Below are 57671 nucleotides of genomic sequence, written 5' to 3' on the forward strand. Positions count from 1 at the left end.
AGCTTCATCGAGACAGGCATGCACCTCGCTCCTTTCCACAGGCATTGCGATAGGTCCCTGGCTTTGATATAATGCCCGTGCACAAATGGCTCTAGTATTACCTATGCCCGATCTGGCGGGACGCGGCATCGTGCTGGGGAGGACGCTGGTTCTATTATCCACATCGGATCTCATCTACTTATAGCGATCTGGACCGATGAAGGAGCGCACTTGAGCGCTCGCCATACCAACCAAGACCAAGGCACTGAGTGTATCAACCAGATCTGTTTTGGATTGGTAACGCACAAACTGTCCCACTCAGGTGCCGCGGGTGAGCCCGGCCCGATTGTACTAGTGAGGAGGCAGCTGTGTCTGTAAAAGTGCAGCCTACCACTGCTGAAATTCGCCAACGCTTTCTGGACTTCTTTGTCCAGAAGGGCCACTATCTGATGCCCAGCTCGTCGCTCATCCCGCGCGACGATCCGACGGTGCTTCTGACCACCGCCGGCATGCAGCAGATGATTCCTTTCTTTCTGGGGCGCGAGACGCCTCCCGCCACGCGGCTCACCTCGGTGCAGAAGTGTTTCCGCACGACGGATATTGATAAAGTGGGCAATGAGCGCACGCTGACCTTCTTCGAGATGCTGGGCAATTTCTCGGTGGGGGATTACTTCAAGCGCGAGGCCATCGCCTATGCCTGGGAGTTTCTGACCCAGGTGGTGAAGATCCCGCCCGAGCGTCTGCACCCAACGGTTCACCCCGAGGATGACGAGGCCCCGCGCTACTGGACGGAGATCACCGGCATCCCCGATGAGGCCATTGTGCGTCTGGAAGATAACTGGTGGGGGCCGCCGGGAGCCGCTGGCCCCTGTGGACCGGATTCGGAGATTTATTACGATCGCGGCGTCGAGCATGGCTGCGGTAAACCAGACTGCAAGCCCGGCTGCGAGTGCGAGCGCTTCCTTGAGATCTGGAACCTGGTCTTTATGCAGTTCTATCAGGACCTCGATGGCAAGCGCACCCCGCTGCCGCGCAAGAATATCGATACGGGCATGGGCCTGGAGCGCCTGGCGATGGTGCTCCAGGGCAAGCAGTCTGTCTTTGAGACGGATGTCTTCCGCGCGATTATCGACCGTTTTGCCACCCTGGCTGGCACGGCCTATGGCCGTGATACGCGCACCGATACCTCGCTGCGCGTGATTGCTGATCACGGGCGCGCTCTGGTCTTCCTGGCCGCCGATGGCGTCTTGCCCAGCAACGAGGGCCGCGGCTATATCTTTCGCCGCATCCTGCGTCGCGCTGTCCGTCATGGTCGCTTGCTAGGACTGGAGAAGCCATTTCTGACCGAGGCTGCCGATACGGTGATCGAGCTGATGGGCGGCCACTATCGCGAGCTGCGCCGGCATCGCGATCGCATCGTGGCGCTGCTCAGTATGGAAGAGAGGAAGTTTAATCAAACGCTCTCCACCGGTCTGCAGCTGCTGACCGAGCTGCTGACTGAGCTGAAGGAGCGTGGCGCCACAGTCATTCCTGGGGGCGAAGCTTTCAAGCTGTACGATACCCACGGCTTTCCTCTGGAACTGACGCAAGAGATTGCAGCGGAGCAGGGCTTCACAGTTGACGTGGCAGGCTTCGAGGAAGCGATGCGCCAGCAGCAGGAGCGCAGTCGTGCCGCCAGCCCCTTTGCCCAGGCTCGCAACGACCAGCAGCTCACCGAGATCGCTGGCCGCCTCACGCCGACCACCTTCCTCGGTTACGAAAGCACCAGCGCCAGCGGCAACATTGTAGCGCTGCTCGTCAATGGCGAAGCAGTAGAGAACGTCAGTGCACCGCAAGAGGCGCTGGTCATTCTGGATCGCACCCCGTTCTATGCCGAGAGCGGTGGCCAAATCGGTGATCGAGGCCTCCTCAAAGGGGCGGTGGGAACCTTTGTTGTCGAGGATACCCAACGTCCCGTCAAAGGTCTGATCGTCCACTATGGTCGCGTCGCTGAGGGCTACCTGGGCATTGGCGAGACGGTTCAGGCGGAGGTCGATGCCCAGCGGCGTGAAGACACCATGCGCAACCACAGCGCCACTCATCTGCTGCATAAAGCCCTGCGCGACCTGCTTGGTCCCCAGGTTGAGCAGCGTGGCTCACTGGTTGAGCCAGAGCGCCTGCGCTTCGACTTTACCTCGCCGCGTGCTCTCACAGGCGAGGACCTGGTTCGGCTCGACGAGGTAGTGAATAGCTGGATTCGCGCCGACTACCCGGTCATCACTGAAATTATGCCGCTGGAGGAGGCCCTCAAGACGGGGGCAATGGCCCTGTTCGGAGAGAAATACGACGAACAGGTGCGCGTCGTCTCGATGGGCAGCAGCAAAGAGCTGTGTGGAGGCACACACTGCCGCGCCACCGGCCAGATCGGCATCTACGTCACCACGCAGGAGACGAGCATTGCCGCCGGTATTCGCCGCATTGAGGCTCTCACTGGCCGCGGAGCCGAGCAGTATCTGCGCGGGCGTAAGACGCTCGTCGAAAATCTGGCGAGCCGCTTGCAGACCCAGCCGGATCACCTGATCGAGCGCGTTGACCAACTGCGCGACGAGCTGGCCACGCTGCGCCGCCAGCTGGCGCAGTATCAGCGAGAAGAGGCCAGGCGCCAGGCGGCCTCATTGGCAGAGCAGGCGCGCGAGGTAGGTGGTGTCCCAGTTGTGGCGGCCAGCGTTTCGGCGCCCGATGACCGCGTGCTGCGCGAGGTCGCCGAGATGACGCGCAACAAGTTGGGACGTCCCGGTGTGGTGGCACTCGCCGCCACCTACGAGGAACGAGTGAGCGTGCAGGTCCTGGTGGCCCCCGAGCTGGTCCAACGTGGGCTCCACGCGGGCACAATTGCCTCCGCCGTTGGCCAGCGGCTTGGTGGCAGGGGCGGCGGTCGGCCAGAATATGCTCAGGGTGGCGGACGCGAGAAAGAGGCCCTCAGCGCGGCCCTGGCCCTGGTGCCCTCGCTCGTTGAACAGGCCCTGAACTGAGGGCGGCCCGGCTGATCCGGCCCGAGCGAGGGAGGGGGACCTGCTCGGCCAGCCTTGCCCAGGCCAGGCAGCAGGCATCAGCAGGCCCTCCTCGGGAGAGAGCTGGCTCCCAGGCGAAGAGAAGGCCAGGGCCGACCTGGCTTGGCTGGCCTGAGCCAGGTATAGAGCAAGGAGCAAAGCAAGGATGCTGCCACACAACACAGGAAGGCGAAGAGGCATCTCAGGGCAGGCGGTGCACACTAGCTGAGTAGCGGCACAGGGAAGGTGCGAAGGTGCGAAGCTGGTGCCCCTTGTTGTCCAGCAGGCATTGTGTTATAACGTACGTGTAGTGCTCGTGTTCACCTATTAAAGCCTGGACCGAAAGACGGCATGTTCTCTGTGGCATGCATCAACAGGGGATGTTGTGAGTTCTGATGGTAAAGCTCTTTGACCGCTTGCGCTCTCTCTTCGGGGGACAGATTAGAGAAGGCAGCTACGAGTATGTCCCCGAGGACGGCTACGAGGAGCAGTATGGCGACGGGAGTGGGCGCCAGTTCTATACTGCCCTTGATATTGGCACTGAGTACGCGAAGGCGATCGTCTTCGAAGTTGTTGATGACCAGGGCATTGTGCTTGGCGTAGGCCGGCATCGCCAGAGCTACTCACATATGTCCGATGGCATCGTCACGGATATCGAGGGGGTCATCCAGGGCTGCAATGAGGCTCTGATCCAGGCTGAGCGAGCTGCTGGCGATATCGTGGCGCCGGACGCGGTGATTGGCATTGCTGGCGAGCTGGTCAAAGGCAGCTCAATCACGGTGACCAAGACCCGTCAGCAACCAAACAAGTTCATTACGCCCGATGAGCTGGAAAGCCTGATCGGCATGGCTCAGCAGAAGCTGCTGAAGAACGCCCGCGATCGCATTGCAGCCGAGACAGGATATCAGAATATTGAGGTGCGTCTCACCAATGCCGCGGTGATCTCAGTGCGCGTTGATGGGCAGGTGGTCACGAACCCCATTGGTTTCCGCGGGCGTCATCTCTCTCTCACCCTCTTCAGCGCCTTTGCACCCCTCATGCAGTTAGGGGCGCTGGAGACGGTGGCTCAGGGTCTGGATCTGCGCCTGGTGGCCATTGTGGCGGAGCCGTACGCCCTGGCGCGCTGTCTCAGTACCAACGCGAGCGCTGATAGTGGGGCCATCTTCATAGACGTCGGTGGGGGAACTACCGATATTGCCCTGGTGCGCCAGGGTGGTATCGAGGAGACGCGCATGTTCGCCCTGGGGGGGCGAACCTTTACGCGGCGTCTGGCGACGGGCAAAGGGCTCTCTTTGAAGGATGCGGAGAAGCTCAAGGTAATGTATAGCAATGGGGGGATCAAGGGCCATCAGCGCGATGAGATCAGAGCGATTCTGGCTCCCGAGTGCCAGACCTGGATGGATAGCGTGGAGCTGCTCATCGAAGAATTGGCCAAGAACGAGCTGCTGCCCCCAGCCATCTATATGGTCGGTGGCGGCTCAGCCCTGCCTGATCTTCAAGAAAAACTGCGGAGCTTTCCCTGGACAGAACGTCTACCCTTTGCCCGTCCGCCGCTCATTGAGACGGTCCAGCCGGATATGGTCACCAGCATCCTTGACCCGCGCCAGCTGTTGCGTGATGCGCAGGATATCACGCCTATGGCCCTGGCCTACCAGGCCATCGAGCTACAGAACGAGAACAGTGTTCTCGAGCAGGCGCTCTACAAAGTTATCCAGAATATGCATCTCTGACACGCGAGCGCGCGGCAAGCAGCCAGACAAGAGGGAAGAGTCGTCGCACGTTTCTCCTTGATTGTCTTTCGTCCTGGCTGGCAAGCTAGCCAGGGAGCGAGCGTAGACAGGCATGAGACAACGACAGAAGGCAGGGCCCACGTAGAAGCAGTCGCGTGCTGGCCTGCATGCAGGGAGTAGGGCACATGTCTGACGAGCAGCAGATTATTTATCTTGGCCCCGAAGAAGAACTGACCGACGTGCGCCAGCGCCTGGAGAAGGTTTCGGCGCGGCGCCTCATTCTGGTGGTGCCCCCGCAGACCAAATTGCGCAGCCACGTGGGTTGGCGGCTGCTGCATGCACGCACGCGCGAGCTGGGCAAGGATGTGCTCGTCGTCAGCTCGGATCGTCAGGTCCGGGTGGTGGTCAAGGCTGCAGGTTTCAAGGTGGCCGAGTCTTTGACCTCTCCGCCCAGCAGTCGAGCGCGCCCGGGCAGCCGGCCTGCACGTACTCCGCAGCATAGCTCTGGCTCACGGTCAACGACCCGCGGCCTGACGGCGCGTACGCGCGCCGAGCAGCAGCGCAGTTCCGCTGCCGGGGCTGAAGAGAGAGAGGAGAGATCTCTCCTGCCGCGCGCGCCGGTGCCTGGTCAGAGGCCGCTGGAAGAGGGAGACAAGCCAGTCAGACTGTCCAGCTCTTTCGGGCGTGCGCGCGAAAGCCGGGAACCACTCATCGAAGACCTGGCCAGTCCTCAGCGCCCCGCTGAGGAAAGCGGTTCCGTCCGCCGATACTCTCAGCCATCGACCGAGCACTCTTATGACTTTCATATCGAACCAATCGATGCCTCCGCGGCGATCTCTCCGCTCCTCCCGTCTGGGCAGGAGGAGGATGAAGCTGAGGATACGCTGCTGGAGGATTTCCGCACCGCCCAGCACATTCGCCAGGCCGCGCAGCCAGGTCCCGCCCACGCTGCGCCTGCCAGCATGGATCGGCAGTCCTATACTACTGCCCCCCTTGAGGCCGGAGAGCACCAGGAAGAGGAGGAGCCAGCTGATCCCTTCAGTCGTATCGAGGAAATCTCCCCCAGCTCTCTTCCCGAACAGCGCGGAGCCTTCGCTCCCATCGATGAGGTTGAGGACGATATTCCGGCCATCTCGGGGAGGCGCAGAACGCTGCTGGAAGCCGAGGTCGAGGATCTGGGTGATCAGGGGGATATCGCCCTGCCATCGACGCACCTTTCTGCCGAGCACTGGAGTACCCCTGGTGGGGAAGAACCAGCGGAAGAAAGCGAAGACTTCCCGTCCCCCGTGTCGGGGTTGGGGGCGCGGAGCTATGGCCGATCAGCCTCGTCGCGATTGAGCAGCTTTGGCGGAGAGCCTGCCCTGCCCGACGCCGAAGAGGAGGAGAGCGAGATGGGCCTGCCCGATATTGAGGCGCTGCCTACGCGGGCCCTACCTCCCCGCGCTGCCCCTGAGCCTCCTCGTGTAATCAGCGGCTCGTTGGTCAAGGGAGCGACTGGCCCGGCTGCAGCGAGGGCAGCTCTGCCGGGCCCAACACCACGCGGCCCGGGCGAAGCGGTCACGGGCCGGCCTCAGAGCAAGGCAACGCCTACCACCAACACCGGGACACGGGTCACTGCTGCTCGCTCCCCCCGGCGACCGGCGAAGACTGAGAGCAGGGGGGCGCGAGGCCCCTTGCTCTTTGTGGGCCTGCTCGTGCTCTTGCTGGCCCTCGTCGCTGGCCTCGCTTACTATGTTCCCTCGGCTGAGGTGAGTTTTACGCTCCCTGCACGGGCCTTTAGCCAGAATCTCCAGCTCACCGCCAGCTCTACCACGCGCCTGAACGTGGCCGCTCATACCTTGCCGGCGCAGGTCTTGCTCTTTAGCCGCAATGCTCAGGCTCAAGGCCGGGCTAGCGGACTGGCCAGGGTTGGCGTGGTCAAGGCCCACGGCACAGTCGAGTTCACCAATAAGGGCACGCGCTCGCTCGTCATCCCGACGGGTACCATTGTGGCAACTCCCTCGGGCATCCAGTTTAGAACCACTGCCGAGCCGCTGGTTACACCCGGAACTACCTACCCGGTACAAGTCGAAGCAGTCAATCCCGGCACCAGCGGCAATGTGCCAGCCAATAGCATCACAGTCATTCCCCCTGAGAGCCTGCAGCAGATTGGGGCCTCTGCTACTGAACTGACAGTCACCAATCCTCAGCCGACCTCGGGCGGCGGCCTGGGGAGCGTGCCCCAGGTGACCAGCGCCGACGTCACTACCCTCAAGAACCAGTTGAATGCTCAGTTGCAACAAGAGCTGCGTGACTGGCTCCAGCAGCAACTGCATGATGGTGATGTGGCTGGTCAACCAGTGGTGCAAGAACAGGTCAATGCCTCTCCCGCCGTCGGTCAGGTGACCACTACTGGGAGCTTCACAGCGACCCTCACCTTCCAGGCGGCGATCCTGGTGGTCCGCGCCGCAGATATTCAGGAGGCAGCCCGCGCCGCTCTCAATGCGGCTATCCAGAAACAGCAGCAGGGGTATGAGCTGCTTAGCGAGAAGCCGGTCTCGATTGCACAGCTGAAGGGAGCATCCCACAACGGAGGCAGCTCGTTGACGCTGACCTTTACGGCCAGCGGGCTGGTTGGACCTGCCATCAGTGATGAGGAGCTGCAGGGCCAGCTCAGCGGGAAGGCCAAAGATCAGGCGCTCAACGACCTCAATAGTCTGCTTACCGCCCGTCTGGGGAAGCAGGCCGTGGACATCCAGACCACCATCTCCGTCAATCCGGGCTTCTATCCCTGGATGCCGCTGCTACGCGACCATATCCATATCCATCGGAACATCGTAACGGTCTCTTGAGCGTGGCGTAGAAGCGGTAGACGGAGGCAAGAGGAGCGCCGACGGCAGGTAGGCCCGCCCGCCCTGGCTGGCCACTCAGTCCGTCGGCGTTTTTGTTGAGTAAGGCCAGGGGTGGGGGCTGCCAGCGGGGAGCTGGCTGACCCGGCGATCGTCGGACTCGGTCAGGTCGAGAACGGGAGGGGTGCGCAAGCCAACCCTTGCTATTCCTTCCCTGTGGCGTAGACAGTGAAGGGTTCCTTCGTTAGAATGCTATGGATACTACTCTCTTCTATAGTAAGAAGTAGTAATTAAGAAGAAAAGATACCAGGCTCGTCTAACTTTTTATGATGGCTCGCATACTGGCTTTAGACGTGGGAGAGGCTCGTATCGGGGTGGCCATCAGTGATGCCTCGCAGATTCTGGCCTCGCCCTATACGACCCTGGAGGTGGCCGGCAACGAGGCCCGGCTCTGGGAGGCGCTGCGGCGCATCATTGAGGAGAACGAAGTTGAGGCGCTCGTGGTGGGGCTACCAGTCAGCCTTGATGGGCAGATCCATCAGCAGGGAGAGCGCGTGCTAGCCTTTGTCGAGCGCTTGAAGCGCCATATCAAGATCCCGGTTCATCTGTGGGATGAGCGCCTCTCAACGGTGGAGGCGCAGCGTTTGCTCGCAGAGCGGGAGCAGGAGGAGGGAGGGAGGCGTTCCAGGCGTGGTGGTCATCAAGGTGGTCAGGGAAAAAGAGGAAGGAACCGGCAGGGGCTCGATGCTCTGGCAGCGACGCTTATTCTGCAGCAATTCCTGAATCACCGGCACCAAGCTCCAGAGGAAGCGTCACAATGAAAGTACGAGGTCCTCACTCTCCTCGCTCGCGGGGGGCTATTCTCAGCGTCTTTCTCGTCTTTGCCCTGGTCCTGGGTCTCATCTATGTCTCGTGGAACCTGGCCACGGCGGTCTTAGAGCCTGTCAGCCCGCCTGGACAGGGGCATACAGTAACGGTCGTTGTCCAGGAAAATGAGACGGTACAGCAACTAGCGGACGATCTCCAGGCCAAGGGACTGATCCGTAACACGCTGGCCTTTCGCCTCTGGGCCAAGATCAAGGGGCTGGACCAGCATCTGCAGGCCGGCGTCTATCGCAACCTGAACAGCAGCATGAACATGAGCGACATGATCGATGCGCTCATGACAGGACAGCCCGATGAGATTGCCATACGTGTCCCCGAGGGCTGGCGCCTGGAACAGATTGCCGACAAGATTGAGGCAGCGGGCCTACCGCGTTTCAGCAAGCAGGACTTTCTGACCTACACCAAGAATCCGGCCAAGTTCCCCGATCGTAACAAATTTCCTTTTCTCAAGCAGCTCCCCTCGGGGGCGACGATGGAGGGATTGCTCTTCCCGGACACCTACTTTTTCACCCTTGGGGCGACGACCACCGACGTGATCGATCGGCTGCTGGAGGAGTTCCAGGCCAAGGTGCAACAGTACCATCTGGACACGAAGGCGGCGGCCAATCATATGAGCCTTTACCAGATGGTCATCCTGGCCTCGATTGTTGAGCGCGAGGCGGCTTTTGACAGCGATCGCTCATTGATCGCCAGTGTCTACTGGAACCGCATCTATCGCCCTAATGCCGAAACGGCAGGTTTCCTTGATGCTGATCCCACTGTCCAGTATGCGCGCGATTCACAGCCCGGCACAAAGAGCTACTGGGCGGCTCTGGCCTCTTCGGGTAATCAGGTGCTACCTGATAGCCCCTGGAACACGTATACACATAAGGGCTGGCCGCCCACGCCGATCTGCAGCCCGAGCCTGGCCAGCTTGCAGGCTGCGGCGTCGCCGGCCAAGACCGACTACTACTTCTTCCTGAACCGACCTGATAACGGACGGGCCGTCTTTGCCAAGACCAAAGCCGAATTTGATCAGGAGGTTCAGCAGTACCTGAAGTAAAGTAAAGGAAAGAAGCAACGGCGAGAGTAGAGCTGATGAATCTGAATCTCGGACAGGTCGTTTTTCTGGCTCTGTTGCAGGGGATCACCGAGCTTTTCCCCATCAGCAGCCTGGGGCACACCGTCGTCATTCCCGGGCTGCTGGGTTGGGGGGATCTTGTGGACAACGAGCGCTTTCTGCCTTTGATTACAGCGCTCCACCTGGGAACAGCCCTGGCGCTGGTGATCTATTTCTGGCGCGATTGGCTCCAGGTGCTGCGCACCTTGTGGAAAAGCATCAAGGAAGGCCAGGTTCAGCGAGGTACGGAGGAGTGGGTGAGCTGGCTGATCATTATCGGCTCGATTCCGACAGGAATTTTGGGGGTTTTTCTGGAGAAGCCGCTGAAGCAGCTCTTCGCCTCTCCTGTCATCGCTGCCACCTTCCTGGTGGTCAATGGCTCCCTGCTCTTCTTCGGCGAGGCCTTGCGTCGCTATCTCACGGCCCAGGAGGAGCGCCGTCAGGCTCGCAAGGACGTTAAGACGCTGCTGCGCCCTCTGGCTTCGCTCTCCTGGAAAGAGGCTGTACTGGTGGGGCTGGGCCAGTCCCTGGCTTTGATCCCAGGCATCTCGCGCTCCGGCGCTTCGATGGTGGCTGGTCTCGGGGTGCGCCTCAGCCATGAGGACGCGGCGCGCTATTCTTTCCTGCTAGGCACGCCGATCATCTTTGCGGCGGCTGTGCTCGAAATCCCTCAGCTTTTTGGCCTCTCGGGTTCCGTCTTGCTGCTGGTCTTTGCGGGTATGGTGCTCTCTGGGCTGGCGGCTTTCCTCAGTACTAAATTCTTACTGAAGTATTTTGAGACGGGTAACCTCTATCCTTTTGCCGTCTATTGCTGGGTCGCTGGCCTGGTTGGGCTTGTTTTGCTCTTCTTCGTATTGCACACTGCCTCCTGATTAGGTAGAATTGCTTAGAGGCTGCGGGGCCAGAAAGCCGCTGTCGGTGGGAATCTATCCTATCTGCTGCGGTGGCTCCCCCAGCCTGGCAATGGCCCCGTTCTGGAGGAGAAGCGTCCTGTCGTCAGCCCCGGCAGGCTTGTCCCCGCGAACCGAGGTCCCTCTTTTGAACTTTTGAGGAAAAGGTAGGAACACCGCGCATGAAGAACCAGTATCTCTTTTATGCCGCTCTCGCTGTAGGTATTATTCTGCTCATCCTCGGCGTTGTGTTCGAGGTAACTCATCATCCTACACGCGGCCTGGTCGGCCTGATCGTCGGTGCGATCCTGCTGATCATTGGGATCGTCGGTATGGTGATGGGGCGGCCCAAGGCGGCCTAGTTGGGTTGGGTCGGCCTGGCTTGTCGCCTATGTGCTGGCTGTCGTTGTGGCCTTGCCCTGACTGCCTGAACGGGGCAAGGGCGACTTGAGGCGATGATAGGCAGCAGCAGGGAGGGGGGGGACAGGGGTCGGTCGGTCCGGAAAGGATGGGGCTGGTTCTCCGGCTCAGGCTTCCTGTTTCTCCCTGGCTTCTCGCCTGGCCTTTGTGACCAGGCGAGCGCAGAGGTGTCCTGGACGCAGCCAGTGCTGGCTCTCTCCCAAAAAAAGGAGCAAGTAGCCTATTTCTTCCTTGAGGAAAGGTGGAACGATGAAAAACTCTTCTAATCCTGGGGTCTTTATCCTGGCGATCGTGGTAGCGGTCCTGGCGCTGATTGCTGGAGTCTATTATCTGATTCCAGGCATTCCCCATCTGCTCGCCTCGCCGCCGACCGCTGTGCATGTGAAACACGCGGTCCTCTTTTTCGCTATCGCCATCATCTGCGTCATCGGGGCTTTGGTGACCCGTCCGCGGGCGGCCTGAGCGCTGACTGCCTGAGCGCTGACTGCCTGAGCGCTGACTGGTGCAGGGTGGAGCGGAGAAGAAAGATTTCCTCCCTCAGTCTGGAGTTGAAGCAACCAGGAGAAAGGCGGGCAGAGAGAGCAGCCACTCACTGCTCTCTCTGCCCGTTTTAGTGACTTGCCCCAGAGGCGGTGGCAGGCAGTCTTTCTGTGCATCTCCAGGCGGGTTCCTGCTTCCTCTCTGGGCTGGAGCAGCCTAGCTGGAAGACCCGAGCACGCTGCCGACGATCTGGGGGTAACCGCGGAGGAACTCGGCGGCGCTGACCGCTTTGCGCCCTTCCAGCTGCAGACGACTCACCAGGAGCCAGCCTTCCCCGCAGGCGATTGCCAGCAGCTCCTCGTCGGCCAGCGTATAGCGGTGCACTGTCCCAGGAGGCAGGCCCGAAGGAAGGGAGCCATCCACAGTCAGAGCGGTGGCCTGTAGAATCTTGAGCAGCTTGCCCTGCCAGAAGGTGTAGCTAGCGGGCCAGGGGGTATAAGCACGTACCATACGTGCCAGCCAGGCGGCGGGCCGCTGCCAGTTGATCTGGCCGTCCTCCTTGCGGAGCATACGGGTATAGCTGGCCTGGCTCTCGTCCTGGGGTTGAGGCGTGATCTCGCCAGCGATCCAGCGCGGCAGCGTCTCTAGCAGGGCGGTGGCCCCCAGCTCTGCGAGTTTAACGCTCAGCGTCTCCGTGGTATCATCAGGGTCAATCGGCAGACGGCGCTGATGGAGGATGGGACCGGTATCGATGCCGGCATCGAGCAGCATAATGGTCACGCCGGTCTCGCTCTCTCCCTGCAGGATGGCCTCACTGATCGGCGAGACGCCGCGATATTTTGGTAGCAAAGAGGCGTGGATGTTCAAAGTGCCGTAGCGTGGCTGATCAAGCACGGCTTGGGGCAGAATCTGGCCGAAAGCCGTGACGATGTAGAGGTCGGCGCGATAAGCGGCCAGGGCCTCGATCGTTTCAGGGCGCTTGAGTGAACCGGGCTGCCAGACAGATAAGCCATGAGCAAGCGCAACCTGTTTCACCGGCGAGAAGGCCAGATGGTGGCCGCGGCCAACCGGCTTATCGGGGCGCGTGATGACCGTCACAATCTCGTAGCCCTCCGCCAGGACGACCCCAGGTCTGGCTCCGCGGATCAAAGCTTCCAGAGGGGGCACAGCGAACTGGGGCGTGCCCATGTAAATCAGTCGGAGCATAGATCTGCTAAGCCTTCTCCCTTCTACGCGAATTACGTCCCTATAATAGCATTTTCAGGCTATCCGCCCCTTGAGGCGTGCCAATATGGTATACTGCACTCACCACAAGTGAAACATCGAGGTACAACGTTGTATGCAAGGGTGGGAATACAACAACCTGGTCTCGGGGGGCGGGCAGCCAGGTGGGGGAGCGCCGCCGTTATCGGCTGCTCTTCAACCAACGCCTCAGCGTCAGCAGCAGCTCACATTCGGGATCTATTCGACTACACCTCCAGCGACGGAACCTGAGTGCATTCTGCAGCGCGCCGATGAGGTCAATGCGGTGAGGCGCATGCTGAGCAACCCCAATACCAGCGCGGTCTTTCTGACTGGTGAGCCGGGAGTTGGCAAGTCGACGCTGGCTGCACTCGTCTATAAAAGTATTCAGACCCTGGCACAGGTGGCAAAGGAGCCTCCGCTGCGGCCACGCTACTTTGTCTGGCTGAGCATTAGCTCTTTTGCCAATCTGCCGGATGTCATCGCTGCTATCCTGCGTAGCATCAACGTTGACACCTCTACCTTCTTTCTCCTCAAGCCCGAGCAACAAATCGCGGCGCTGGTGCGCGCCTTGCGCCGCCCACAAGAGAGCGCCTTCATTGTCCTGGATCAGTTCGAGCAGCTGCTGGACCCGGAGACGGCTCAGGGACTGGTCGGACGCGGAGCTTTGGCGGCTTTCTTTGAGATGCTCCAGATGGATCTGGGCACCAGCCGCCTTTTGCTGACAAGCTATCTGTCGCCCTATGGGCCCCTCAACGATGATGAGAAGCGGGTGCGTTCGTATCTGGTCTCGCGCGTCAGTATTCCCGAGGGGGTTTCCTTGTTGCTGCAGCGTGGTCTGCAAGGGAGCTATGAAGATCTCTCGTTGGTCTGGCAGCGCTGCGGAGGCCACGTCTTTGCCTTGTTGCTCGTCTGCGCCCTGGTGCAGCTCTCGGGAATTTCTCTGCCCTATCTCTTGCATGCCGCCGAGTATCAGCCGCTCTGGAGCGGCGATGTCACTCTCCAGACCATCGCCGCCCTCTATCGCCAGCTCTCTCCAGTGCAAACCTTGCTCTTGCGGGCCCTGGCGCTCTTCTCTGAGCCAGTCCCGCTGGCGGGAATTGTGACGACAGTCACGGGCCAGTATGCCTCAGCCCATGCCCTGCGCTTTGAACAAGAGTTGCTGCAACTGGTGCAGCTTTCCCTTGTGCAACGCTCCCTCAATGAGGCAGGAGTCACCTGCTACGACTTGCATAGCCTGCTGCGCCAGTATGTGCTCGCTGCCTACCTGGAGGGGAATGATCTCCACCATAGCGAGGCGCTGGAGAAGATGCTGGGCCTGCGTAGCCCTTTGCTGGAAGCCCTGGCGGGCCTGAAACCGGATGCGCCAGAGGCCCGCGAGATCGCCCTGGCGAATAGCCATTTGCAGGTCGCAGCCTACTACCGTCGCCTGGCTTTGGAGCAGTGTCCGCCTCGTGAGCAGCGCACTGGTCTGCAGGACGTTGTACCACTGCTGCATGCTATTCGCCATCTCTGCCTGGGCTGGCGCTGGCAGGAAGCCTGCGATCTGCTCTTCGGCGAAAGCTTGCATGAGAGCCTCATGCGCTGGGGAACGTGGAATACATTGATGAGCATGTATACTGGGATGCTGCCCCCGAGCGGCTTGCTGACACGCCACGATGAGGGCCTGGTCAATAGTCATCTGGGCTTGCTCTATGCTCGCCTGGGTGAGTACGAACAGAGCCGGCTCTGCTATGAGCAGGCCCTGGGCATTCAGCAGGCGCTGGGCGATCAGCACGATGCGGCGGTCACCCTGGTCAACATGGGCGAGCTGTATCGCAGCATGGGGGCCCTGCAGCAGGCCCAAACCTATTTCGAGCAGGCGCTGCTCCTCAATCGCCAACTTGCCGAGCCTGATCCCGAGATCGAGTGCGTGGTGCTCCATAATCTGGGCCTGCTCTGCCAGACGCAGAAGCAGTATCAGCAGGCCCTGAGTTATTATCAACAATCTCTGAAGCTAGCGCTCCGTACGCAAGAGCGCTATGATATTGGGATGATCGTTACCAACATGGGCATGCTGCTCTATGAGCAGGGAAGGCAGGTCGAGGGATTGGCCTTGCTCTTCTTTGCGGTCCAGTGGCGCCAGGCCCTGCAGGACCCGACGGTGAGCACGGTTGAGCTGTTCCTTAGCACCCTGGAACAACGCCTGGGGGCAGAGGCTTTTGCAGGTCTGCGCCAGGCCGCTTTGCTTCAACAAGAACAATTGGTGAGTCAGCTCTTTGCCTGAGTGCCTCTCTCTCCTACTCTAGGAGAGGCTACTTGCTACTGGGGCCGCCTCTCATAGCGCAAGGGACCTTGCAGTGAACCTGGTCGGTCGCTCCTGGCCAAAAAGGTTCTGTTTGCAAACTTGCTGGAACAGTATGCGTTATAGTAAGTGACTACGAATCAGCGACGCTTCCCTATCCAGGACCAGGGTACCGTCCATCAGCGCTGCCGGGTCAGCCAGGCCGAGCTGCTCCGCTGGCGGAGTTGCAAGCTGACTGACGAGGGGGATGCTCACCATCGGGGGCGCTGCATTCTATGGCAGTCCCATGCGAGAGGGTAGGGTGTGTTGGCGCCTGCCCGCCCTGGTGTGTTTGCTTGTTTGGGCAGGTTGCAGCCGCGAGATACCTCGCTTCCTGGCTGGCTAGCGGTTGGCCAGGAGCAACTCCTTTCACGGATGGGTCTATTCTGCCGATGCGGGGTCCAGTCAGCAGTAGGGTAGGTCAAGCTTGAACGCTTGCTTTGGCTGATCAGTCTCTTTGTTCACCGCCAGCTATGCACCTGCCTTCTCCTTGTGAGGTTGTCATGGCTATCCCGCAGGATAGCCATATTTTGCGATGCCGTGGGAAAACGGCTCGCCGAAACGTTGTACGTTGCAGTACGCAAGAGGAGGTAAGGCCCTGGCACGGGGAGAGGGCTACGACTTACAGAGAATGCAGACGGACGAGCCAGCGAGATAGAAACTGCTGCTAGGAAATGGTGAGAATGATGTGGGTGGTGGCAGGGCCGGAGATGCACAAGGCTCCTGTATTGGAGTGAAGTGAAGTGACCTGGAGCAGAATCAGGGCCATGCGCACATGAATATAGCGCGCATGCCAACAAGGCTCTCTGCTAGGAAGTTGTCAGGAAGTGAGTTTGAATGACTGCGAAACGCCAGTTTATCAAGAATCCGGCTCAGATTCTTAATGAGCCTGTTGAGCAGGAGCCTCAGTCGGGTCTGTGGTCGCCGAACGGTGAGCCAAGGGGGGGAGAAGCCGCGGCGCAGGATCAGCAGGTAGGACCGACTGCAACACGGTCAACAGGTTCGGGTCTCTGGCAGAAGAGTCCACAGGGCGGGCCGCCGAGGCTCTCTCTGCCCGGTACTGCCGCGCCTGGGGTTCCTTCGTCTCTCTCGACGCCTGCTGGCCAGTCACCAAACGGAACCGGCGATCTGCCTCTGCCACTTTCTCAACAGGGTCTGCCACCCTTCTCTCTGAATCAGGTTTCATCGCGTCAAACGGATGCCAATGTTCCTCTGAATCGCTTGCCTGATCTATTACAGCAGGGATCGGCTCAGCTGCAGCCGCCGGCAGCCTCTGGAGGGCCGCTCAGCTCGCCGGGCCTGGGTCCCTGGCCTGTCGCGCCCGGCCTCAGTGGGCCAGGCTCCACGCCTGGAATGCCAGGCTATGCTGGTCAGGGCGTTGGTCTGGCGTCGGGTCCGGGAACGGGACCGTTGGCTATGGGCGGGCCGATGACGGCTCCTCCCTCGACACCGTCGGCTACCTATCCTGTGTCGCTGCCGGGCCTGGGTAGTGGTATGCCAGCCGCGGGTGCTACGCCAGGCCTTGACTGGCCGCCCTCGGGCGGCTGGGGAGCGCCACCTCAACAGCTACCTCAGCACGCGGCTCAGCCAGCCAACCCGGCCAGTCCTTCGCTCCCTCGCCCTGTCAGGAAGGGACAGAGACGTCGGCGTCGCTTCCCTCTCTGGGCGCGCATCGTGGCTGCGGTCTGCCTGGTGATCTTCCTGCTCACGGGCGCTGCGGTCGCTTACTACTACTATGCTTTCGCCGGGACCGTCAATAATATCGTGGGGCAGCAAGTGCCACGCCTGCGCGGTGATAGCGGTTCCCATACCTCGCAGAGCAGCAGCAGTGGCTCGATCCTGAGCGGGGGGCGCTTCAACATCCTCTTGCTCGGCAGCGATACCGATGAGAAATTTGCCGGTCACTATATCGCCCAGACAGATATCGTCGTCACCATTGATCCGGCCACTCATAGCGTTGGCATGCTCTCGATCCCTCGTGATTTCTGGCTGCCGATCCCAGGGGTCGGCATGGGCAAACTGGATGAAGCCTATGGCTACGGGGGCGTGGCCCTTTCGCGCGCTACGATCCATGCCGATTTTGGTATCCCGATTGATTACTATGCCTGGGTCGGTCTCGATGGCTTTGTCAAGGTGATCGATACGGTCGGCGGGGTCGATGTCGATGTAATGCATCCCATCACGGACGATACCTATCCTGATGATGTCGGCAATACAACGGGCGATATCCATGCCTACAAGCGCCTCTATATCGCGTCAGGACCGCAGCATCTGACTGGCCTCCAGGCCCTGGAATATGTTCGCTCGCGCCATGCCGACCTGGTGGGCGACTTCGGTCGCTCGGCTCGTCAACAGCAGGTGCTGACGCAGTTGAAGAGCAAGCTGGATAACCCTGAGATTTTCAGTAAGCTGCAGGAGATCGCTCAGGACCTGAATGGATACGTGAAGACGGACCTCTCTCTGACTCAGGTGCTGGAGCTGATGAATTTTGCTCGTTCGATCAACACAGCGAGCGTGCAGCGCGTGACGCTAGGTCCGCCTTATTCTCACGCCGCTACTGTGATGCGCAATGGGCTGCCCGTCGATGTCGAGATCCCCAACTGCGATGCCCTGTTGCCGGTGATCGCGAAGATGTTCGCTCTGGGAGATAAGGCCCAATGCAATATTGGGACAGCAAGCAGTCCCTCGTCGTCGACTGTGGCCCAGGCAACGAGTGCAACAGACACGGGCGCGCTCCCAGCCCGTCAATCCTCCTCCTCGGCTGTGATTGACAGCGCGCAGACTGGCAGTCCGCTGGCGACCGCGGGCCAGATGGCGAATCTCGGCCTGATGAGCCTGCAGGGCAGCAGTAGCGATAACCTCTTAGGTATACGTAGCCTGCTTGAGCTGATGATGGCCGTCGTCTGTGAGTCGCTGGATGCGGCCAGGGTCTAGTCTGCCGGCTGGTAAACCTGGACCAGGCAGGAGGCGAGACCACTGCCTACCTGCCTGCACGCCCGCCCGCCTGTCTCGGCTGCTGATGCCTGCCTCGCGGAAGAGAAAGAGCGGCAGGCAGTGCTCGACAAATCGGCGAGACGAGGCGGGCCGCTGTGACGATTCATAGTGGTGAGAATAGCTATGCCCGGGTGGTGGAGCGAAGGGATGCAAGGGCCAGTCGTTCGCTGCCGGTTGCACAAGATCACAGACTGCGCCTGCCTGTGGCCTGCCTCTACCCTCGGGCATCATCTCGACCTCAGAACAAGTGAGCGAGCGAGTGAGTGAGCGAGCGCACGCACGAACGAGCGGTTCAGAGAAGAGAAGAAGAGCGATGAAGAAGCAGAGCATCTCGTGGCGCCTGGGCATCTTGCTATCATGCCTGGTGGTTCTGCTACAGGGCTGTCTCTGGTTTGGGGGCGGCAACAGCGAGTTCAAGCAGACCACGGTCGGGAGCCGTCAGGTGGGGGTCAATCAGAACCCGAATCTCTTCAAAGGGAAGATTTACTTCACCATCGATCACAACTTGTGGGTACTGGATGGCCTGACCAATAGCTTGAAGCAGCTCACCAAAGGTCAGACTGTGAGCGACCCGGCGGTCTCGCCCGATGGCAAATGGATTGCCTTCACAGTGCGCTTCAAGAACTATTCCAACATCGAGTACATGTCGGTCAACGGCGGTTCCTGGCATATGCTGCTCAATGGCAATGGTCATTATTACTTTGTGCCCGGTCTGGATGTTCCCAAGGACGATTTCAAGTGGAATGCCCAGCCGCGCTGGGCACCCGACAGCAAGCACCTGCTCTTTCTGAGTGATTTCCAGAAGGAAGACTGGTATCAGTACACGCACTACGATGCGCCGGTGCTCGACCTGCAGATCTACGAGATGTCGATCGATGAGCCTAACAACTACAATGCGGTTCAGGATGTAGCTTACGCCTATGTTGGTGATGGCGGTAACAGCGATCCTAGTTTTCGCCCTGGCCATTCCGATCAGATTATCTATACCCACTATGCCTACGACAACACACGCACGCAGCAGGTGATTCAGCTCTTCATGGAGGACCCAAACGAGATCTCTCGCAAGCCTCATGGCACCTACTATCCTGGACTGCCGGGCTTTGATCCGGGGATTGCGATCACGCCGCCTGATGTGCAGTGTATACAGCCAGCCTTCTCGCCCGATGGCAACACCATTGCCTACATCCGGCGTGACAAGGACGGGCAGATGGGTCTCTATGTCATGCCCACTCCAGAGGGTATCACCACGAACCCGAACGATCCCGCCGTTGAAAAGAAGGCGCTCTTGCCTTACCAGCAGTCAAAGCTGCTCGTCAAGGGCCAGTTTGTCAGCCAGCCTGTTTGGTCTCCTGATGGGAAAGCGATTGCCTACTTTCTCTACTCCAATGAGGAGTTTAATATCTGGCTCCTCAAGCTCAATTACGATCAGAAGACCAAGACCTACAGTCCCGCTGGCAGCCCGATCCAGCTCACCAGCGGTGGAGTCGATGGCGATTCTCACCCATTCTGGACGGCATGAGTGTTTTGATGATATACTTACCCTACGCACTATACTGGGAACAAATAGTGATCCGTTGATATCACCTTGCCGGGGGATCTGAGGTAGAGCCTTGAGTCAGCTGGAAGGCACACTCATCGCGGGACGCTACGAGATTCGCGAGCACATTGCTACCGGTGGCATGGCCAGCGTCTTTAAGACCTGGGACCATCGCGTGGAGCGCATTGTGGCCATCAAGGTGCTGCGCTCTCTCGATAAGAATGATCTGCGCGCTGTGGAGCGCTTTCGCCGGGAGGCGCGCGCGGCGGCGGCCCTGGCCCACCCCAATGCGGTCACCATCTACGATTTTGTGGAGGAGGGCGGGCAGTATTTCCTGGTGATGGAGTATATTCAAGGCCCGACGCTGAAGCAGCTGATCACTCAGCGCCGCCGCCTGCAGGTGCGCGAAGCCTTTGAAATCGCCTGCCAGGTCTGCTCGGTGCTGCAGGTAGCCCACGCGCGCGGCTTTATCCACCGCGATATTAAACCTCAGAATATTATGTTGACCTGGAATGGAATCACGCCGCTGACCAACGATTTGAGCAGCGGCCTGTGGGTCAAGCTGACCGATTTCGGGATCGTGCGCGTGGCCGAGGACGCCGGATTGACCAATAGTGGCATTGTGCTCGGAACGGCTGATTATCTCTCGCCAGAGCAGGCGCGTGGTGAGACGCTGACAGCCTCCTCCGACCTGTATTCGCTCGGCGTGGTGCTTTTTGAGATGCTGGCTGGACGCCCGCCGTTTGTGGGGCCGACCGCGGTCTCGATCGCTATGCAGCATGCCTCTACCAATCCCCCGTCCCTGCGTCAGTTTAACCCCGCCTTGCCGATCAGTGTCGAGCGGGTGGTGATGCGCGCACTGGAAAAGGAGCCGGAGGAGCGTTTCCATTCGGCCATCGAGCTGCAGCAGGCCTTACGGGCTTGCTTGCGTGAGCTGATGCAGCAGGGGCATCCCGCGGTGGCCTCTCCCTGGCAGGGCCTGGCCTCCCCCGCCGGAGGCGGAGGCCCGCTCTTCCCACCGCCGCCGCAACGCCAGTATCCCTGAAGAGGATTGGCCCCATCGGTATCATACTCTTAGAAGAGAACCTGGATGAGAAGGAGGGGCGCTCTCCTAAGCGCCCGCGGTTAGAATTGCTATATGGAGCGAACAAAGGTTAGTACCGCTAGCGCACCTGCCGCCATCGGACCGTATAGCCAGGCGATCCGCTGCGGCCAGTTTATCTATACCTCTGGGCAGATTCCGCTTGATCCTGCCAGTGGCGAGCTGGTGGGCGACGATGTGGCAACCCAGACCCATCGCGTCTTACAGAATCTACAAGCCGTGCTGCAGGCTGCCGGCAGCTCTCTCTCGCGAGTGGTCAAGACGACCGTCTTTCTGGCCCGCATGAGCGACTTTCAGGCAATGAATGCGGTCTACGCTACTTATTTCCCAGAACCGGCACCGGCGCGCTCGACGGTAGCCGTGGCTGAACTCCCGCGCCAGGCTCTGGTCGAGATCGAGTGTGTGGCGCTCGCTGAGGACCAGGCGGGAGAGTGATCCGCGTGAATCCAGCCACTCTCTGGCACAGGGCGCTCCAGCGCCTGGAGCTGTTGCCTGTCGATGTTGTGGCCAGGGTCTGGCTGCGCACTGCCCGGCTCATGCCCGTTGCTCCCACTCGCGAGTCACCTGCCACGGCAGGAGAGAGGGAAACGCTCTCTTTCTGGCTTCTGGTTCCCGATGCTCTGGCCTCTGCTTTGATTCAGCAGCAGTGTCAACCTGCGATCGAGCAGGCCCTTGCCGAGTTAGTTCAGCAGCCGGTGACACTCAGGGTGGTGACGGCGAGTGGGGCGGCGAGTGACGCTCCCCGGGAGGCTCACGCCGATGAGGAGATGGAGATGGCCGCTATGGAGGACCGCCAGAGATCAACGGAGACGTTTGTCGCTCGACCGAGTAGAAATGACTCTCCTCCTCCTTCTCCCTACTACGATTACGATCTGCCCAGTAAACCACCTGGGCAGGCGCTGCGTGACTCCGCCCTGGCCGAGCCGCTGGCTGGCGGAGCACCTGCCTGGGAGCAGGAGAGCGCGGGAGCAATGCCCAATCGGCTGAATCCTCGCTATACCTTCGATGCCTTCATTGTGGGCAATAGCAACCGCCTGGCTCACGCCGCTTCCTACGCTGTGGCAGAGGCCCCCGGCGAGGCCTATAATCCGCTCTTCCTGTATGGGGGGGTCGGCCTGGGAAAAACCCATCTGCTGCATGCTATTGGTCATAAGGGGGCACAGGCCGGCTTGACGGTACTCTATGTCTCGTCTGAGCAATTTACTAACGAGATCATTAATGCGATTCGTTATCGCACCACCGAGGAGTTTCGCGCGAAGTATCGCTCCGTCGATATCCTGCTGGTCGATGACATCCAGTTTATCGCTGGCAAAGAGTCGACTGAGGAGGAGTTTTTCCATACCTTTAACAGTCTCTACGAGATGAGCAAGCAGATCGTCATCTGCAGCGATCGCCCCCCCAAGGCTATTGTGAGCCTGGAGGAGCGACTGCGCTCACGCTTCGAATGGGGACTGATCGCCGATATTCAGCCTCCTGATCTGGAAACGCGCATGGCGATTCTGCGTGTCAAAGCGGATATGCTGCACTATCCAGTGCCCGATGAGGTCATTGCCTATATCGCCAGTCGTGTCCAGACCAACATCCGTGAGCTGGAGGGCTGCCTCAATCGCTTGATGGCCTACCAGCAGCTGCATCGCACCGAGCTGACGCTCGATGTGGCGCGGGCGGCCATGTCATCGCTGGGCAATGGGCCGCGCGAGGTGCAGCTGAGTGGTCGACAAATTGCTCAGGCGGTGGCCGATTACTTCCGCATTCCTCTGGAGGCCATGTGTGGCAAGCAGCGCGATAAGCAGATTGTGATCCCGCGCCAGATTGCCATGTATCTGATTCGTCAGGAAACCCAGCTCTCGCTGCTGGAAATCGGCCAGCTCTTCGGTGGGCGCGACCATAGCACGGTGCTGCATGCCTGCGAGAAGATCGAACGGGCTATGCAGCTTGATCCCGGGCTGCGCCGCGATGTGGTCGCCATCCGCGAGCTGTTGCTGCCGCGCTGAACCAACTCGCTGGCCAACGGCCTGTTGTTCTGCCGGGAATCCTTGCTTGTGCTTTGCCGAACGTTACGGAAAGAAGATCTATGCTGCCTTATACGACCTACCTGATCGATCTGGACGGCGTGGTTTACCGTGGGAACGAGCTGCTGCCAGGCGCACGCGAGTTCGTGCAGTGGCTGGAGGCCAACGGTAAAAAGTATATCTTTTTGACGAATAACTCGTTCGCTACGGGTTCACAGATTCTGGCGAAGTTGGAGCGCCTGGGTATCCCGGCCAGCCCCGAGCATTTGATGAGCGCAGGCCAGGCCGCTATGCAGAATATCGCCCGCCGCTTGCCTGGGGCGCGCGTCTACATTGTGGGAGAGCAGCCGCTCGTCGAGCTGGCACAGGAGTATGGCCTGACAGTGGTAGAGGTCGATGCGGAGGAGGCTGATGTGGTGCTGGTCGGTCTGGATCGCTTTTTCGATTATAGCAAGCTGACCTGCGCGGTGCGCATCGTGCTGGCCGGGGCCCTCTTTATTACGATCAATCGCGACCCGTTGCTGCCCATCGCCGGCGGCGGCTTCCTGCCGGGCTGCGGGACGCTGGCGGCGGCCATCGAGGCCGGTACTGGTGTGACGCCGGAGGTGGTGGGCAAACCGGAGCCAATGCTCTTGGTGGAGGCTATGGAGCGCCTGGACAGTAAGCCGGAAGAGACCGTCATGATTGGCGATGGCCTGGATGTGGATATTCTGGCCGGTCAGGCCGCCGGGACACATACGATCCTGGTGCTCTCGGGCCGCAATAGCCGCGCCGATATCGAGGTCTCTCCAATCAAGCCCGAGCACGTCTATGAAGACCTGGCCGATCTGCTGCGCCAGCTGCAGCAGGTCAAATCATGACGGTTCACGCTCTTCTTCTGTTGACGATGGTCTGTGTGCAGGATTCTCTACGAACGAAGTGGAGATCCTGCTCTTCTTTTGGAGGGGAATAGCTTCAGCTCACACGCTGTGCTATAATGGTGGCATTCCGACAATTCTGCCCTGCTGAGAAAGGTCATGCCTGTCCCCAATTTTCAAGAGTTTCTCTGGCCTTTGCTGGAGCTGGCTGGCGATGGCCAGGAGCATACCCTGACCGAAGCGGCTGAGCTTGTGGCCCGGCGCTTCGCTCTCAGTGAGACCGAACGCAATGAGCCGCTTCCCAGCGGGAAACAGGCCAAGTTCTGGAACCGTCTTTCGTGGGCCCGTACGTATCTGCAAAAAGCGCAGTTGCTCGCGAGCACAGGCCGCGGGCGCTTCCGCATTACCGAGCGTGGTAGGAGGGTGTTGATAGAGCGACCATCGACGCTGGATGTGGCCTACCTGAAGCGCTTCCCCGAGTTCCTGCAGTTCCTGGCTTCCTCGTCCCATAATGGGCAGTCGCCAGTTGCCGCCCAGGAGGCGCTCGATCGCTCCGGCCAGACTCCCCAGGAGCTGTTAGAGACGACCTATCAGACGCTCAAGCGCGAACTCGCTCAGGAGCTGCTCGAGCGCGTCAGGAAGAGTACCCCAGGCTTCTTCGAACGGTTGGTTTTGGATTTATTGCTGGCAATGGGCTATGGTGGCTCGCGCAAAGAGGCGGCCCAGGCGCTGGGTGGTACCGGCGATGGCGGAGTCGATGGCGTGATTTATGAGGACCGCCTGGGTCTCGATCGCATTTACGTGCAAGCCAAACGCTGGCAAGGGGCAGTTGGCAGCCCCGAAGTGCAAGCATTTGCAGGGGCTTTGATGGGCAAGAAAGCCCGTAAAGGGATCTTTATGACGACTGGCACTTTCTCCACCGGCGCCCAAAACTATGCTCGTAGCGTTGATAATCTGAGTATTGTCTTAATCGATGGCGAGCAGATGGCCCAATTAATGATCGATCACGGAGTGGGTGTAACTGAAGAAACGCGCTACATCTTGAAAAAGATCGATAGCGACTATTTCGAAGAGTAACTTGTTGAGATGCCGTGCTCGACCCAGAGAGTGGCAGCGCTGAGACGCAATTACCATCTCAGCTTTCAGGGGAACCGGCCAGAGACGCGCTATGGCTGGCTCAAGCTCACTCCTGCTCACTCGGTGACGCTGATCAAGGAGCTGCTGGCCGGGCTCCCGCCAGGCGATTCGCTGGTGCTCGATCCATTCTGCGGCACCGGCACGACAGCCCTGGCCTGCGCTGAGGAAGGGATTCCGTGCGAGACCACCGACATCAATCCCTTCCTGGTCTGGCTGGCCCAGACAAAAACCTACCCCTTCAGTCGCGCCGAAATTGAGCTGTTCATGACAGCTGCGAGCGATATCGCAGCAGAGCTGTCTCGGCCAGGGGAGGCCAGTTCCGCCTGGAGGCCGCCTCTGCATCAGATCGAAAAATGGTGGGATGTGCCCTATCTGGAAGTACTGGCTCGACTGTTCGAAGCCATTCAGAGCCGTTCAAAGGTCCTACCCAAAGCCAGCCTCAATCTCCTCCACCTGGCCTTTTGCCGCACCCTCATGGCCCACTCACAGGCTGGCCCTGGCCATCAGTCCCTCTCTTTTCGACCGGCTCCAACAAGCTACTATGCTGCTTCCCTCTTTGAAGACACCCCCTGTGCAGAGGTGCTTGCAACCTGGCTGCAAGCGACGCAGTCTCTCGCGGCAGCAGCATACTCGCCCATCAAGGTCATTCCGCGCTGTATGCTCGGCGATGCCCGCGCCTTACGTTCTTCTCTGGGGCCAGAACGCTACACGTTGGTGCTGACCTCTCCTCCCTATCCCAACCGTATCAGTTATATCCGTGAGCTGCGCCCCTACATGTATTGGCTGGGTTATCTCAAGAACGGGCGCGAGGCCGGAGAGCTGGACTGGTTAGCTATTGGAGGTACCTGGGGCTCCGCGACCAGTCAGCTCAGCCGCTGGGAACCACCACCTTCGCTGACGATTCCTTTTGATGATCTCCCCGCCCTTCTCACAAGGATTGCTGATAAGAGTCAGATTCTGTCTAAGTACGTCCATAAATATTTCTGCGATATGTATCTACATTTTCAGGAGATCAAACAGGTTTTGCGCAGCTCTGGAAAAATTTACTATATTATAGGCAATGCAAAATTTTACGATGTAATGATCCCTGTGGAGGCTATCTTTGCTGCGATGCTGGAAGCGCAAGGCTTCTGCGAGATAGAGATTACCACCCTGCGCAAGCGTTCCTCGAAAAAGGAGCTCTTCGAGTACGTCATCTCCGCCCGCAAGCCGTAAGCCGGGAGCAGGAGAGGAGGAAGAATGGAGAGGCACGATGGCCCTACCTTCGGCAAGCAGGGCCATCATGTGCTTCTCATGTGGATGGTCTGGCCGCGGCCCTTGCTCAAGAGTCTTTCAGTCCCAGGTGCCGAGGCGCACGTAGCCCTTCAGCAGTGCGCGGGCGATAATATAGTGCTGAATCTCGTCCGTCCCCTCATAGATGCGCGTCACGCGCACATCGCGATACCAACGCTCGATGGGCAACTCCCTGGTATAGCCCATGCCACCGTGAATCTGGAGGGCGCGGTCGACCACGCGATTAACCATATTGGAGCCGTAGAGCTTGGCGATGCTGGCCTCGTAGCGGTTATCCTGTTTCTGATCGGCCTTCCAGGCCGCGTGCAGTGTCAGCCACTTCGTGGCCTGGATCTCCACCGCCGAATCGGCCAGCATCCACTGGATAGCCTGGCGTTCAGCGATTGGCTTACCAAAGGTGACGCGCTGGCGGGCATAATCGATGGCCATCTGCAACAGGCGCTCAGCGGTTCCGACGGCGCGAGCGGCGATCAGCCAGCGCCCCTGACCGATCCATTGCATGCCCAACGAGAAGCCCTGGCCGACCTCGCCCAGCACATGATCCTCGGGCACGCGCACGTTATCGAAAAACAGCTCGGCTGGCGACCAGCCGCCCATAGTAGGGATGGGGCGCGAAGTCCAGCCCAGCGCACGGTCCACCAGGAAGCAGGTCACGCCGCCTTTCTGGGGAGGCTTCTCGCGGTCGGTGACGGCGAAAACCATAGCGAAGTCGGCCTCATTGCCGTTGGTGATAAAGACCTTCTGGCCGTTGATCACCCAGTGGTTGCCATCTTTGACGGCGCTCGTGCGGATCGCCGAAGGATCAGAGCCGGCTCCCGGCTCTGTGAGAGCGAAGCATGAGATGCGTTTCCCCTCGATCACTGGGATCACGTATTCTTGCTTCTGCTTCTCGTTGCTATAGTGCAAAAGAATGTTATCGACGCTGCCGCCGAAGCTGAAAGGCACAATGGTGCGTCCCAGCTCCATCTGGATGAGGGCGGTCATCACCGATCCCAGGTTAGCGCCGCCGTACTCCTCCGGCGTGTTGATACCCCAGAAACCCAGCTCCTTAGCCTTGCGCTGCAAAGCCCGGTAACGCTCCGGCTCAATCCCCGTTGGGTAGCGCCCTTCATTGCGCAGGACCTCTTGCTCCAGCGGCATCAGTTCACGCTCAACAAACTGGCGCACGGTCTGCTGAATCAGCTTTTGCTCCTCTGTCAGGGAGAAATCCACGCTGGCCTCCTTGTCGCGCACTAAGGGGACACTTCATCTCAGGTCACCCTGGCAAAGATTATAGCACGCAGTTCAGGAGACGGGAGGGGTAGGGACGCGGTCCGCGCAAACGGGTTCATTTCATCTTTTCCGACTGGCTGCCACTGGCGCTGGCATTGAGGGATGGCAGGGGAGCCTACCTGAATAGCAGGCGCGGGGCGTCCAGGCTCATGAAGACAAGAAAGGAGTGGCTTTATGCGTGCGATTCGTGATTGCGCTGATCATCCCTTGCACTGGCGCGAGGGAACCCTCCGCAGCCATCGGCTGCTGGCGGGAGAAGAGACGCTGGCGCTCATCAGCTTTCAGCGGCTCGCAGGCACCACGGCCCTGGCTGAGGTGGCCGAGGGACGCTTCTGCTTTGAGCGTCGCGGCCTCTGGCTTCCTCAAGTAGCCATTCGTCAGGGCGATGAACACGGCGAAGAGCTGGCCGTCTTCGAACCTCAGCTGTGGAGCCGCGACGGCATCCTCATCGGCTTGCATGGTCCCCTCTATCGCTGGAGCCGTGTTCATGAACGAGGCGCTGAGGAAGGCGCCGTACCCTGCCCCTGTTGGGAGTGGCAGGACCTCACCGAACGTCCCCTGCTGCATTTCAACCAGCTCATTTGCCTGCCGCACACGCGCATGAGCGGGATGCTGACTATCGAGCCGGTAGCCGCTGGGCTGAGCCTGCTGCCCTTGCTGGCAACACTCGGCTGGTACCTGCTGGTGCTCTACGAGCATAGCGCTACCAGACCGCTGCCCGAGATTCACACACCGTGGCCTCGCCGCTGATGCCGTTAGCAAGCGGGGCTGCCCTGTGTTTGATCCTACGCCCTCCGGCCCGGCTTGCTCCCTCGTGGGGGAGGAAGGGTCAGCACAGCATAGGGCTGCAGGCCGTCCCGCCTGGCTGCAGCCGGAATAGTCAGACGAAGGCGGAGCCGTCGTCAGGCGCGTTGAGCAACGGCGCAGGCCCATTATGATATACTGGCTGTAGTGTAAGGAATCAGCGAAAGGAATCAGCGCAGATCAATCAGTGGCTCCCCAAAGCTAGCCAGGGAAATTGGAAAGGAAAGTCGCTTCTCTATGGATAGTCAACACGATCTGCAGTTGCCACCGGACTTTTTCTATCATCGCCTGCCCAATGGCTTAGAGATTATCGGGCAGTATATGCCCAGCCTGCGGTCAGTGACCTTTGGCTTTCAGCTCGATGCCGCGGTGATCCACGAGCCAGAGGATAAGAGCGGACTGGCCCACCTGTTCGAGTATATGCTATTTCAGGGAACGAAAGAGAAGGATGCTCGCACGCTGAATGAGGCCTTCGAATCGCTGGGAGCGCGCAAGGGAACGAGCACGACGCTGGAGACAACGCAGGTCTGGGCCCAGATTGTCAATACCAAGCTGGATGCCACCCTGGATCTCTTCCACGAAGTGCTGCTGATGCCGACCTTCCCCCGCGACGAGTTAGAGCAGATGCGCAGTATTATCCTGCAAGAGATTCGGCGTCGCGACGACGAGCCGATGAGCCGTATCTTTGATCTGGCCCGCTCACACTTCTACGCCGGCAGCGCCCTCGGACGCCTCATCTACGGAACAGCGGAGAGCGTGCGCGCCCTCCAGCAGGAGGACCTGCTCGCCTTCTGGCAGGAGCGCTACCGTCCGAATAATGCCCTGCTCTCGATTGCCGGCAACTTCGACTGGGAGCACGTGGTGACCAAGGTCGAGCAGCTCTTTAGCGACTGGCAGGGGGCGGCCAGCCCCTCGCCAGAACAACATCCGCGCCCCTCGAACACCGTTGTCCTGGAACATCAGGAAGGCAAACAGGAGCACTTGGGGCTGATGGTGCCCTTCCCGAATTATACCCATCCCGACTACTACGCGGCCCAGATCATCGGTGAGGCCCTCGGCGGCAATATGGCCTCGCGCCTCTTTGTCGAAGTACGCGAAAAACGCGGCCTGGTCTACAGCGTCTCGGCGGGCCTGAGCAGCAACAAGGCCATTGGGTCGCTGCGCGTCTACGCCGGTACCACCCCCGAGCAGGGACACGAGTGCCTGGCGGTCATCCTCAATGAACTGCGACGCCTGCGCGAGGAAGGTCTGACCGAGGACGAGCTGGAGCGCGCCCGCGTGCAGCTCAAGAGCGAGCACATTATGCGCAGCGAAGGATCGGGCGCGCGCATGAGCGCTAACGCCCGCTCGTGGTGGTATGAGCGCCGCCTGCGTACACCCCACGAAGTCAAGGAGGCCATCGACGCCGTGACCGCCGAGCAGGTCATGCATGTACTGCAGGAATTCTCGCCATTAGAGCCGCTGACGGTGGCCGCCATCGGACCACTGAGCCGCGCAGAGCTGATCGGTGACCTGCTGCCGTTTGCCTGAGCTGTGGTCAACGATGTGGCGGCGCCACCGCCGTCTTGACTTTCGTTGTCTCTCAGCGTACAATTTGATATGTCCATATGGATATATGGCTGGAAGCAAACCCTGGCTACCCTTGGGGAAGAGCCAGCCGCGACCTTGCCAATTGCGGGCCTGACTGCTTGCTCGTGCGGCCAGCGAGCCGTGTGAGCAAGCAGGCTCTGGCAGCGAAGGGCGCGAGGGCCTGATGAGGGAGGAGGTGTGCGTGGGTTTCGCGGGCAGAAGGTGAGGCGCAGCGAGGGGGCCGGGAGTGGTTTCGTTCCAAGAGCAAGGAGCAACAGCTATGGTCGCACCAGCCTTGCAGAGCGAAGAAGCTCTTTTGAATCGCATCCGCAGGCAGCAGCTCATCGAAGCGGTGGAGCACATGAGTCCGCTCTATCTTGAAGGGATCAAGCGCATCCTGACGGTCTCCGCCGATACCGAGCTGATCAGTGCCCCCGCCTATTATCATGCTGCCGTCCATGCCCCCACCTTGAACGCCTTTGGCTCAGCCGTGTCCATTATCCAGGACGAGCTAGGGCACGCGCACATTGCCTATCGCCTGCTGCGCGACCTCGGTGTTGACACCGAGCAGCTCATTTTTGAGCGTGATCCGCGCCAGTTCAAGTACCCCTATGCCTTTGATGTGCCGCTGGATAACTGGGTAGAGCTAATTGTCGCCAACGCCTTTTATGATCGTGCCGGCTATGTCCTGCTCAGCGACGTCTATCACAGCACCACCTTCGGACCGTGGAAGCGGGCCCTGGTGAAAGTAGACAAAGAGGAGACCTTTCATCTGCGTCATGGCGAGCAGTGGATGCGGCGTCTCAACGCCACGCCGGACGGTCACGAGCAACTGCAGAAGGCCGTCGACTGGATGTTCCTGCTGACCGTCGAGTGGTTTGGCTTGCCTGATGACCTGAAGAAGCACAGCGAGCAGCTGGAGTATGGTTTCAAAGGGCACACCAACGACGAGCTGCGCCAGATCTGGATGTCGACGGCGGTCCCGCTCTGTGAAGAGCTACAGCTGAAGGTGCCTGCGCACTACGACCCGGAGCAGCAGAAATATGTTCTGGACTGCCCCTTCCCGGCGCAGTTCGACGCCAAAGCCAAGCGCTGGCTGTTGGAGGAAGGCCCGTGCAGCTGGGACGACGTACTCAAGCGCTGGAAGGCGCGTGGTCCGGCTAACGAGGAGTTTGTCGCTCTGATTCAGCGCGGCAAGCGCGAGATGCTGCGTCTTTTGGAGCAGGAGTAAGAGCCATGACGGCGGTCTATCCATCGCTGCGTACGCATCCTGCCGATGATCCCAGCTGTCCGGCGCTCTGGGATGCTCTGCGCGAGGTGACCGATCCCGAGATCCCGATTAGCGTCGTCGACATGGGGCTGATCGTCGACTTGAAGCAGCGCGACGGTGTGGTCAACGTGAAGCTGACCTTCACGGCTCTGGGCTGTCCCGCGATGGACTTCATTATGGATGATATTCGGGAGCGTCTCCTGCGTGAGCCGGGGGTGCGCGCCGTGCGCATCGAAGTGGTCTGGGACCCGGTGTGGAGCAAGGAGCGACTGAGCGAGGAAGGCATCGAGCTGATGCGTACCTGGGGGATCTCGGCATGAAGAGCATGAGCAGCGATCTACAAGCCCCACCTGGTGCTGGAGCGGAGGCCGGTCTCGGCCCGGACCGGCCCCGACGGGAAGCCCTCAATGAGCGGCGCGTGTGGCATGTCTATGCGCGGCGCAAGTACGATGAGCCGCTCCACGAGATTGGCAATGTGGTGGCCGACGATGTGGAGCTGGCTCGGGTCTATGCGCGCAGCATCTACGACGAGTTCAGCTGGATCGAGATGGTGCTGGTGCCGCGCGATTGCATTGTGACCGTGATTGCTCCCTGACTCGCCTGGACTGTCTGGATGACTGAGATGTGGCCTCCTCGCCCCTGTTCGACAGGCTACTGTACTGTCACTCTGGGCAGGTGGGCCCTGGCCTGGGTAACTCTGAAAGGGGCAGGGAGGAGTGGCTAGCCGCAGCAGCATGCTGCCTGAGACGGCTGTGGCTTCTTTCCTCCTCTGCTTGCTGCAAGGTAAAGTGAGCGTGGTGCTATGACAGGTACTGCTGCTGCACGCATCGATAACGCGGCGCTCTTCGCGGTCCTGGCCTCGCTGGCGGACAATAAGCAGGCGATGGGACGGCGCTATGCCTACTGGGCAAATGGGGCGCCCGCCCTGGAAGCGGCGGTAGCCGCCGCCGCCATGACTCAGGATGAGATCGGCCACGCGCGCACGCTCTATCCGTTGCTGGAAGATTTCGCTCAGGCGGCCACTGACCCGCGCCAGGTGGCCCCGGAAACGCGAACGCTGCGCTACCATCTGGCCTTTCTCGATCGCGAGTTCGCCGGTTGGTCCGATTTTGTAGCCACGAATTTCCTGCTCGATGGAGCGCTGACGACCTTTTTCGAGGCCGCGCAGCACTCGGCCTATGAGCCGTTACGACAGCGTGCCCGCAAAATTGTTCAGGAAGAGCAGGTCCATCGCGCACATGCCGAGGGGTGGGTGCGACGCCTGGCCAGGGCCGGCGGGGCGGTGCGTCAGGCGTTACTCTCCTCGCTGCAACGGCTGTGGGAGGAAACGCTCTGCTGGTTCGGTCCCGATGATGACCCAGTAATGGGCCAGCTCTACCGTGATGGCTTCATTGATGCCCCGCCAGCGGAGCTGCGCAGTCGCTACCTCCAGCGGGTGATGCCACTACTGGAGGGCCTCGCCATCGAGATGCCCGCCCGCTTCGATCCCGAGAGCAAGCGCTGGCTGCCGGAGCAGGCTCTCCCCTGGGAGCGCTGGGAGGCCGACAGCCGCCGCCTGCGTCCCGCCAGCCAGCAGGCGCCAGAGCAGGCACTGGGAGGGGAGGGTCAGCCATGAGCGAGGAGCGCGCTTCTGCGTGGGCCAAAGCTGAGGAGCACTCGCCCTCGACGGGGCGAGCACGCTGTCCTTTCTGCGGCTCGACGGAGACCGAGCTGTTCTCTCTCTTCGGCCAGCAGCTATTGACAGCGCAATATTACTGTAACAGGTGTCATACACCATTTGAGTACATCAAAGACGACGATGTCCTTGAAGACGCGAAGGCGAAGCTGATTTCGCCTGAAGAGTAGAAAGGAAGAACAGCGATGACGACGACGACAGAGCGCGAGCGGACGCTGGTCAACTATAGTGTGAGCGATGGGGTTGCCATCATCGAACTGACGAATCCGCCAGCCAATACCTACAGCTATGAGATGATGCGCCAGCTTGATGAGGCGATCCTGCAGGCGCGCTTTGATGAGAACGTGCACGTGCTGGTCTTGCGCGGCGCGGGCGAGCGCTTCTTCTGCGCTGGCGCGGATATCAGCATGCTCAATTCGGTCTCGCCGACCTATAAATACTATTTCTGCCTCCATGCCAATGAAACCCTGCTGCGGCTGGAGCAGACTCCCAAGCTGGTGATTGCGGCCCTCAACGGCCACACCGTCGGCGGTGGCCTGGAGATCGCTCTGGCCTGCGATATTCGCATTGCGCGGCGCAATGCGGGCAAGATCGGCCTGCCAGAGGTCTCGCTCGGCGTCCTGCCCGGGACCGGCGGGACCCAGCGCCTGGCGCGGGCCTTGCCGAAGAACAAGGCCATCGAGCTGATGAGCGAGGGCAAGCTGATCAGCTTTGAGGAAGCTCAGGAGCTTGGCCTGGTCAATTATATCTATGAGCCTGAAAGCTACTGGGAGCAGATCATGGCCTATGCCAGGCGCTTCTGTCCACCTAACAGCGCCTCGCGCACCGTCGGTCGCATCAAGCGAGCTGTGCAGTCGGGCGCGGAGGTAGCGCTGGCCGAGGGCCTGGCTCTAGAGCGAGAGCTGCAGCAGCTCTGTTTCCAGAGCGAGGATGCGAAGGAGGGGCTGGCCGCCTACATTGAGAAGCGCCAGGAGAAGCATTTCACGGGGCGCTGAGCAGGTCGGCTTGCCAACCAATCGCCAGAGCAGACAACTGTTCACTCTCAACGACGTAGCTCAGCGATGTCATCGGATCTATCCATTCCATGTCTGGGAAGGGCACGACAGCAGCAGCGCGGCCTCGGCCTGCATGCCCGCTTGCTCTGCTGCGGAGGTCGTGCTCTTCCTGGCTCTCCTGCTTTACGTCTTCGCTTCTGAGATGCTACAATATTCCTCAACTCCGGCTCAGCGTCTTCTTTTTCAGCAGGATGCAAGCAAGGAAAGGCTATGGCGGAGATCCATCTGCGCGAGCGCGATGGCGTGCTCTGGCTCATTCTCGATCGCCCTCCGCTCAATATTTTGACGATTGCCACACTCGATGAGATCACACGTGCGCTGCGGAGTGCTGTGCAGAAGCCACCGCGCCTGCTGGTGATCACCGGGGCAGGTGAGCGGGCATTTAGTGCAGGAGTAGACATACGTGATCATCTCGACGGGCGTGAGCGAGAGATGTTGCGCGCTGTCTATGACAATTGTGCGGCTTTTGAGCAGCTACGGAGCCGGGGCATTCCGACGGTAGCCCTGGTCAAAGGCTATGCCCTTGGCGGCGGTTGCGAGCTGGCGGCCCTCTGCGATACAGTGATTGCGCGCGAAGACGCAGTCTTTGGCTTACCCGAAGTGACCCTGGGAGTCTTTCCGCCGGTGGCTGCCGCTTACTTTCCCTCCCTGATCGGCTATCAGGCCGCTATGCGTCTCATCTTGACTGGCGAAACCCTGAAGGCAAGAGAAGCTTTCCGCCTTGGTCTGGTGCATCAGGTATTACCAGCGCGGCGCTTCCTGAGCGAAGCTGAGGAATTACTGGTGATGCTGGCCACGCTGGGTCAGCGCCAGGCACGCTCATAGGAGCCTCTACGGCGCAAAGCTATCCTCTGAGTTGCTCCTCCGCTTGCTACTTATCGGCAGCGGCCTGCGGTGCCGTAACGTAAAGGAGCGGCGTCTGGGCCATAGCCGGTGCTCTCTGTCTTCCTGCTCCTGGTCGAGGGAACTTTCTCGCCGCTTTCAACGTTTTTCCCATGAAGGCAGCAGCCTCTTGGGACTGCCCTCGTGAGCTGAGCAATAGAGAATTGTTGGGCGTAAGGAGATCGTCTATGCGTCATAGTAAGGTTTTTGGTATTCGTTGCAGATCATGGTGGTTTGTCATTGTTCCAGCCTTAGTGGCGCTACTGGTGGGACTGAGTGCCTGTGGCACTAACTCCACGGCGACTGGTGCGGGCAGTCAAGCGACTCCCTCACCGACGAAGAGTGTCCCCACGCCCACAGCTACGACTGTCAAGGGATATGGCACCAGTCATGGCTGTCCCAGCGACGTAGTGGTCAATGCGCCGTTGCCGGCCCAGGCAGTGATAGTGAAGAGCGCGCAGAACGGGCAGACAATTACGGTGCACCGAGGTGCGGTGGTGATTTTCGAGCTGCCTTTTGGTCAGCGCTGGGGGACGCCGGCAGGCTCTCAAGGAGTGTTGGAGCTGCAGCAGCCGGCGGGGTATGCCTCCCAGCAGGCTCACGCCTGTATCTGGCGCTATGTGGCCCAGGGCAGTGGACAGAGCGAAGTCGTCTTTTCGGCTCGCCCGCTCTGTCAACCGCATCAACTCTGCCCGCAATATGTTCTGCGTCTCTCCTTCACCATTGCGGTCCAGTAAGCCCGTAGCAGCAATGCGATACTGCTGCTGGTGCCAGCGGAGCTGGACGCAGCGCTTTAGCAGCCTGGCTGCTTTATGAGAGGGCGTGGCTGGCTGGCTTAGTGGAGCAAGCTGGCCCGGCCAGTGCTGCGCTCATCGCTTCGGAGAGAGGAGCTGGGACAGGAAAGGAGCCTCAGCGATCTTCTGCTACCTGTCCGGTTCCCGACTTGCCAGGGGCCGCAGGTGGTGGCTGATCCGCCTCAGCATCGGAGTCGGCAGCAATCTGGTGGTCACGCAAAGAAGGCAGCCGGAGCAGGAGCCAGCGCATGCTGAGCCCCTGGACGAGCAGGGTGAAGAGCACAACGGCTCCGGTGGAGGCCAGGATGAGCGGGCGCTGTGGCAGCGTCAACGGCAGTGCCAGGGCCAGAGCGAGCGAAAGCGCACCGCGCAGTCCTCCCCAGAAGATGACCAGTTGCCAGGTGAAAGGCAAGAGGCCCTTGCGTCCGGCAATGGTCAGCCAGGAGCGGGCAGCCAGCAACAGGACCAGGAACAGGCGTGCCAGCAGTACCACGCCGATGGCAAAGGCCGCGCTCAGCAGGCTGACCAGGGCTCCCCCTGGCAGTGGTGGCAAGGCGAGCGGATTCAATTGAGCGCCGATCAGCAAGAAGAGTAGAGCGTTGGCGATGAAGGCCACAACGCTCCAAAAAGTGTCGACCGCGGCGCGGGTGGTGGCAGACATGCCGATGCGTCGGCCATAGTTCCCGAGGAGCAGACCGACCACGATCACCGTAATGATGGCCGAGAGATGGAGGCGATCCGCCAGCAGGTAGAGGCCATAGGCGGCGAGGATCGTCAGGCCGATCTCGCTCAGGGCGTCGTCGATGTGGCGTAGCAGCTGACAGAGCAACCAGCCGCCGAAGAGACCCAGGACGAGGGCGCCTCCCCCTTCTAACAGGAAGAGCAGCAACCCCATCAGGGGCAGGGGCAGGCCCGTGGCAGGCTGGGTGGACTCTGCTGGGAGGGCCAGCAGGACGACGGCCAGAAAAACCTGGTAGAGTGCGCCGGCCACGCCGTCATTGAAAAGGCTTTCGCCCTCGATGATCACCGCCAGGCGCTCATCGAGATGGAGCTGGCGAAAGAGGCTCAGCACGGCCACTGGATCGGTGGGCGACAGAATGGCTGCCAGCAGGAAAGCGACCCTCCAGTCAAGCCCTTCCAGCCAGTGGAGCAGGGCAGCGATCAGACAGAGCGAGAGAATCAGCCCCGGGCCGGCGAGGAAGAAGATGCTGCGCCACTCGTTCTTGAGCAACTGCCAATTCAGCGACCAGGCCCCTTCGAAGAGCAAGGCTGGCAAGAAGACAAAGAGCACCAGCTCAGGGTCAAGTTGCAGCGGAGGAAGGAGATGAAGGGCGCTTAAGAGCAGCCCGACGATCACCAGGCCCAGGGTATAGGGAACGGCGATCCAGCGTGTGACCAGGATGGTCACCAGAGCAATGAGCAAGAAAAGGATAAGGTAGCTCTCCACCAGTGGGATCGGCATGCAATGCGACCTCCTTTCTTCGGATTCCGAGGCGTGTGCAAGTCGTGACTTGAAGCGCCTCTGGCTCGCTCCGCACCAGCCTGCTTCTCGCCCCGAAACGAGAGCATGGCTGACCTCCTTCTTCTCCTGTCATGGGCGATGCCAGACTGAGTTTGATCCGCTTCCCTCGACCGGCGCGAGTGTGGCGTGTGGCATACACGCGGAGACAGAAGCGGGGGGCAGCGCCGGGGAGGCTGATCCTGCGCTGAGCGGAACGAGTAAAAGTGTGCGGTAAAGAAAAGAGGAGTGCCGGGGCCGACCAGACTTCCCGGCACTCCTCAGTCTATGAGCGAGAAAACAACGTATGCTTTCGCTTTCGATGCCTGTCCATTTTAGTATAGGGGAGGATAGCCGATGCTGGCAAGGGGGTGCTGCTGGCTCAGGGGCACACCAGCACCAGTTTGGGCTGAGGACCATAGAATCGGGATCGACCTGCTCTCTCCTGGCGGCCAGCGCATGCAAGCAGATGGGAAGGGGAGGCAACAATTTTCACAAAGATCTCCGATCCGCTTGTCAGTGAGGACCTCCTCTTCTATAATGAGGGCGGCAATTATTGATCTTTAAGGAATTATCCTATGGACGTTGAGGGAGCATACACACTCCAGGCAACTCCTGAAGAAGTATGGAAATGCCTGATGGATCAACAGATTCTCCGCCAGGTCCTGCCGGGGGTAGAGCACCTGGAGGCTCTGGATGAGAATCGCTATGCCATCAGGCTGGCTGTCAGGCATGCCCCGCTGCGAGGTAGTTACGAAGGGCTGGTCACTGTCTCTGATCAAGAGTACCCTCACTGCTATCGCATTACCGTCGAAGGTGAGAGCCGCCACGGTCCAGTGCGGGGAGAGGGTTGGGTGCGTCTACTGCGGCGTGAGCATAATACCGTCGTCTCCTACCAGGGGGTTTTGAACGTTGGGCGGGCTGGTCTCTTGCCCGCACCTGTGTTGCGCGGCACAACCAAAATGCTCATTCAGCAGTTCTTCCTGGGCCTGGCTGACCAGCTGCGCGTGATGCGCCCGCCTGAGATCGAAGAGGCCTCGGAAGTAGCGGCCCAGCCAAACCAGGTGAGCGCTCAGCGTCAGGAACGGGCCTGGCCGCCAGAGGCCATCAGGGCCAGTGAGTCAGGTCTACCAGCTAGGGGCAGAACGCCGCTCCATAGCCTGGTGCGCCGTCTGCGCCTCGGAGGCGGTGATCCGCAGGCAGAAGAGCGCTGGGTGCAGGCGATCCGCCGTACGGCCATGCTGGCGGTCCTGCTCTTGCTTGTCTGGGTAGGAACCAGGCTACCGCGGCGATTGCTGGCCTGAAGACACGTCAGGTTCTCTCTCTGATCCTGGCACCAGTTCAGGCAGGCCGGGTGCAAGAGGCGAGGGAACGAGCGAAAGGCGGCTCTCTTCGCCCGTCTTCGCGCTCCCTGGCCCGGCGGTGCCTTGTCCTTTGGCTCTCTGTCCGCCAGACCAGGCATGATCGGAGCAGAGAGCCTGCCACGAGCGCGCAGCGCACGCCGGACAAGGGCAGGCGTACGCCTTCTCCTTGTTCACCATAGTATTCCGGTGCTTATCTGCTCGCCATCTGCTTCTTTCTTTGCTCTGTCCTGTGCCACCAACGAGAACGCGCCCCTTTTCTCCTCTCTTGTGGCGGTCGTCATCCTTGCTGCCTTGCCACTCCTGGGCTGCCCTCACAGCAGCCTGCCTGGCTGAAAGGCGTCGCTCCTCGCCGCTTCACCGGAGGAGGCTTGTCCGACAGGCGGGCAGGCCCTACTGGTGATGGCTGAGATAGGTGCGCACGCACAGCGTGAAGAGCAGGTAGCCTGCGTAGAAAGCGACCAGATACTGAAAGAGGTCGAAGAGGCCCGCGAAGGGGCTATCCCAGACAATGTAGCCGCTGGCCGTTGCCGCGCGGGCGTAATCGAAGAGCGCGCGCACCAGTGGTGTCGCGACCAGGAGGGCGATCGCCACCCACTGCCAGGAACGGCGATGCCAGAGCAGCCAGATCGCCAGATAGCCAATGCCCCCGTAGATAAAGATGTCAGGGATATAGAAAGGCAGAGGCAAGTGGAGCACCAGGCCGGGAAGCGTATAATGCCACAAATGGAGATAGTAGGCCAGGAGATCGGCCAGCATATTGATTACTGCCATGACAAGGCCGCCGAGGAGCGCCACCAGCGTTGGCACGCGCCCGGGCCGGGTGAAGAGCAGCACGGCCAGATAGACCACCAGGATAAAGGGCACATCCAGCACAAGATAGGCTACCAGATCCATCAAGGGGAAAAACCTCCCAACGCTGAGTCAGTTGTAATATTATGGTAAAAATTTTGCCACTCTGCCAGCCGGCGTTACCTGCGAGCGCCATTGCAGCCGCAGCCGCGGGGCAGCGCTGGCAAGGAAGGGAGCCTTCCCATGCATATCGTACCCCTGCGTATTGCGCTAGCGCAGATCAACGTCACGGTCGGTGACCTGGACGGTAACGCCGAGAAAATCTGGACGGCCATGCGTGAGGCGCATCAGGCTGGTGCGCACATCGTCTGCACACCGGAGCTGGCGCTCACTGGCTATCCTCCCGAGGATCTGCTGCTCAAACCGGGCTTCGTCTCCGCAAACCTGCGTCGCCTGCAGTGGCTCATCGAGCGCAGCAAGGAGCTGCCTGGGTTGACAGCGATCATCGGCTATGTTGATCGTGACGAAGACATCTACAATGCAGCAGCGGTCATCGGCGGTGGGCGCCTCTACGGCACCTACCATAAACACTATCTACCAAACTATAGTGTCTTCGACGAGTACCGCTACTTTCAGGCCGGACGGACAGCGCCCCTCTTTCTGATCAATGGCGTCCATGTTGGCATTACGATCTGCGAGGATATCTGGTATCCGGCTGGCCCGTTGACCCTGCAGGCCCATGCTGGAGCCGAGGTGATTATCAATATCAATGGCTCGCCCTATCATGCCGGCAAGCGCCATTTCCGTGAGCAGATGCTGGCGACGCGAGCCGCCGATAACGGCCTGATCGTGGCCTATCTGAATCTCGTCGGCGGCCAGGACGAGCTGGTTTTTGACGGCGGCAGTATGGTCTTCAACGAGCAGGGGCGGCTGATCGCGCGGGCCAAACAGTTTGAAGAGGATCTCCTGGTGGTTGATCTTGACGTTGCCTCCGTCTTCCGCTCACGGCTGCACGATCCTCGCCGGCGCCAGGAGCGACTGGAGCTGCACCCTGAAGAAGTCCCCATGATTGTCGTCTCCGCCGAGAGCATGCCCCCGCCGACCCTGGACGGGCGCCCGCTGCTTGGTACCAGCCAGCGTATCGAACCAGCGCTAGAGCGGCTGGCAGAAATCTATGCGGCCCTCGTCTTGGGCACGCGCGACTATGTGCGCAAGACCGGTTTCAGCAAAGCCATCGTGGGACTCTCGGGCGGCATCGACTCCTCTCTGACGGCGGTCATTGCCGCCGATGCCCTGGGGGCCGAGAACGTCCTCGGTGTTTCCATGCCATCTGCTTACTCCTCCGAAGGGAGCAAGACTGATGCCCGGCAACTGGCCGAGAATCTGGGCATCCAGCTCATCACCGTCCCCATTGAAGAGATCTTCCGCACCTCGCTGCGCGTCATGGCGCCGGCCCTGGGCGAAGGCGATCACGGCCTGGCCGCCGAAAATCTGCAGGCGCGCATCCGGGGAAACATTCTGATGACCATCTCTAACAAGCTAGGGCCGATTGTGCTAACCACAGGCAACAAGTCCGAGATGGCCACCGGCTACAGCACGCTCTATGGAGACATGGCTGGCGGCTTTGCCGTTCTCAAAGACGTACCCAAGACCCTGGTCTACGAGCTGAGTCGCTACCGCAACTCATTGGGCGAGCGTCCGGTCATTCCGCAGGCAGTCCTGGAAAAAGCTCCCTCAGCCGAGCTGCGTCCGGGCCAGAGAGATAGCGATAGTCTGCCGCCCTACGAGCTTCTCGACCCTATTCTCCAGGCCTATGCCGAGGAAGATCGCAGCTTTGAAGAGATGGTAGCGATGGGCTTCGATCCGGGCCTGGTTGAGCGCGTCATGCAGCTGGTCGATCGGAGTGAATACAAGCGCCGCCAGGCTCCGCCGGGAGTGAAGATAACGCCACGCGCATTTGGGCGTGATCGTCGCCTGCCGATTACGAACCGCTACCGTGATCGGCCCGAGGGATAGCAGAGGCGAGGCTGCTTCCCGAGCCGACTGGCGTTCTGTACTGGGGAGTACCCACCCAACCTGGACCCTGACGAATGGGGCGAGAGTGACCGGTTAAAAAAGCTGTCGGGGGCGTTTCTCCTAAAGAGGTTAATCGATCTGGTATACTTAAAACTACCAACCGGTGCTTTGATCGTCCCAGTGAGTAGCGCAAGGGCCGGGCTACAGGAGGGGCCACGGCTGACGAGGTGGGGGCTGTTCGGACGAATCAGCGGGGAGCCCCCAGGGAAGATCACTTCCCTGTGAAGGGAGCGCACAAAACTGGCTGGCAACGGCCAGGACAAAACGCTCTCAGTGATATAGCTGGAGCAGGGCTATTCCGGGCGGAAGAGGGTGCCGTCCAGGCACCGGGGGCGGCCTGTCTTTGGCGGTCTGGAGCAAACCTGTTCTCTCTATACCACATCACAGACGGAAAGGATACCCTGCCTCATGTGCGGGATTATTGGCTACGTCGGTGCCGCTGGCACCGATGTTACGTCCATTTTGCTTGACGGGCTACGTCGACTTGAATACCGGGGCTATGACTCTACCGGCATTGCTGTTCTGACGGCCAGTGGCGAATTGCAGGTCTATCGCCGTGCAGGCAAGCTGGCCAATCTGGCGGCAGCGGTCGAGAACGGGGCCCGTCCAGCCCCCGGTTCCCTGGGAATCGGTCATACCCGCTGGGCCACCCACGGGCGTCCCAGCGATACCAATGCCCACCCGCATGCCGACTGCGACGGGCTTATCACCGTGGTGCATAACGGCATTATCGAGAACTATGCCGAGCTGCGCCAGCGCCTGGAACAGGAAGGGCATTCCTTCCGTTCCGAGACCGACACCGAAGTATTGGCTCATCTTGTTGAGCGTGCCTATCGCGGCGAAGCCCAGGGTGATCTGCTGGAGGCCGTACGTCTGGCCCTGCAGCCTGTGCGTGGCTCCTATGCTATGGCCGTCCTCTGTCGCGAGCAGCCCCAGCTTCTGGTCGGGGCGCGCTACAACGGCCCCTTCCTGGTAGTGGGCCTGGGCGAGCGCGAGCACTTTCTGGCCTCCGATATCGCGGCCTTCCTCAAGTATACGCGGCGGGTCGTCATCATTGACGAAGGGGAACTGGTGGCCCTGCGGCCCGAGGGCCTCACCATTCAACGTCTGGATGGGACCTTTGTCGAGCGAGCCCCGACCACCGTCGAGTGGGACGCCGAAGCCGCTGAGAAGGGTGGCTACCCTCACTTCATGCTCAAAGAGATTTATGAGCAGCCAGAGGCCTTCACGCGCTCGCTGCTGGGGCGCGTGCGCGCGGGTCAGCTCTGCCTGCCCGAGTTGGAGGCGCTCCAGCACTCCGGGGCCTTGGAGAAGGTCAGGCGCATAGTCATTGTTGCCTGCGGTACCTCCTATCACGCGGGCCTGGTCGGGAAATATGTCATCGAGCGCTGGGCGCGTCTGCCCGTCGAAGTGATCACGGCGGGAGAGTTCCGCTACGCTGATCCCCTGGTCGGGCCGGACACCCTTTGTATCGCTGTTACCCAATCGGGTGAGACCGCCGATGTGCTCGTCAGCGCACGTCAGGCGCGAGAGCAAGGGGCGCCAGTCGTGGCCATTACCAATGTTGTGGCCAGTGCAGTGACGCGACTGGCCGACGCCGTGCTCTATATTCAGGCGGGGCCGGAGATCTGCGTGGTGGCTACCAAGACCTTCATTGCCACCCTGGCCCAGCTCTACCTGCTTGGTCTCTTCCTGGGCCTACAGCGAGGCACCCTCCGTCCCGAGCGGGCCAGTGAGGTCTTGCAGGCCCTGGAGCAGCTACCGGCAAAGATTCAGCGGATTCTCGACCGCGCGGCGGCGAATGATCCCATTGCGCCACTGGCACGTGAGCTGGCCCCGCTTCAGAGCGTCATGTTCATCGGGCGCGGCGTGGGCTACCCGACAGCCCTGGAGGGTGCCCTCAAGCTCAAAGAGGTTTCCTACATCCACGCCGAGGGCTTCCCTGCTGGCGAACTCAAGCACGGCTCTATCGCCCTGCTTGATCCTGAGACGCCGCTGGTGGCCATTGCTACGGCCTCGCACGTCTACGAAAAAGTGGTCAGCAATATGCAGCAAGTCCGCGCGCGCGACGCCCGGGTGATCGCAGTGGCCACCGAGGGAGACGAAGCCATTCGCGAGCATGCCGACGTCGTCCTCTACGTACCGCCGACACTGGAGGAGCTGAGCCCTGTGCTGGCGGCGATCCCCCTTCAGCTCCTGGCCTATCACGCGGCAGTCGCCCGTGGCTGTAACGTTGATCAGCCGCGCAACCTGGCCAAGTCGGTGACCGTGGAGTAGAGAAAAGAAAAGAAGAAGGTCCGGCGCTGCGAGCGCTGGCGGACCGCGGTGAGCGAGCAAGAAGGGTCCGCCTCCCGCAAGAGGAGGCGGACCCTATTCGTTGCGAGGTGGTTGCAGTCGGAGGATAGTGAAGGAAGAAGTGTCGCAGAGTGAGTTATTAAGGGACACAGAGTCTGCACAGCAGAGCAGTGGACATAGTCGGCTGCCCGGCGAGACAATGGCCGCTCGTAGCCTATCACTGGCTGCCTGATCAGATGCCCATGATGCGATAGACGTAGTTCTGGGTTTCGGCTGGCATGCAACTCAGCCAGGCGCCGCCGCAGGAGTTGAGGGCGTTTTGCAGGTTGCCGGAGCCGGCGTTATAGGCGGCCAGGGCTTTAGCGTAGTCACCACCGTAGCTACGGGCATAGCTGGCCATCAGGCGGGCGGCTCCACGCAGGGCCTCAACTGGATTCCAGGGATCAATGCCCAGGCCCGCGGCAGTACTGGGCAGAAACTGAGCGATGCCCACAGCGCCCGCGGGTGAAACCGCATAGGGGTTGAAGCCGCTCTCAGTATTGATCTGGCGCACGAAGTAGACAGGCGAGATACCGGCGTCGAGAGCTGCCTGCTGGGCGATGAGGACATAGGGACTGTTAGGGATGGTCATAAAGGGCAGATTGGGCGGGTTGAAGTTGAGGAGGGGGGTGCCCCCGCCCCCGCCATTATTGGCATCCGTTGGCTGCTGGTGGGCGGCAATCTGCCAGGCCGTTTGCTGATTCTGAATCCATTCCCTGATCCCGCCGAGAAGAGGAACGGCGTTGCCACCGGCTAGCGGTGAGAGCGTAAGCATCGTCACCAGGATCGCCATGACCAGCACTGTGAGAATAATGCTCTGGCGCTGGCGGACGCTCAACCGCCGCGGATTCGCCGGCTCCTGCGCCGGCTGGCGGGGCCGCTCGGCAGGGATGACTACCATACGCCGTGGCTGCTCCAGTGTCGCCTGCAGAGTGGCAAACAGGTCGACCAGATTGCCTGTGGTTTGGGGCTGACGCGGTAGCTCTGCAAGCTGATCGGTCGTTCCCGAGCCTTCCGCCAGGGCCGCCGTTGACAGCGGCTGGGGGAGCGAGACGGGCAGGGGAGCTGGCGGCACTGCTGGCTCAGGCTCTGGGCCTGGAGCAATAGCCAGGTATTGATCAGTGGTCGGCGTCAGCTGCCTCCGCAGTGGCTCCGTCGTGAAAGGAGCGGTGGCACCGGAAGTACCAGGCTGCTCATGGGAGGGCAGGCGACTGGATACGGTGGAGAGCGGGCCGGTCGCCGGCCAGGAAAATGGCCCAAAAGGAGCAAACTGATGATGGACCTGCTCACCGGGCCTGGCCGTGGTCTGTGGTCGTGAAGAGGCCTCTACTCCTGAAGCTGAACCGGCTAAGTGCACTCCTTGTGCCTGCTCGCCCGCCGATTCAGGCCCTCCGACACCCTGAAACGGCGGGAACGGGCGAAACTGCGGCATATTTGATCAACCTCGCTGCTCTGCTGACGTTTTACCTGGTTGTGAGTCTACCTGCATAGACCAATGTGTGTCAATTTAGCCAGGCGCAGGAGCAGCGCAAATTAGTACCAAACTCCCAAACACCGGCCCCAGTCTTAACCCGGACACTCGATCTGATTCAAATGCCGCTAATAACTCTGATATGATCTGTCGACCAGGAAGGATTGCGGTCAGCTTAACTGGCTGACAGCCGGGCACCCGCCTCGCTGGCGCTGGGGCCCAGCAGCTCGCTGGCTTGCCAGGCGCTGAGGCTCGTACGCAACGCTGCGAGGATAGCCTGCTGAGTCGGGGTGGTCGCCTGGGGTGCAGTACCTGGCTGCTGGCTGGAGAAGCCCAGGTAGAGCAGAGTGCGTGCCAGGCTGAGGGCTTCGTAGTAGTTGGCACTGGCCAGGGCCTCTAAGAGCACAGGCAGGGCGAATTGCAGGCGCCGGCGCGGCAGCAGACGCAGCAGCGCGCTGCTGTCAGCGACGACGCTGTTGCGCGCCCACGGCAGGGCATCGTAGTCGTCGGCAACGGCCTGGGGACTGGCAATCGCCCGGACAAGCAGGCGGACGGCTCGCTGGGGAGCCTCGGCGCGCAGCCGGCGCGTTAAAGCGCTGGCGGCCCCCAGACGAACGATGGGCGCCTCGTGGGCCTTGAGCAGAGCCAGCAAGCGAGCGCGCACGATCGGCTGATCGCCGGCGAGCTGGGCCAGGGCCAAGGCCAGCGCCGCTCGTAGACGAGCCTCCTTTTCCTCCTCCAGGCGGCGCAGCAGGATGGGCTGCAGTTGTCTCTCCTCCTCGGGAAGCCAGGAAATCAGATAGAGGCTATGCAGGCGCAGCTGCGGCTCGCTGGCCTCCACCAGCTCCAGATAAAGGGGCAGGCCCCTTAACAAAAGGCTGCGCAGGCTCTCTGGCTCGCTGGTCGCAGCGCTTGACGTGGCTGGCCAGTCGCGCGCCAGCTCGGCCAGCAGGAGCACGAGCGCGGCCCGCTCAGGCAGCTCCGGCTGACGCAGCAAGCTCAGCAAGGCTGTTACGATGGTGGCCCTGTCTTCTTCCGACCAATCGCTCTTAAAAAGCCGATAGAGGGTGGCACTACGATGCGGCAGGTCGTCCCGGGTCAGTTGCTGAACCAGGGAAAGTGGCGCAGAGCATGCCCCGGCTTCTGTTGGTATTGTCTTCTCGCTCTTCATGGTGGACTCAGGCTTTCGCACGACGTGCGCTGGAACGGCAGTGAAGCCGCCTGCTCCTGCCAGTGGCTGGCAGCGCACGCAGGCCGCTGTACTCGAACATATTTTCAGGGTCTTTCTCTCTATTTCTCACCCGGCCCGGAGAAAACGGAAGAGGAAAAAAGGGCGAGACAGCTTCAAAAGGTGTAGCATTGCTAATAAGGTGAGAAAGTGTCAATGGGCGAGCAATCGAATCGGTCACTCCAGGTCGATGATAAAGGCTGAGGTCAGCGTTGGCTGGACGATTAATTGACGATAGATCTCTCCCATGCGCTCCGGAGAGTACGGCATATCGTGTTCGATCCACCACTGGATGAGGGCAATAGAGGAAGCAACCAGATGGTGGGCAGCAATTTCTGCCGGCACCGGGCTATCTGGACGCGGCTTGTTCTGGCGCAGGACATTTTCGCTGCCGCGCTGAATGACGTGCTGGACCAGCGAGGCCGGTCCACGGCTGCCCAACAGAACCCGCACTACTGCGCTGTGGTCCGCAACATAGCGAAAGATGAACTGACCGACCGTCGCTGGATCGCGGCCCGGCTGCTGCCCGAGCAGAAGCTCCAATAGCTCGTTGATGACCACATCGGCTACATCGCGTAATAGCTCATCTTTATCGCGGTAATGACGGAAAAAGGTAGCGTAGCCGATATCTGCGCGCTCGGTGATATCACGAATGGTGACGGCATCGTAGCCTTTCTCGGCAATCAAGGCCAGCAGTGCCTGTGCCAGCAAGTTCTGCGTGCGCTTCACGCGCCGATCCCGGACGTGCATGGCTCGGATGTGCGCCTCCCCCAGTAAAAAGAGCTGCTCGCCGCGCCGCTATCGGCAAACGGCAGAGCTTTTCCGCTGTACCGTGCTATTATAGCACGTCCGGCTAGAAGGCGCGCGCCCGGCTCTCACCGGCGAGCCTGCCCGCCGCTCCCCTCGCCAAGATTTGATATCACAAATATATTATGATATACTATATCTCATAAAGGATGAAAGCCAAGAGGGTCCAGCCTGAAGAAGGGAGGACCCAGAGATGAGGGGAGAGACCAGCAATGGAGAGCAGGATCGTAGCGCCTGCCCGAGGGCCGGAGCCAGCCGAGGAAAGCGGGCGGCGGCTCTGGGGAGGGGAGCAAAAGACGGCCCGTTGTTTAGAGCGAGCGGAGCCAGCGATCGAGCCTGACCAGGCGGGAGTCTGGCATGTCCGGGCCTTCAAAGAGGCCCGGGCCATCCTGCGCAGCAGTGCTGTGCGTCAGGCTGGTTTTAAAGCTGAAGTGCTGGCGCTGCTGCCCCGTCTCATGCGTCTGCCGCTGCTCTACAGCGACGGCCAGGAGCACCAGCAGCAGCGGCGGCAGACGGCTCGTTTTTTCGCGCCGCGCGTAGTCAACGAGCAATATCGGAAGCTCATGGAGGCCGTGAGTGAGCAATTGATTGAGAAGCTGCTGCGGAGGAGGAGGATTGACCTGAGCCGGCTCACGCTGGAGATGGCCGTGCGTGTTGCCGCCGAAGTAGTAGGGCTGACCGACAGTTGGCTGCCGGGCATGGCGCGCCGACTGGAAGCTTTCTTCCGCTATCCCATTCAGCGCCTCAGTCCTGACCCGCGGACCTGGCTCAATTTTCTGGGCCTGCAGTGGGCCATTCTGCGCTTCTACTGGCTAGACGTACGTCCGGCGATTCGGGTGCGGCGCCGGCAGCCGCGCCAGGACGTCATCTCTCATCTGTTGGCCCAGGGCTATAGCGCGCGCGAGATTCTCACCGAATGTGTCACCTATGGTGCTGCCGGCATGATCACCACGCGCGAATTCATCGGCGTTGCAGCCTGGCATCTGCTAGAGCAGCCAGCTCTGCGCCAACGCTTTCTACAGGCTCCAGAGGAGGAGCGCCTCGCCCTGCTGGAGGAGGTGCTTCGCCTGGAGCCGGTAGTGGGTCACCTCTATCGTCGCACCAGCCAGGAGCTGATCCTTGCCGGGGCCGGCGAGGATCAGCTGCGCATTCCGGCGGGGGCCATCATCGACCTGCACATCTATGCCATCAACGCCGACGAGCGGGTCGTAGGAGAGCAAGCGCGGCGGCTCTGTCCGGGGAGGACCTTGCACGAAGAGCGCGTTCCGTCCTCGCTGATGGGCTTTGGCGATGGCGCGCACCGCTGTCCTGGGGCGCCCATCGCCATGCAGGAAAGCGACATCTTTCTGCGGCGTCTGCTGGCGCTACCGGGACTGCGCCTTGAGCGTTCGCCGCGGCTGCGCTGGAACAAGCTCATCTGTGGCTACGAGCTGCGCGACCTCATTGTGTCGCTAGACGAGAGCGGCTCCCGGCCTCATGCGGCAGGCCCAGCGCTGGGGGTAGCCAGTCCGACCGCTGCTGCTCTCGGGGAGCCTTAAGCCTTCTGCAGCACGTAGCCAGCCTCCAGCAAGGCTCTTCCCTGCTCCTGGCCCGGCGCGCCAGCGGGACGTGTGCGCGTGCTGCGTGCGGTGCTGGCCCGGGCCAGGCGGGCGCGCAGGCGCTCCTGGCGGGCCACCGTCGTCGGCAAATACGGCTCCATCGCCCGGATCGCATTCAGATAGACCTGCTGCTGCTCGCGAATCACGCCGTCTGGTCCCAGCTCCCACCACTCGCGCGGCGTAAAGTAGGCCGAGACCTCCGCCTCGGGGCCGCTGCGTCCGAACCACTGGATCAGGTGCAGATTATCGGACTGGGCCAGCCAGATAGCCAGATCGAGCAGCTCCGGATTCTCCGTCAGGCGCGCCATGCCATAGACCTGGCCCATGAGCTGAAAGATCGTCTGCTGGGCGCTATTGCCCAGGAAAAACTCCATGCCGCCGCTACCGGCCCAGGTGGTCGGATAGACGGGCAAGGGCAGGTGATAGGCGCGCTGCTGGAAGCGGGAAATCAGCTCGCTGGGCGTGCGTGTTTGCACACCACGGCGAGCCAGCTCAGCGGGCAGGGCGCGCATGAACTCGAAGATACCGCTATCGACGCGGTGGTGTTCACCGAAGGTCTCATAGTCCCAGCCGAGCAGCAAGAAATCACCCCAGGTATGGGCGATCCAGTCGGCGTAGCGATCGGCGTAGAGCGGGTAGCCCGACCACGAGCGATTAGAGAAGCGATAGCCCACATCGTCGCTCAGGTCGAGGTGACGCGCCAGCAGATAGGGGCCGCGTTCGCGATCGCCGACGACAGCGTTGCGGCTGCGGTGATTGCCGCTGCTGCGTCGGCCTGGGGTCGTAGGAGGACGGTAGGTCTGCGGTGGTAGCGCGTAGGGCTGCTCCTCGGTGTAGTGGTAGAGGTGGGTACTCTCGCGCCAGCCCAGCACCCAGGGGCGGCCATCCATCAGTGCCCCCCGGAAGCCGGCCAGATCCAGCGCATGATAAATCGTCACCGACATGCACATCTCGGTCGTGTCGGTCACCTGGGGGCGCTTCCCAAAGATGCGCTCGATCTCCTCAGCCATCCATTGCATGCGAGCAATAAAAGCCGGCAGATCGAGCAAGAACAGAAAGCTGTGGTACGGTTCCACGCCGATAATTTCCACGTTCTCATGCGCTACCAGCTCGCGGAAGAGGTCCAGCAGGGCGGGGTCCCAGGCCTCGGCCTGGCGCAGGAACGAGAGCGAGAAGCCGATCGAGAGATGGAGGCCCTGGCGCACCAGGTCCAGGAACATGCGCGTTGCCGGGTAGTAACAATAGGTAGCCACCTTACGAAAGTAGCGCTCGTTCATCCGCTCGTCGAAGAGGCAGCGCCCTATATCCTCGATCGAGGCGCCCCGCGGAATCGGCTGCGCGGGCAGCTTGAGGCGGCGTGGCTGATGCACCACGGTATAAATGGCAAGCTCAGCAACCATAACCCGAACCCCTACTTCAGCACGATGTTCTGTTTTCGTGCCAGAAACTCCAGCTTACTGATGAGGTTTTCAATGACCTGATCCCAGAGGAATTGCTCAGCCGTGCGGAAGCCTGCGCAGCGGATGCGCTCCTGCTCTTCGGGATGGCGGCCCAGATGGAGCAGATAGCCGACGATCTCATCGGGATCATCGGTCTCGGTCACAATAGCGTTCTCGAAGGAGATGGCGTAGTCCTCGCCGGTACAGCCGGTAACGGCGATGCCGCGGGCGGCCATGACCTCCAGAGCTACCAGGCCGAAAGGCTCGTGACCGCTGTTGGCGAGGGTAGCGTCGGCGGCGTGGTAGATGCTGCGCACGAACTCCTCGGGCAGGAAGAAACGGAGGTTGTAGATGTCGGCGGGGCCGGCATTGGCAACCGCCTCGATGCACTGCTCCAGTGTAGGGCGCTGGGCAATGACATCGCGAATGACCAGCCCGCGATGATAGGCATGACTGAGCACCTCGGCCCCATGCGGCTCGATGCCGCCACGGACAAAGAGGGTCACGGGGTGGCCACTGTGCTTGAGACGGGCCACGGCCTCAATGGCCATCATCCAGCGCTTGTCAGGGTCGAAGCGCCCGATCTTGAACAGGAAAAGGCGCCGTGGATCACCCTGGCGGGCGATCTCTCGCAGACGAGTGGCGATGGCCGGATCGACTGGAGTCAGGTGGCGGGCTGGGATGCCGTTGGGAATCACCAGCGGGTTAACGCCTAGCTCCCACATCTTGTGCTTCATATACTTGCTGACCGTGCAGAGGGTGGTCACATAGCTCAGGCGGCCCCAGTTAATACGGTGCAGCGACATCAGACTGTTGAGGTTCCAGAGCATCAGGACGCGCTGGCGGATGCCAAACCAGTGGAGCAGGTCGGAGATGCGACACATCACCTCGGCAGTATGCCAGTCTTCGCCCATGATCACCACCAGCTTCCCCTCTTCGACTGCCGGGCGCGCGATTTCCTCGTAGATGTGCTGGGGAACGCTCTCATTATAGTCGTAGAGCTTCTGCTCCTCACCGTCATAAACGCCGTTGGGATAATATTTGCTGACCCACTGCGACCAGCGCTTCAGGATCAAGCGACCGTCGACACGGCGCTCCACCGGGGGCTTGTAGGGGTCGCCGATAAAGATGAGATGGGTGGTGTAGCCCTGGGTGGCCAGAGCCTCGCTCAGCTCGGTGACCCGTGTGCCCAGGCCGCCGGCGGTCGAATAGACGTCTGGCCCCTCAAAGCATAGCAGCACAAAGAGTGTGTTCTCTGGCGAGATAGCTCCCTCTAGTTCAATCATAGCTGGTCTGTCCTTATTGTATTCTGTTCTAGTGAGAAGAAGGACTGGACTGGATTGCGCCTTTGGCTTCCCGTCACCTTGCTGAGAGGCTGGCGTGCTGGCCGGCCAGGGCGATATGGGCAGGGCCGACCGCAGGCGGCAGGCGCAGCAAAGACCAGCGCGGTCAATCAATCGGTCGGTCGGTCGCCTGACGACTGGTGCCACTGGTGCTGCTGCAGCGATAGGTGTTGCTCTCAGTTCCTCTCTACGCTAAGCGGCCAGCTCCGTTGGCCAGCCGACCTGTGGGCGGTGAGCAGCGCAGCGACTGCCACTGCTGCCGGCCAGGAAACGAGCACGGGAAGCCCGTGACCTTCCATTGCGATCCCGTGCGTGGTCGGGCGCGATAAGCGGCTTTGCACCGGTACGCCTGGCGCATGTGCACGGCGTGGAGAGACGTGCGCATCCGCTGGCGTGCATCTCCTATGAATCGTCTATGAGTGGGATGACTGCGGCTGTGTGTCGGCGACACTCCTTCCTTGGGCTGTCGTTGCTGATCCGTCAGAGGGAGAGGCGAGGCTCTCCTCGGGTTGCACCACTGTCTACCCTGGCTGTGGGCCGCTGGGAAGAGACGGCGTCTTTGCTCACGCTTGCCTTGCGTCTGGCCTAGAAGCGGGCAGTGCTGGAAACATCGCCTCTGCTCATGTCTAGTATACCATCTCCTCTGCAATAGCAATCGGACAATCCTCTCGCGGCCTGAGCCCTCTCCCCTTGACGCTGGCAACGGCTAGAAAAGAACAGCTTTGGCTCTGGCCTGGTGCCGACGTCCTTTGTATATAGAGGCATAGCTCAATCAGCTCTGAATTGTGCTTCACTTATGATGAAAGACCATTTGTGCTTTTCTTGGAGGAAGTCTACACAGAAGAGCGGACATCCGTCTGTACGTCTTTCTGAGGGGCGATAAACGAGGAGTCGTCACGGCTTAGGAGAGCGAAGGAATGATGTGTGTGAAAGAAAGCCCTGATGAGAGTGAACTTGAGCCTGGGACGCGGCTGGGCAACTATGTCCTGATTCGTCGGCTTGGCGAAGGGGGGATGGCGCGCGTTTATCTGGCGCGTCAGATCTACATCGAGCGTCTGGTTGCCATCAAAGTGTTGCGTCTGCGGGCCTCGGCCCACGAGGCTGAAGAGCTACGGCGGGAGGCCAGCCTGCTGGCCCGCTTGCCGGCGCATCCCCACATTATCCAGGTTTACGAATTTGGCTTTGCTGGTCCGGTGCCCTATCTGGTGATGGAGTATGCCCCCTATGGAAGCATGCGCAGCTACTGTGGAGGGGGGGTCTGTCTCCTGCCGGGCGAGGCCTGTCGCTATCTGCGGCAGGCGGCGGCGGCCCTGCAGACCGTGCATCATTATGGGCTGGTGCATCAGGATGTCAAACCTGACAACCTGCTGCTGGTTAAGCCGAACCATCTCCTGCTGAGCGACTTTGGCATCGCGGCCTCCTTGCGCCTGGCGCGTCTGAGGGCGACCCACACGCTGGTGGGCACCGCGGCCTACATGGCTCCTGAGCAGTTTGAAGGGCGGCCCAGCATAGCCAGCGACCAGTATGCCCTGGCGGTAGTCCTCTACGAGTGGCTGTGCGGGACGCCGCCCCTGGTCGGCTCATTTCTCGAGTTACAGCAGCTTCACCAGCGCCGGGTGACGCTGCCCTCGCCGCGGGAGCATGTGCCCACGCTGCCGCCGGCCATTGAGCCGGTGCTGGCGCGGGCCCTGGCGCACGAGCCGCACCGGCGCTATCCCAGCATCTGGGACTTTGCCAGGGCCTGTGAGTGGGCCTTGCTGGAGAGAAGAAAACGCCTGTGACGACCGCGCGCGCAGGGGTGGGGCTGTGCCTGGCCTGGAAACGGAAACAGCTCGCCAGCCAGAGCCAGGCTGGGCCGCGTGGGTCCAGTCGGTTCCGGCTGGTCCACCAGGGAAGGAGAAAGCCAGGCGCGAGCGCCGGGGCGGCTTTTTAGCTGTGGATGTGGGCGAAGAGGTCGTTTTCGCCTGGCAAATCGGGGCCGACGCGCGTAGCGGCAAGCTGATAGCACTCGTACCCTCGCCAGCGCCTCTGGATCTCCTGGGGGATGCGGGCCATGACGCCCACGGTTCCCAGCTGTGTCCGGTGGCAGGCCCAGGCGCGATCTTTCAGATCCAGCACCGGGGCCACATCGAGAGCGACGCTGATCTGCTCATCGGGAATGCCGAGCTGATCGAGGTCGCTGCCGCGTAGAGCGGTTCCCTCCAGGGAAAGATCTTGTTCTTTGAGCCATTCGGCCAGGGCCTGGATGCCGCTCCGTGGAAAGCCGGTGTAGTAGAGCTTCGAGACGGCGTGCGCCGGTCCGTGCTCGGGATATTGGGCCTCATCGGCGGCGGCGTAGAAGGCGCCGGTGGTGTAGCGATAGATGGCGATATGGTCGGGATGGCCGTAGCCACCGGTTTCGTCGAAGGTCACCATGACCTAGGGGCGGAAGGCGCGAATAATGGCGACCAGCTTGCCGATGACGTCGGCAGGAGGGGCCTGGATAAAGGCCCGCGGGTCGTTGTTATCGGGCGTGCCTGCCATCCCTGAGTCGCGGTAGTCAAGAAACCAGAGGTGCCCTATGCCCAGGACGTCGGCGGCGGCGCGCAGCTCTTGTTCGCGCACCTGGCCGAGGTTCTCGGGCGTGGCTAGAACAGGATCGGCAATTTCTCCGACTTCGCCCCGCGTGGCACAGACCAGGCCGGTCTCAACCCCTGCCTGACCGTAAAGGATGAAGGCCCCGCTCATGCTGCCTTCATCGTCGGGGTGGGCGAAGACGCCCAGCAGTCGCCGTGTTGCCATGTCTCTCTATCCCCTTTGTACGAGCTAGCTGCGTGGAACCGGCTCTACTCTAGCACCGCCGTCGCCCGCTGTCAATTGCAGCCACCGGGCCGCTGGCTGGTCGGCTGCAATGCTTTTCGCCTATCCCTAAAGGTTAGAGGAGGAGATTGCAATAATACTCTATCTTTTCGGAGAAAAATGTGGTACACTGAACGGGGTAGGGTCGGCGGCTTATGGCCGCCTGGTGCCCAGTCCAGCGGTGGCAGGGAAGCGCAGACCGCGAGGCGGCAGGTCGTGGCCAGCCTGCTGGCTTGCTTGCTCGTTGGCTGGCTGGCTGGCTGACTGGCTCGTCTGGTAGGCTGGCCCGCTCATTCCTCTTGCGTGCTGCCTACGTTAGCTACCTGCCTGCTTTTTAAGGCGAGCTGACTTTGTGCAAGGAGAGAGATTGATGACGCGAACGTTGCTTGATAAAGAGCTACAGGAGCTGGATCAGCAGATCAATCAGCTTGGCGCGATGGTTGATGAGGCGCTCAAGAACGCGCTTGAGGCTTTACGCAGTGGCGACCAGGCGCGCTCGGGCATGGTCATAGAGGCGGATGCACGTGTCGATAGCCTGCGCGCAGCTATCGAGGAGCATACGATTCGGCTGCTGACCCTCCAGCAGCCGCTGGCGGGTATGGACCTGCGCTATCTGACAGCGGCTCTTTCGATCGCCGGTGATCTGGAGCGCATTGGCGATGGAGCGGCGGGCATTGCCACAATCATTCTGCGTATGATGCCGCTGCGGGCTGAGGCGGTCTCGCAGGTGGAGGTTGATAGCCGTCTGGCCGATGAGGGGGCAGGCAACGGTCCAGCCTCGGCTCAAGTGGCAGGGCGGCAGGAGCATCATCGCGTCAGCGAGGCCTCGATTATGCAGGGGATTCTTGACCTGGGGCAGGAGGCGCGGCGCGTGCTGCAGGGCACGATGCAGGCCTTTGCCCAGCGCGATGCGGCGGCGGCCCGCCATCTCTGGCAGGAGGATGATGTGGTCGATGTGCGCTATCACCTGGTGCGCCATGATCTGATGGCTATGCTGGCGGGGGCTCAGGCAATTCCCGCTCTGCAGAGCGATCCGCGTATCCTGCAGCGCGCGACGTACTTGCTCTGGATCGCCCACAAGCTGGAGCGCGTTGCTGATCACTGCACCAATATCTGTGAGCGCATTGTCTTTATTGTCGAAGGCGAGGCGGCTATCGCTGAACGCGAGCAGGAGTGAGCCAGCAGACCGATTGCCGTTGGCGGGAACGACGAGACCGGGCAGGCTCCGACAGGGCCTGCTCGTTGCACGTCTCGGACAACTGTGCTACACTGGAACTCATCCATCTATCCATTCATCCTTTCACTCATGCACTCACTGGCCTGCCTGCCTGGCCTCCTGTGGGATGGGCCGCGGGGGACCACTGCCGGCATGCAGGTGCAGGAATATCGGCGAAAGAGGTACATTATGCTGGATGAGGTTCTGGAGCATAATCGACGCTTTGTGGCCGAGCACCAGCTGGCGTCGCTGAGCCATTTGCCCCAGCGACGGACGGCGGTGGTTACCTGTATGGACTGCCGCCTGGTGGGCTTGCTGGAGCAGGCCCTGGGGTTGGAGCGCGGTGATGTTGTTGAATTACGCACGGCGGGGGCGACGGTGGCCGTTCCTGGGCGTGAGGGGGAGGGGGTCAACAGCGATTTGATTCGCTCGTTGGCGGGAGCTATCTATTTGCTGGGCGTGCGTGAGGTGCTCGTCATCGGCCATACCAACTGTGGCCTGGCCCATGTCGATCCGGCGGCGTTGACTGGCTCGATGCAAGCGCTGGGGGTGGAGCCGCAGGGTCTGATCGAGCGCTATGGTCTGGGTGATCAGGCGGGTCTGGTGCGCTGGCTGGGAGCCTTCTCTCAGCTAGAGGAGAATGTGCGCGAGGTGGTGCAGTTTATTCGCAACAGTCCTTTCCTGCCCAGATTGCCGGTCCACGGCCTGGTGATCGATGTGGTCAGCGGCAGGTTGGAGCTGGTTGATCGCGACACCCGTCCGGGGCTTGCTGGCTAAGGGGAGAGAGCGCGCTGGAGTGGCTGGGCCCTGAGAAGGTCAGGGCGTTCCACTCCAGGCTCAGGCATGGCTTCGCGACTGATGCGTCAGGCATAGTGGAGTGGATGGGCCGGGAGGGGTGCGGCTGTGGTCTGTACGTCAGCGCGAAAATCTGCTATAGTGGGAGACACCTCCAGGTTGATAGTCAGGTAGCGTTTCTAGCTTTTGTGACCAGGATGGCAGAAGCGTTGAAAGACAGAGATGCTTCGCCGGAACCAGGCGCTCAAGAGAAAGTTCAGCCGGGTTATCTTGGCCCGACGCCTCCGCCCAGTCGCCCGCCGGCCAAAGGGCAGCGTCTCTATGTAGAGCGACCGGAGCAATTGCTCGATGCTGTCGAAGTCTTGCGCACGGCCCGCATTATCGGAGTCGATGCTGAGTTTGTCCAGGGCCGCTCGCGGCTCCTGGGCGAGAATGGTCCGTCTCATCGCCTGGCTCTGCTGCAGTTAGCGATCGATGGTCAGTGCTTCGTGATTGATGCCTGGCGCCTCGCTGATCTCTCTCCTCTGGCCGTGGTCACTGAGAATGCGGAGATCAGTATTCTCTTGCATGGGGCGGGGGCCGATCTGCACGTGATGGCCGAGCGCGGTCTGAATGTGGCGCACTACTTTGATTTGGAGGCCGCGAGTCGCTCGATCTTCGGCCAGAACGAGTCGTCGCTGGCGGCGATGCTGCAGCGGGCCTTTGGCATCCATCTTGATAAGAGTCTGCAGCGTACCGATTGGGCGCGGCGCCCGTTGCCGCCGGCGATGGTTGCTTATGCGGCGCGGGATGCTGAGATGACGCTGGCCCTCTACTATTGGCTGGATGAGCACTATCACGATATTCTGGTGCTCCATGAGTACGTCGGCGAGCTGGAGCCGGTCGCTGACTGGATTGAGCCGTTTCTGCGCGGGTCGTCGTCGCTGCCCGCCGAGTTGGCGGTGGCCGAGGCGCGCGCGAAGGGGCTGTTGAGCGACGAGCAGATCTATGCCGATTGCCGTGCAGCCCTGGCGAGCCTGCGCCATCCCATGCGCCGCAGTCGGCTTCTGCGCCTGATCGCCGATCTCTCGCTGAGCGGCCTGGCGCCCGAGCTGGAAGCCTTGCTCAAGGCGCCAACCTCCGATGAACGTGCCGCCGCGGCGCGCGCGTTGGGCCGCCTGGGCCACCAGAGCAGCCGCGAGGCGATCCGCTCCCTCTTGCAGGACCCTGTCTACGATGTGCGCAAGGCTGCGCAGTCTGCCCTGCGTACCCTCAATGCTTCTCCTCGTCCGCTGACCGCCCAGCCGACGCGCCTCACCGATGGGTCCCGCAGTTGGACGATCGGCGAGGAGAGCGACGATGCTGCCGACGATAGCGATTGGAAGGCCCGCCTCCGCTCACTTATGGATGAGTGAGTGGCTGGCGCTCGCCTCGATAGCTGGCGCTGTTGTTATCGGTCTCGATGAGCCGGACCTCGTAGAGCAGGCCCGGCGGGAGGGCAACCTCCAGCCGCTCCCAGAATTTGATGACCAGGTTCTCTGTGGTGGGAATGCTCTCGCGTAGCCAGGGCACGTCGTAGTTGAGGTGGCGATGATCGACCTGGTCGACAATTTCGCGATGCATGATCTCACGCAGCTCCGCCAGGTTCATGAGCATGCCCGTGCGGGGATCTGGCTCCCCACACAGTGTGACTTCCAGCGTGTAGTTGTGCCCATGCCCGTTGGGATTGGCGCATTTG

48 protein-coding genes (1 of these 48 running past the window's edge) are annotated in these 57671 nt (G+C 60.9%); 35 read left to right on the forward strand and 13 right to left on the reverse strand.

Annotation, left to right across the window (positions count from 1 at the left end; translation table 11 throughout):
- Positions 1 to 347 precede the first annotated feature (347 nt).
- From alaS to BGC09_RS15175, 8 genes are all read left to right on the forward strand, one after another.
- On the forward strand, positions 348 to 2990 hold the full coding sequence (gene alaS / locus BGC09_RS15140; RefSeq protein ID WP_069804845.1) for an alanine--tRNA ligase: 2643 nt from the start codon (positions 348 to 350) through the stop codon (positions 2988 to 2990).
- Between the two features lie 413 nt (positions 2991 to 3403).
- Entirely contained in the window at positions 3404 to 4738 is a 1335-nt protein-coding gene (locus BGC09_RS15145; RefSeq protein ID WP_084658955.1) for a cell division FtsA domain-containing protein, read from the forward strand.
- Positions 4739 to 4923: 185 nt separating this feature from the next.
- Positions 4924 to 7569 (forward strand): baseplate J/gp47 family protein, encoded by a 2646-nt coding sequence (locus tag BGC09_RS15150; RefSeq protein WP_069804847.1) that lies wholly within the window; start codon positions 4924 to 4926, stop codon positions 7567 to 7569.
- Positions 7570 to 7892: 323 nt separating this feature from the next.
- Entirely contained in the window at positions 7893 to 8387 is a 495-nt protein-coding gene (ruvX, locus tag BGC09_RS15155; RefSeq protein WP_084658957.1) for a Holliday junction resolvase RuvX, read from the forward strand.
- Positions 8384 to 9493, forward strand: a complete 1110-nt coding sequence (gene mltG, locus BGC09_RS15160) for an endolytic transglycosylase MltG (RefSeq protein ID WP_069804848.1) — start codon at positions 8384 to 8386, stop codon at positions 9491 to 9493. Before ruvX ends, mltG begins: the two co-directional genes overlap by 4 nt.
- A gap of 35 nt (positions 9494 to 9528) precedes the next feature.
- On the forward strand, positions 9529 to 10422 hold the full coding sequence (locus BGC09_RS15165; protein ID WP_069804850.1) for an undecaprenyl-diphosphate phosphatase: 894 nt from the start codon (positions 9529 to 9531) through the stop codon (positions 10420 to 10422).
- 200 nt (positions 10423 to 10622) lie between these two features.
- A complete protein-coding gene (locus tag BGC09_RS15170) occupies positions 10623 to 10802 on the forward strand; it encodes a hypothetical protein (RefSeq protein ID WP_069804852.1) in 180 nt (59 codons plus the stop codon).
- Between the two features lie 307 nt (positions 10803 to 11109).
- Entirely contained in the window at positions 11110 to 11322 is a 213-nt protein-coding gene (locus BGC09_RS15175) for a hypothetical protein (RefSeq protein ID WP_069804853.1), read from the forward strand.
- A gap of 234 nt (positions 11323 to 11556) precedes the next feature.
- Here the strand turns inward: BGC09_RS15175 and fmt are convergent, their stop codons facing one another.
- A complete protein-coding gene (gene fmt / locus BGC09_RS15180) occupies positions 11557 to 12546 on the reverse strand; it encodes a methionyl-tRNA formyltransferase (RefSeq protein ID WP_069804855.1) in 990 nt (329 codons plus the stop codon).
- Positions 12547 to 12679: 133 nt separating this feature from the next.
- Between fmt and BGC09_RS15185 the strand changes: the two genes are divergently transcribed.
- Positions 12680 to 14848, forward strand: coding sequence for a tetratricopeptide repeat protein (locus BGC09_RS15185; protein WP_069804858.1), 2169 nt, complete (start codon positions 12680 to 12682; stop codon positions 14846 to 14848).
- Positions 14849 to 14986: 138 nt separating this feature from the next.
- On the opposite strand, the gene BGC09_RS22935 is transcribed toward BGC09_RS15185, so the two are convergent.
- Entirely contained in the window at positions 14987 to 15124 is a 138-nt protein-coding gene (locus tag BGC09_RS22935; RefSeq protein WP_176728940.1) for a hypothetical protein, read from the reverse strand.
- Between the two features lie 618 nt (positions 15125 to 15742).
- Between BGC09_RS22935 and BGC09_RS15190 the strand changes: the two genes are divergently transcribed.
- The 8 genes from BGC09_RS15190 to BGC09_RS15225 all read left to right on the forward strand — a co-directional run bounded on the left by BGC09_RS15190 (position 15743) and on the right by BGC09_RS15225 (position 25759).
- A complete protein-coding gene (locus BGC09_RS15190) occupies positions 15743 to 17839 on the forward strand; it encodes an LCP family protein (RefSeq protein WP_069804860.1) in 2097 nt (698 codons plus the stop codon).
- A gap of 373 nt (positions 17840 to 18212) precedes the next feature.
- Positions 18213 to 19418, forward strand: a complete 1206-nt coding sequence (locus BGC09_RS15195; protein WP_069804862.1) for a TolB family protein — start codon at positions 18213 to 18215, stop codon at positions 19416 to 19418.
- A 91-nt stretch (positions 19419 to 19509) separates the two neighbouring features.
- Complete coding sequence (locus BGC09_RS15200) at positions 19510 to 20481, forward strand: protein kinase domain-containing protein (protein WP_069804863.1); 972 nt, start codon at positions 19510 to 19512, stop codon at positions 20479 to 20481.
- Positions 20482 to 20574: 93 nt separating this feature from the next.
- Positions 20575 to 20973, forward strand: a complete 399-nt coding sequence (locus BGC09_RS15205) for a RidA family protein (RefSeq protein WP_052887596.1) — start codon at positions 20575 to 20577, stop codon at positions 20971 to 20973.
- Positions 20970 to 22532 (forward strand): chromosomal replication initiator protein DnaA, encoded by a 1563-nt coding sequence (gene dnaA, locus BGC09_RS15210; RefSeq protein WP_069804865.1) that lies wholly within the window; start codon positions 20970 to 20972, stop codon positions 22530 to 22532. Before BGC09_RS15205 ends, dnaA begins: the two co-directional genes overlap by 4 nt.
- Before the next feature lie 80 nt (positions 22533 to 22612).
- Positions 22613 to 23410: an HAD-IIA family hydrolase gene (locus BGC09_RS15215; protein WP_069804867.1), complete on the forward strand. Its 798-nt coding sequence runs from the start codon at positions 22613 to 22615 to the stop codon at positions 23408 to 23410.
- 156 nt (positions 23411 to 23566) lie between these two features.
- Positions 23567 to 24484 carry a restriction endonuclease gene (locus BGC09_RS15220; RefSeq protein ID WP_069804869.1) on the forward strand — a complete coding sequence of 306 codons (918 nt, stop codon included), beginning with the start codon at positions 23567 to 23569 and terminating at the stop codon, positions 24482 to 24484.
- A 9-nt stretch (positions 24485 to 24493) separates the two neighbouring features.
- Positions 24494 to 25759 (forward strand): TRM11 family methyltransferase, encoded by a 1266-nt coding sequence (locus tag BGC09_RS15225; RefSeq protein WP_069804871.1) that lies wholly within the window; start codon positions 24494 to 24496, stop codon positions 25757 to 25759.
- A gap of 117 nt (positions 25760 to 25876) precedes the next feature.
- Here BGC09_RS15225 and BGC09_RS15230 read toward each other — a convergent pair whose 3' ends face one another.
- Positions 25877 to 27049 carry an acyl-CoA dehydrogenase family protein gene (locus tag BGC09_RS15230; RefSeq protein ID WP_069804873.1) on the reverse strand — a complete coding sequence of 391 codons (1173 nt, stop codon included), beginning with the start codon at positions 27047 to 27049 and terminating at the stop codon, positions 25877 to 25879.
- Positions 27050 to 27283: 234 nt separating this feature from the next.
- On the opposite strand from BGC09_RS15230, the gene BGC09_RS15235 reads away from it, so the two are divergent.
- From BGC09_RS15235 to BGC09_RS22590, 10 genes are all read left to right on the forward strand, one after another.
- On the forward strand, positions 27284 to 27859 hold the full coding sequence (locus BGC09_RS15235) for a hypothetical protein (RefSeq protein WP_069804875.1): 576 nt from the start codon (positions 27284 to 27286) through the stop codon (positions 27857 to 27859).
- Between the two features lie 291 nt (positions 27860 to 28150).
- On the forward strand, positions 28151 to 29443 hold the full coding sequence (locus BGC09_RS15240) for a M16 family metallopeptidase (RefSeq protein ID WP_069804877.1): 1293 nt from the start codon (positions 28151 to 28153) through the stop codon (positions 29441 to 29443).
- 319 nt (positions 29444 to 29762) lie between these two features.
- The gene (locus tag BGC09_RS15245) at positions 29763 to 30713 is read left to right on the forward strand and encodes a Phenylacetic acid catabolic protein (protein ID WP_069804879.1); all 951 of its coding nucleotides are present in this window, start codon (positions 29763 to 29765) and stop codon (positions 30711 to 30713) included.
- Between the two features lie 5 nt (positions 30714 to 30718).
- A complete protein-coding gene (locus tag BGC09_RS15250; protein WP_084658958.1) occupies positions 30719 to 31072 on the forward strand; it encodes a metal-sulfur cluster assembly factor in 354 nt (117 codons plus the stop codon).
- Complete coding sequence (locus BGC09_RS15255) at positions 31069 to 31347, forward strand: hypothetical protein (RefSeq protein ID WP_069804881.1); 279 nt, start codon at positions 31069 to 31071, stop codon at positions 31345 to 31347. The genes BGC09_RS15250 and BGC09_RS15255 overlap by 4 nt, the downstream gene beginning before the upstream one ends.
- Before the next feature lie 207 nt (positions 31348 to 31554).
- On the forward strand, positions 31555 to 32367 hold the full coding sequence (locus BGC09_RS15260; protein ID WP_069804883.1) for a Phenylacetic acid catabolic protein: 813 nt from the start codon (positions 31555 to 31557) through the stop codon (positions 32365 to 32367).
- Complete coding sequence (locus BGC09_RS15265) at positions 32364 to 32597, forward strand: PaaD-like zinc ribbon domain-containing protein (RefSeq protein ID WP_069804885.1); 234 nt, start codon at positions 32364 to 32366, stop codon at positions 32595 to 32597. The genes BGC09_RS15260 and BGC09_RS15265 overlap by 4 nt, the downstream gene beginning before the upstream one ends.
- Before the next feature lie 15 nt (positions 32598 to 32612).
- Positions 32613 to 33422, forward strand: a complete 810-nt coding sequence (locus BGC09_RS15270) for an enoyl-CoA hydratase/isomerase family protein (RefSeq protein WP_069804887.1) — start codon at positions 32613 to 32615, stop codon at positions 33420 to 33422.
- Between the two features lie 270 nt (positions 33423 to 33692).
- Positions 33693 to 34307, forward strand: a complete 615-nt coding sequence (locus tag BGC09_RS15275; protein ID WP_069804889.1) for an enoyl-CoA hydratase/isomerase family protein — start codon at positions 33693 to 33695, stop codon at positions 34305 to 34307.
- Positions 34308 to 34552: 245 nt separating this feature from the next.
- Positions 34553 to 35101 carry a hypothetical protein gene (locus BGC09_RS22590; RefSeq protein ID WP_141727805.1) on the forward strand — a complete coding sequence of 183 codons (549 nt, stop codon included), beginning with the start codon at positions 34553 to 34555 and terminating at the stop codon, positions 35099 to 35101.
- Positions 35102 to 35273: 172 nt separating this feature from the next.
- Here the strand turns inward: BGC09_RS22590 and BGC09_RS15285 are convergent, their stop codons facing one another.
- Entirely contained in the window at positions 35274 to 36620 is a 1347-nt protein-coding gene (locus tag BGC09_RS15285; RefSeq protein WP_069804892.1) for a cation:proton antiporter, read from the reverse strand.
- A gap of 614 nt (positions 36621 to 37234) precedes the next feature.
- On the opposite strand from BGC09_RS15285, the gene BGC09_RS15290 reads away from it, so the two are divergent.
- The gene (locus BGC09_RS15290; RefSeq protein ID WP_084658959.1) at positions 37235 to 37960 is read left to right on the forward strand and encodes an SRPBCC family protein; all 726 of its coding nucleotides are present in this window, start codon (positions 37235 to 37237) and stop codon (positions 37958 to 37960) included.
- 450 nt (positions 37961 to 38410) lie between these two features.
- On the opposite strand, the gene BGC09_RS15295 is transcribed toward BGC09_RS15290, so the two are convergent.
- Entirely contained in the window at positions 38411 to 38914 is a 504-nt protein-coding gene (locus BGC09_RS15295) for a hypothetical protein (RefSeq protein WP_069804896.1), read from the reverse strand.
- A 138-nt stretch (positions 38915 to 39052) separates the two neighbouring features.
- Here BGC09_RS15295 and BGC09_RS15300 point away from each other — a divergent pair, with 138 nt between their 5' ends.
- Together BGC09_RS15300 and glmS are read left to right on the forward strand one after the other, a co-directional pair.
- Positions 39053 to 40825 carry an NAD+ synthase gene (locus BGC09_RS15300; RefSeq protein WP_069804898.1) on the forward strand — a complete coding sequence of 591 codons (1773 nt, stop codon included), beginning with the start codon at positions 39053 to 39055 and terminating at the stop codon, positions 40823 to 40825.
- Positions 40826 to 41293: 468 nt separating this feature from the next.
- Complete coding sequence (gene glmS / locus BGC09_RS15305; RefSeq protein ID WP_069804900.1) at positions 41294 to 43162, forward strand: glutamine--fructose-6-phosphate transaminase (isomerizing); 1869 nt, start codon at positions 41294 to 41296, stop codon at positions 43160 to 43162.
- A 250-nt stretch (positions 43163 to 43412) separates the two neighbouring features.
- Here glmS and BGC09_RS15310 read toward each other — a convergent pair whose 3' ends face one another.
- From BGC09_RS15310 to BGC09_RS15320, 3 genes are all read right to left on the reverse strand, one after another.
- Positions 43413 to 44651 carry a lytic transglycosylase domain-containing protein gene (locus tag BGC09_RS15310; RefSeq protein WP_069804902.1) on the reverse strand — a complete coding sequence of 413 codons (1239 nt, stop codon included), beginning with the start codon at positions 44649 to 44651 and terminating at the stop codon, positions 43413 to 43415.
- A 214-nt stretch (positions 44652 to 44865) separates the two neighbouring features.
- Positions 44866 to 45861: a hypothetical protein gene (locus tag BGC09_RS15315; protein ID WP_141727806.1), complete on the reverse strand. Its 996-nt coding sequence runs from the start codon at positions 45859 to 45861 to the stop codon at positions 44866 to 44868.
- A gap of 234 nt (positions 45862 to 46095) precedes the next feature.
- Entirely contained in the window at positions 46096 to 46668 is a 573-nt protein-coding gene (locus BGC09_RS15320; RefSeq protein ID WP_069804906.1) for a TetR/AcrR family transcriptional regulator, read from the reverse strand.
- Between the two features lie 269 nt (positions 46669 to 46937).
- Between BGC09_RS15320 and BGC09_RS15325 the strand changes: the two genes are divergently transcribed.
- Positions 46938 to 48263: a cytochrome P450 gene (locus BGC09_RS15325; protein ID WP_069804908.1), complete on the forward strand. Its 1326-nt coding sequence runs from the start codon at positions 46938 to 46940 to the stop codon at positions 48261 to 48263.
- Here the strand turns inward: BGC09_RS15325 and BGC09_RS15330 are convergent.
- Together BGC09_RS15330 and BGC09_RS15335 are read right to left on the reverse strand one after the other, a co-directional pair.
- Positions 48260 to 49723, reverse strand: coding sequence for a glycoside hydrolase family 57 protein (locus tag BGC09_RS15330; protein ID WP_069804910.1), 1464 nt, complete (start codon positions 49721 to 49723; stop codon positions 48260 to 48262). The genes BGC09_RS15325 and BGC09_RS15330 overlap by 4 nt on opposite strands.
- Positions 49724 to 49734: 11 nt before the next feature.
- Positions 49735 to 51048, reverse strand: a complete 1314-nt coding sequence (locus tag BGC09_RS15335) for a glycosyltransferase family 4 protein (RefSeq protein ID WP_069804912.1) — start codon at positions 51046 to 51048, stop codon at positions 49735 to 49737.
- Positions 51049 to 52031: 983 nt separating this feature from the next.
- Here BGC09_RS15335 and BGC09_RS15340 point away from each other — a divergent pair.
- On the forward strand, positions 52032 to 52886 hold the full coding sequence (locus BGC09_RS15340; RefSeq protein WP_176728941.1) for a serine/threonine-protein kinase: 855 nt from the start codon (positions 52032 to 52034) through the stop codon (positions 52884 to 52886).
- Positions 52887 to 53034: 148 nt separating this feature from the next.
- On the opposite strand, the gene BGC09_RS15345 is transcribed toward BGC09_RS15340, so the two are convergent.
- Both BGC09_RS15345 and BGC09_RS15350 read right to left on the reverse strand, forming a co-directional pair.
- Positions 53035 to 53520, reverse strand: a complete 486-nt coding sequence (locus BGC09_RS15345; protein WP_069804916.1) for a PIG-L family deacetylase — start codon at positions 53518 to 53520, stop codon at positions 53035 to 53037.
- 3 nt (positions 53521 to 53523) lie between these two features.
- A complete protein-coding gene (locus tag BGC09_RS15350; RefSeq protein ID WP_069804918.1) occupies positions 53524 to 53886 on the reverse strand; it encodes a PIG-L deacetylase family protein in 363 nt (120 codons plus the stop codon).
- A 427-nt stretch (positions 53887 to 54313) separates the two neighbouring features.
- Between BGC09_RS15350 and BGC09_RS15355 the strand changes: the two genes are divergently transcribed.
- The 3 genes from BGC09_RS15355 to BGC09_RS15365 all read left to right on the forward strand — a co-directional run bounded on the left by BGC09_RS15355 (position 54314) and on the right by BGC09_RS15365 (position 57348).
- Positions 54314 to 55120 carry a phosphate signaling complex PhoU family protein gene (locus tag BGC09_RS15355; protein ID WP_069804921.1) on the forward strand — a complete coding sequence of 269 codons (807 nt, stop codon included), beginning with the start codon at positions 54314 to 54316 and terminating at the stop codon, positions 55118 to 55120.
- 228 nt (positions 55121 to 55348) lie between these two features.
- Positions 55349 to 55936: a beta-class carbonic anhydrase gene (locus tag BGC09_RS15360; protein ID WP_069804923.1), complete on the forward strand. Its 588-nt coding sequence runs from the start codon at positions 55349 to 55351 to the stop codon at positions 55934 to 55936.
- A gap of 227 nt (positions 55937 to 56163) precedes the next feature.
- A complete protein-coding gene (locus BGC09_RS15365) occupies positions 56164 to 57348 on the forward strand; it encodes a HEAT repeat domain-containing protein (protein ID WP_069804924.1) in 1185 nt (394 codons plus the stop codon).
- Here the strand turns inward: BGC09_RS15365 and BGC09_RS15370 are convergent.
- Positions 57335 to 57671, reverse strand: partial view of a 6-carboxytetrahydropterin synthase gene (locus tag BGC09_RS15370; protein ID WP_069804926.1) — the 3' portion only. The gene runs 98 nt beyond the window's last position; the window shows 337 of its 435 coding nt (coding positions 99-435); the start codon falls outside the window, past its right edge; the stop codon is at positions 57335 to 57337. The two genes, BGC09_RS15365 and BGC09_RS15370, sit on opposite strands and share 14 nt — an antisense overlap.

It is taken from the genome of Thermogemmatispora onikobensis, from assembly GCF_001748285.1.
Taxonomy (GTDB): Bacteria; Chloroflexota; Ktedonobacteria; order Ktedonobacterales; family Ktedonobacteraceae; genus Thermogemmatispora; species Thermogemmatispora onikobensis.

Coding starts and splice junctions, on each gene's coding strand:
- BGC09_RS15145 (WP_084658955.1), top strand. CDS start 3,404: ATGGTAAAGCTCTTTGACCGCTTGCGCTCTCTCTTCGGGGGACAGATT.
- BGC09_RS15150 (WP_069804847.1), top strand. CDS start 4,924: ATGTCTGACGAGCAGCAGATTATTTATCTTGGCCCCGAAGAAGAACTG.
- ruvX (WP_084658957.1), top strand. CDS start 7,893: ATGATGGCTCGCATACTGGCTTTAGACGTGGGAGAGGCTCGTATCGGG.
- mltG (WP_069804848.1), top strand. CDS start 8,384: ATGAAAGTACGAGGTCCTCACTCTCCTCGCTCGCGGGGGGCTATTCTC.
- BGC09_RS15165 (WP_069804850.1), top strand. CDS start 9,529: ATGAATCTGAATCTCGGACAGGTCGTTTTTCTGGCTCTGTTGCAGGGG.
- BGC09_RS15170 (WP_069804852.1), top strand. CDS start 10,623: ATGAAGAACCAGTATCTCTTTTATGCCGCTCTCGCTGTAGGTATTATT.
- BGC09_RS15175 (WP_069804853.1), top strand. CDS start 11,110: ATGAAAAACTCTTCTAATCCTGGGGTCTTTATCCTGGCGATCGTGGTA.
- fmt (WP_069804855.1), bottom strand. CDS start 12,546: ATGCTCCGACTGATTTACATGGGCACGCCCCAGTTCGCTGTGCCCCCT.
- BGC09_RS15185 (WP_069804858.1), top strand. CDS start 12,680: ATGCAAGGGTGGGAATACAACAACCTGGTCTCGGGGGGCGGGCAGCCA.
- BGC09_RS22935 (WP_176728940.1), bottom strand. CDS start 15,124: ATGGTGAGCATCCCCCTCGTCAGTCAGCTTGCAACTCCGCCAGCGGAG.
- BGC09_RS15190 (WP_069804860.1), top strand. CDS start 15,743: ATGACTGCGAAACGCCAGTTTATCAAGAATCCGGCTCAGATTCTTAAT.
- BGC09_RS15195 (WP_069804862.1), top strand. CDS start 18,213: ATGAAGAAGCAGAGCATCTCGTGGCGCCTGGGCATCTTGCTATCATGC.
- BGC09_RS15205 (WP_052887596.1), top strand. CDS start 20,575: ATGGAGCGAACAAAGGTTAGTACCGCTAGCGCACCTGCCGCCATCGGA.
- BGC09_RS15215 (WP_069804867.1), top strand. CDS start 22,613: ATGCTGCCTTATACGACCTACCTGATCGATCTGGACGGCGTGGTTTAC.
- BGC09_RS15220 (WP_069804869.1), top strand. CDS start 23,567: ATGCCTGTCCCCAATTTTCAAGAGTTTCTCTGGCCTTTGCTGGAGCTG.
- BGC09_RS15225 (WP_069804871.1), top strand. CDS start 24,494: ATGCCGTGCTCGACCCAGAGAGTGGCAGCGCTGAGACGCAATTACCAT.
- BGC09_RS15235 (WP_069804875.1), top strand. CDS start 27,284: ATGCGTGCGATTCGTGATTGCGCTGATCATCCCTTGCACTGGCGCGAG.
- BGC09_RS15240 (WP_069804877.1), top strand. CDS start 28,151: ATGGATAGTCAACACGATCTGCAGTTGCCACCGGACTTTTTCTATCAT.
- BGC09_RS15245 (WP_069804879.1), top strand. CDS start 29,763: ATGGTCGCACCAGCCTTGCAGAGCGAAGAAGCTCTTTTGAATCGCATC.
- BGC09_RS15250 (WP_084658958.1), top strand. CDS start 30,719: ATGACGGCGGTCTATCCATCGCTGCGTACGCATCCTGCCGATGATCCC.
- BGC09_RS15255 (WP_069804881.1), top strand. CDS start 31,069: ATGAAGAGCATGAGCAGCGATCTACAAGCCCCACCTGGTGCTGGAGCG.
- BGC09_RS15260 (WP_069804883.1), top strand. CDS start 31,555: ATGACAGGTACTGCTGCTGCACGCATCGATAACGCGGCGCTCTTCGCG.
- BGC09_RS15265 (WP_069804885.1), top strand. CDS start 32,364: ATGAGCGAGGAGCGCGCTTCTGCGTGGGCCAAAGCTGAGGAGCACTCG.
- BGC09_RS15270 (WP_069804887.1), top strand. CDS start 32,613: ATGACGACGACGACAGAGCGCGAGCGGACGCTGGTCAACTATAGTGTG.
- BGC09_RS15275 (WP_069804889.1), top strand. CDS start 33,693: ATGGCGGAGATCCATCTGCGCGAGCGCGATGGCGTGCTCTGGCTCATT.
- BGC09_RS22590 (WP_141727805.1), top strand. CDS start 34,553: ATGCGTCATAGTAAGGTTTTTGGTATTCGTTGCAGATCATGGTGGTTT.
- BGC09_RS15285 (WP_069804892.1), bottom strand. CDS start 36,620: ATGCCGATCCCACTGGTGGAGAGCTACCTTATCCTTTTCTTGCTCATT.
- BGC09_RS15290 (WP_084658959.1), top strand. CDS start 37,235: ATGGACGTTGAGGGAGCATACACACTCCAGGCAACTCCTGAAGAAGTA.
- BGC09_RS15295 (WP_069804896.1), bottom strand. CDS start 38,914: ATGGATCTGGTAGCCTATCTTGTGCTGGATGTGCCCTTTATCCTGGTG.
- BGC09_RS15300 (WP_069804898.1), top strand. CDS start 39,053: ATGCATATCGTACCCCTGCGTATTGCGCTAGCGCAGATCAACGTCACG.
- glmS (WP_069804900.1), top strand. CDS start 41,294: ATGTGCGGGATTATTGGCTACGTCGGTGCCGCTGGCACCGATGTTACG.
- BGC09_RS15310 (WP_069804902.1), bottom strand. CDS start 44,651: ATGCCGCAGTTTCGCCCGTTCCCGCCGTTTCAGGGTGTCGGAGGGCCT.
- BGC09_RS15315 (WP_141727806.1), bottom strand. CDS start 45,861: ATGAAGAGCGAGAAGACAATACCAACAGAAGCCGGGGCATGCTCTGCG.
- BGC09_RS15320 (WP_069804906.1), bottom strand. CDS start 46,668: ATGCACGTCCGGGATCGGCGCGTGAAGCGCACGCAGAACTTGCTGGCA.
- BGC09_RS15325 (WP_069804908.1), top strand. CDS start 46,938: ATGGAGAGCAGGATCGTAGCGCCTGCCCGAGGGCCGGAGCCAGCCGAG.
- BGC09_RS15330 (WP_069804910.1), bottom strand. CDS start 49,723: ATGGTTGCTGAGCTTGCCATTTATACCGTGGTGCATCAGCCACGCCGC.
- BGC09_RS15335 (WP_069804912.1), bottom strand. CDS start 51,048: ATGATTGAACTAGAGGGAGCTATCTCGCCAGAGAACACACTCTTTGTG.
- BGC09_RS15345 (WP_069804916.1), bottom strand. CDS start 53,520: ATGGTGACCTTCGACGAAACCGGTGGCTACGGCCATCCCGACCATATC.
- BGC09_RS15350 (WP_069804918.1), bottom strand. CDS start 53,886: ATGGCAACACGGCGACTGCTGGGCGTCTTCGCCCACCCCGACGATGAA.
- BGC09_RS15355 (WP_069804921.1), top strand. CDS start 54,314: ATGACGCGAACGTTGCTTGATAAAGAGCTACAGGAGCTGGATCAGCAG.
- BGC09_RS15360 (WP_069804923.1), top strand. CDS start 55,349: ATGCTGGATGAGGTTCTGGAGCATAATCGACGCTTTGTGGCCGAGCAC.